This window comes from Pseudoduganella danionis (assembly GCF_009720775.1).
GTDB lineage: Bacteria > Pseudomonadota > Gammaproteobacteria > Burkholderiales > Burkholderiaceae_D > Rugamonas > Rugamonas danionis.
Genome location: NZ_WNKW01000001.1, coordinates 1,266,122 through 1,322,617, shown reverse-complemented (window position 1 = coordinate 1,322,617; position 56,496 = coordinate 1,266,122). Strand labels below are relative to the sequence as shown.

General features: G+C 56.7%; 53 protein-coding genes, 2 tRNA genes and 1 pseudogene (2 of these 56 only partly in view). 20 read left to right on the top strand and 36 right to left on the bottom strand.

The genetic code is table 11. The features are described from left to right. The 4 genes from GM655_RS05700 to GM655_RS05685 form a co-directional block, all read right to left on the bottom strand. On the bottom strand, positions 1–664 hold the 5' portion of the coding sequence (locus GM655_RS05700) for a substrate-binding periplasmic protein (protein WP_155433596.1). Its footprint begins 119 nt before the window's first position; only the first 664 of its 783 coding nucleotides appear in the window; the start codon lies at positions 662–664; its stop codon lies beyond the left edge, outside the window. 13 nt (positions 665–677) lie between these two features. Further along, a complete protein-coding gene (locus GM655_RS05695; protein ID WP_155433595.1) occupies positions 678–2,132 on the bottom strand; it encodes a Ppx/GppA phosphatase family protein in 1,455 nt (484 codons plus the stop codon). Between the two features lie 135 nt (positions 2,133–2,267). Continuing rightward, the gene (locus tag GM655_RS05690) at positions 2,268–3,434 is read right to left on the bottom strand and encodes a GGDEF domain-containing protein (RefSeq protein WP_155433594.1); all 1,167 of its coding nucleotides are present in this window, start codon (positions 3,432–3,434) and stop codon (positions 2,268–2,270) included. 22 nt (positions 3,435–3,456) lie between these two features. Next, complete coding sequence (locus GM655_RS05685) at positions 3,457–3,732, bottom strand: hypothetical protein (protein ID WP_155434154.1); 276 nt, start codon at positions 3,730–3,732, stop codon at positions 3,457–3,459. Positions 3,733–3,910: 178 nt separating this feature from the next. Between GM655_RS05685 and GM655_RS05680 the strand changes: the two genes are divergently transcribed. Beyond that, complete coding sequence (locus GM655_RS05680; RefSeq protein ID WP_308807395.1) at positions 3,911–4,660, top strand: spermine/spermidine synthase domain-containing protein; 750 nt, start codon at positions 3,911–3,913, stop codon at positions 4,658–4,660. Positions 4,661–4,671: 11 nt separating this feature from the next. Here GM655_RS05680 and GM655_RS05675 read toward each other — a convergent pair whose 3' ends face one another. After that, positions 4,672–5,151 (bottom strand): acyl-CoA thioesterase, encoded by a 480-nt coding sequence (locus tag GM655_RS05675; protein WP_371866713.1) that lies wholly within the window; start codon positions 5,149–5,151, stop codon positions 4,672–4,674. A 117-nt stretch (positions 5,152–5,268) separates the two neighbouring features. Here GM655_RS05675 and GM655_RS05670 point away from each other — a divergent pair, with 117 nt between their 5' ends. Both GM655_RS05670 and GM655_RS05665 read left to right on the top strand, forming a co-directional pair. After that, a complete protein-coding gene (locus GM655_RS05670; protein ID WP_155433593.1) occupies positions 5,269–6,582 on the top strand; it encodes a M16 family metallopeptidase in 1,314 nt (437 codons plus the stop codon). Next, positions 6,583–7,995, top strand: coding sequence for a M16 family metallopeptidase (locus tag GM655_RS05665; protein ID WP_155433592.1), 1,413 nt, complete (start codon positions 6,583–6,585; stop codon positions 7,993–7,995). Positions 7,996–8,036: 41 nt separating this feature from the next. On the opposite strand, the gene GM655_RS23175 is transcribed toward GM655_RS05665, so the two are convergent. The 4 genes from GM655_RS23175 to GM655_RS05650 form a co-directional block, all read right to left on the bottom strand. Next, positions 8,037–11,507 (bottom strand): response regulator, encoded by a 3,471-nt coding sequence (locus tag GM655_RS23175; RefSeq protein WP_155433591.1) that lies wholly within the window; start codon positions 11,505–11,507, stop codon positions 8,037–8,039. 73 nt (positions 11,508–11,580) lie between these two features. Next, complete coding sequence (locus tag GM655_RS05655) at positions 11,581–11,946, bottom strand: hypothetical protein (protein ID WP_155433590.1); 366 nt, start codon at positions 11,944–11,946, stop codon at positions 11,581–11,583. A gap of 94 nt (positions 11,947–12,040) precedes the next feature. After that, positions 12,041–12,178, bottom strand: coding sequence for a hypothetical protein (locus GM655_RS22730; protein ID WP_196308707.1), 138 nt, complete (start codon positions 12,176–12,178; stop codon positions 12,041–12,043). A gap of 124 nt (positions 12,179–12,302) precedes the next feature. Beyond that, positions 12,303–12,491: a hypothetical protein gene (locus GM655_RS05650; protein WP_155433589.1), complete on the bottom strand. Its 189-nt coding sequence runs from the start codon at positions 12,489–12,491 to the stop codon at positions 12,303–12,305. A gap of 262 nt (positions 12,492–12,753) precedes the next feature. Between GM655_RS05650 and GM655_RS05645 the strand changes: the two genes are divergently transcribed. Next, a complete protein-coding gene (locus GM655_RS05645) occupies positions 12,754–13,266 on the top strand; it encodes a UPF0149 family protein (RefSeq protein ID WP_155433588.1) in 513 nt (170 codons plus the stop codon). 61 nt (positions 13,267–13,327) lie between these two features. On the opposite strand, the gene GM655_RS05640 is transcribed toward GM655_RS05645, so the two are convergent. The 4 genes from GM655_RS05640 to serS all read right to left on the bottom strand — a co-directional run bounded on the left by GM655_RS05640 (position 13,328) and on the right by serS (position 15,679). Further along, positions 13,328–13,981, bottom strand: coding sequence for a DUF2238 domain-containing protein (locus tag GM655_RS05640; RefSeq protein ID WP_196308706.1), 654 nt, complete (start codon positions 13,979–13,981; stop codon positions 13,328–13,330). A gap of 135 nt (positions 13,982–14,116) precedes the next feature. Next, a tRNA-Ser gene (locus GM655_RS05635) sits at positions 14,117–14,206 on the bottom strand. Positions 14,207–14,233: 27 nt separating this feature from the next. Continuing rightward, positions 14,234–14,323 (bottom strand) — tRNA-Ser (locus GM655_RS05630). Between the two features lie 66 nt (positions 14,324–14,389). Further along, on the bottom strand, positions 14,390–15,679 hold the full coding sequence (gene serS / locus GM655_RS05625) for a serine--tRNA ligase (protein WP_155433587.1): 1,290 nt from the start codon (positions 15,677–15,679) through the stop codon (positions 14,390–14,392). A 171-nt stretch (positions 15,680–15,850) separates the two neighbouring features. Here serS and GM655_RS05620 point away from each other — a divergent pair, with 171 nt between their 5' ends. Then, complete coding sequence (locus GM655_RS05620; protein ID WP_155433586.1) at positions 15,851–16,258, top strand: hypothetical protein; 408 nt, start codon at positions 15,851–15,853, stop codon at positions 16,256–16,258. Between the two features lie 33 nt (positions 16,259–16,291). On the opposite strand, the gene GM655_RS05615 is transcribed toward GM655_RS05620, so the two are convergent. After that, positions 16,292–17,146: an alpha/beta fold hydrolase gene (locus tag GM655_RS05615; RefSeq protein ID WP_155433585.1), complete on the bottom strand. Its 855-nt coding sequence runs from the start codon at positions 17,144–17,146 to the stop codon at positions 16,292–16,294. A gap of 216 nt (positions 17,147–17,362) precedes the next feature. Between GM655_RS05615 and GM655_RS05610 the strand changes: the two genes are divergently transcribed. Next, positions 17,363–18,976, top strand: a complete 1,614-nt coding sequence (locus GM655_RS05610; protein WP_155433584.1) for a glycoside hydrolase family 32 protein — start codon at positions 17,363–17,365, stop codon at positions 18,974–18,976. Between the two features lie 13 nt (positions 18,977–18,989). Here GM655_RS05610 and GM655_RS05605 read toward each other — a convergent pair whose 3' ends face one another. Next, entirely contained in the window at positions 18,990–20,021 is a 1,032-nt protein-coding gene (locus tag GM655_RS05605; RefSeq protein ID WP_371866712.1) for a replication-associated recombination protein A, read from the bottom strand. Between the two features lie 121 nt (positions 20,022–20,142). Here GM655_RS05605 and GM655_RS23235 point away from each other — a divergent pair, with 121 nt between their 5' ends. From GM655_RS23235 to GM655_RS05590, 3 genes are all read left to right on the top strand, one after another. Next, positions 20,143–21,369, top strand: coding sequence for a tyrosine-type recombinase/integrase (locus tag GM655_RS23235; protein WP_155433583.1), 1,227 nt, complete (start codon positions 20,143–20,145; stop codon positions 21,367–21,369). Positions 21,370–21,431: 62 nt separating this feature from the next. Then, positions 21,432–21,746: an H-NS histone family protein gene (locus GM655_RS05595; RefSeq protein ID WP_196308705.1), complete on the top strand. Its 315-nt coding sequence runs from the start codon at positions 21,432–21,434 to the stop codon at positions 21,744–21,746. A 1,046-nt stretch (positions 21,747–22,792) separates the two neighbouring features. Beyond that, positions 22,793–23,377: a hypothetical protein gene (locus GM655_RS05590; protein WP_155433581.1), complete on the top strand. Its 585-nt coding sequence runs from the start codon at positions 22,793–22,795 to the stop codon at positions 23,375–23,377. Positions 23,378–23,417: 40 nt separating this feature from the next. Here GM655_RS05590 and GM655_RS05585 read toward each other — a convergent pair whose 3' ends face one another. Then, complete coding sequence (locus GM655_RS05585) at positions 23,418–23,669, bottom strand: hypothetical protein (protein ID WP_155433580.1); 252 nt, start codon at positions 23,667–23,669, stop codon at positions 23,418–23,420. A gap of 390 nt (positions 23,670–24,059) precedes the next feature. Between GM655_RS05585 and GM655_RS05580 the strand changes: the two genes are divergently transcribed. From GM655_RS05580 to GM655_RS05570, 3 genes are all read left to right on the top strand, one after another. Next, positions 24,060–24,431: a hypothetical protein gene (locus tag GM655_RS05580; protein WP_155433579.1), complete on the top strand. Its 372-nt coding sequence runs from the start codon at positions 24,060–24,062 to the stop codon at positions 24,429–24,431. Next, complete coding sequence (locus tag GM655_RS05575; RefSeq protein ID WP_229632377.1) at positions 24,431–24,787, top strand: hypothetical protein; 357 nt, start codon at positions 24,431–24,433, stop codon at positions 24,785–24,787. Before GM655_RS05580 ends, GM655_RS05575 begins: the two co-directional genes overlap by 1 nt. A gap of 142 nt (positions 24,788–24,929) precedes the next feature. Next, on the top strand, positions 24,930–25,322 hold the full coding sequence (locus GM655_RS05570) for a helix-turn-helix domain-containing protein (protein ID WP_155433578.1): 393 nt from the start codon (positions 24,930–24,932) through the stop codon (positions 25,320–25,322). A gap of 204 nt (positions 25,323–25,526) precedes the next feature. Here the strand turns inward: GM655_RS05570 and GM655_RS05565 are convergent, their stop codons facing one another. The 3 genes from GM655_RS05565 to GM655_RS05555 all read right to left on the bottom strand — a co-directional run bounded on the left by GM655_RS05565 (position 25,527) and on the right by GM655_RS05555 (position 26,517). Next, complete coding sequence (locus GM655_RS05565; protein WP_155433577.1) at positions 25,527–25,709, bottom strand: hypothetical protein; 183 nt, start codon at positions 25,707–25,709, stop codon at positions 25,527–25,529. A gap of 224 nt (positions 25,710–25,933) precedes the next feature. Continuing rightward, a complete protein-coding gene (locus tag GM655_RS05560) occupies positions 25,934–26,254 on the bottom strand; it encodes a hypothetical protein (protein WP_155433576.1) in 321 nt (106 codons plus the stop codon). Positions 26,255–26,265: 11 nt separating this feature from the next. Beyond that, positions 26,266–26,517: a hypothetical protein gene (locus GM655_RS05555; RefSeq protein ID WP_155433575.1), complete on the bottom strand. Its 252-nt coding sequence runs from the start codon at positions 26,515–26,517 to the stop codon at positions 26,266–26,268. 287 nt (positions 26,518–26,804) lie between these two features. Here GM655_RS05555 and GM655_RS05550 point away from each other — a divergent pair, with 287 nt between their 5' ends. The 3 genes from GM655_RS05550 (at position 26,805) to GM655_RS05540 (ending at position 29,068) form a co-directional block, all read left to right on the top strand. Next, positions 26,805–27,230 (top strand): plasmid mobilization protein, encoded by a 426-nt coding sequence (locus GM655_RS05550; RefSeq protein ID WP_155433574.1) that lies wholly within the window; start codon positions 26,805–26,807, stop codon positions 27,228–27,230. Between the two features lie 2 nt (positions 27,231–27,232). Next, the gene (locus tag GM655_RS05545; RefSeq protein WP_155433573.1) at positions 27,233–28,657 is read left to right on the top strand and encodes a relaxase family protein; all 1,425 of its coding nucleotides are present in this window, start codon (positions 27,233–27,235) and stop codon (positions 28,655–28,657) included. A gap of 78 nt (positions 28,658–28,735) precedes the next feature. Next, positions 28,736–29,068, top strand: a complete 333-nt coding sequence (locus GM655_RS05540) for a hypothetical protein (RefSeq protein WP_155433572.1) — start codon at positions 28,736–28,738, stop codon at positions 29,066–29,068. A gap of 24 nt (positions 29,069–29,092) precedes the next feature. Here GM655_RS05540 and GM655_RS05535 read toward each other — a convergent pair whose 3' ends face one another. The 6 genes and pseudogenes from GM655_RS05535 to GM655_RS05510 all read right to left on the bottom strand — a co-directional run bounded on the left by GM655_RS05535 (position 29,093) and on the right by GM655_RS05510 (position 35,711). Next, positions 29,093–30,208 (bottom strand): DNA cytosine methyltransferase, encoded by a 1,116-nt coding sequence (locus tag GM655_RS05535; protein WP_371866711.1) that lies wholly within the window; start codon positions 30,206–30,208, stop codon positions 29,093–29,095. Between the two features lie 2 nt (positions 30,209–30,210). Beyond that, on the bottom strand, positions 30,211–30,852 hold the full coding sequence (locus tag GM655_RS05530; protein ID WP_155433571.1) for an Eco29kI family restriction endonuclease: 642 nt from the start codon (positions 30,850–30,852) through the stop codon (positions 30,211–30,213). 9 nt (positions 30,853–30,861) lie between these two features. Continuing rightward, the gene (locus tag GM655_RS05525) at positions 30,862–32,166 is read right to left on the bottom strand and encodes a replication-associated recombination protein A (RefSeq protein ID WP_155433570.1); all 1,305 of its coding nucleotides are present in this window, start codon (positions 32,164–32,166) and stop codon (positions 30,862–30,864) included. A gap of 31 nt (positions 32,167–32,197) precedes the next feature. Further along, positions 32,198–32,602 (bottom strand): annotated as a pseudogene (locus GM655_RS05520) (AAA family ATPase); the annotation flags it as partial. 28 nt (positions 32,603–32,630) lie between these two features. Next, positions 32,631–33,263: an outer membrane lipoprotein chaperone LolA gene (gene lolA / locus GM655_RS05515; RefSeq protein WP_155433568.1), complete on the bottom strand. Its 633-nt coding sequence runs from the start codon at positions 33,261–33,263 to the stop codon at positions 32,631–32,633. A 75-nt stretch (positions 33,264–33,338) separates the two neighbouring features. Next, positions 33,339–35,711 (bottom strand): DNA translocase FtsK, encoded by a 2,373-nt coding sequence (locus tag GM655_RS05510; RefSeq protein WP_155433567.1) that lies wholly within the window; start codon positions 35,709–35,711, stop codon positions 33,339–33,341. Between the two features lie 254 nt (positions 35,712–35,965). Between GM655_RS05510 and trxB the strand changes: the two genes are divergently transcribed. From trxB to GM655_RS05495, 3 genes are all read left to right on the top strand, one after another. Beyond that, positions 35,966–36,919: a thioredoxin-disulfide reductase gene (gene trxB / locus GM655_RS05505; protein ID WP_155433566.1), complete on the top strand. Its 954-nt coding sequence runs from the start codon at positions 35,966–35,968 to the stop codon at positions 36,917–36,919. A 2-nt stretch (positions 36,920–36,921) separates the two neighbouring features. Continuing rightward, entirely contained in the window at positions 36,922–37,590 is a 669-nt protein-coding gene (locus tag GM655_RS05500) for a Smr/MutS family protein (RefSeq protein ID WP_371866710.1), read from the top strand. Positions 37,591–37,669: 79 nt separating this feature from the next. Further along, positions 37,670–38,302: a trimeric intracellular cation channel family protein gene (locus tag GM655_RS05495; RefSeq protein ID WP_155433565.1), complete on the top strand. Its 633-nt coding sequence runs from the start codon at positions 37,670–37,672 to the stop codon at positions 38,300–38,302. A 316-nt stretch (positions 38,303–38,618) separates the two neighbouring features. Here GM655_RS05495 and GM655_RS05490 read toward each other — a convergent pair whose 3' ends face one another. The 6 genes from GM655_RS05490 to GM655_RS05465 form a co-directional block, all read right to left on the bottom strand. Continuing rightward, positions 38,619–41,465 (bottom strand): TonB-dependent receptor, encoded by a 2,847-nt coding sequence (locus GM655_RS05490; RefSeq protein WP_155433564.1) that lies wholly within the window; start codon positions 41,463–41,465, stop codon positions 38,619–38,621. A 277-nt stretch (positions 41,466–41,742) separates the two neighbouring features. Next, positions 41,743–43,161, bottom strand: coding sequence for a sulfatase family protein (locus GM655_RS05485; RefSeq protein WP_155433563.1), 1,419 nt, complete (start codon positions 43,159–43,161; stop codon positions 41,743–41,745). Between the two features lie 11 nt (positions 43,162–43,172). Beyond that, positions 43,173–45,596, bottom strand: coding sequence for a TonB-dependent receptor (locus tag GM655_RS05480; protein ID WP_155433562.1), 2,424 nt, complete (start codon positions 45,594–45,596; stop codon positions 43,173–43,175). A gap of 123 nt (positions 45,597–45,719) precedes the next feature. Beyond that, on the bottom strand, positions 45,720–47,129 hold the full coding sequence (locus GM655_RS05475; protein WP_155433561.1) for an aryl-sulfate sulfotransferase: 1,410 nt from the start codon (positions 47,127–47,129) through the stop codon (positions 45,720–45,722). Between the two features lie 138 nt (positions 47,130–47,267). After that, positions 47,268–47,606 carry a P-II family nitrogen regulator gene (locus GM655_RS05470; protein WP_050408554.1) on the bottom strand — a complete coding sequence of 113 codons (339 nt, stop codon included), beginning with the start codon at positions 47,604–47,606 and terminating at the stop codon, positions 47,268–47,270. 101 nt (positions 47,607–47,707) lie between these two features. Continuing rightward, positions 47,708–49,771, bottom strand: a complete 2,064-nt coding sequence (locus tag GM655_RS05465) for an NAD(+) synthase (protein WP_155433560.1) — start codon at positions 49,769–49,771, stop codon at positions 47,708–47,710. Positions 49,772–49,921: 150 nt separating this feature from the next. On the opposite strand from GM655_RS05465, the gene GM655_RS05460 reads away from it, so the two are divergent. Next, complete coding sequence (locus tag GM655_RS05460) at positions 49,922–51,073, top strand: GNAT family N-acetyltransferase (protein WP_371866709.1); 1,152 nt, start codon at positions 49,922–49,924, stop codon at positions 51,071–51,073. Between the two features lie 60 nt (positions 51,074–51,133). Here the strand turns inward: GM655_RS05460 and ppa are convergent, their stop codons facing one another. The 5 genes from ppa to hemC form a co-directional block, all read right to left on the bottom strand. Beyond that, on the bottom strand, positions 51,134–51,676 hold the full coding sequence (gene ppa / locus GM655_RS05455) for an inorganic diphosphatase (RefSeq protein WP_155433559.1): 543 nt from the start codon (positions 51,674–51,676) through the stop codon (positions 51,134–51,136). Between the two features lie 109 nt (positions 51,677–51,785). Then, complete coding sequence (locus GM655_RS05450; RefSeq protein WP_155433558.1) at positions 51,786–52,982, bottom strand: heme biosynthesis protein HemY; 1,197 nt, start codon at positions 52,980–52,982, stop codon at positions 51,786–51,788. A 2-nt stretch (positions 52,983–52,984) separates the two neighbouring features. After that, positions 52,985–54,130 (bottom strand): uroporphyrinogen-III C-methyltransferase, encoded by a 1,146-nt coding sequence (locus GM655_RS05445; RefSeq protein ID WP_155433557.1) that lies wholly within the window; start codon positions 54,128–54,130, stop codon positions 52,985–52,987. Continuing rightward, positions 54,127–54,951, bottom strand: a complete 825-nt coding sequence (locus GM655_RS05440; RefSeq protein WP_155433556.1) for a uroporphyrinogen-III synthase — start codon at positions 54,949–54,951, stop codon at positions 54,127–54,129. The genes GM655_RS05445 and GM655_RS05440 overlap by 4 nt, the downstream gene beginning before the upstream one ends. 7 nt (positions 54,952–54,958) lie before the next feature. Further along, positions 54,959–55,978: a hydroxymethylbilane synthase gene (gene hemC / locus GM655_RS05435; RefSeq protein WP_371866708.1), complete on the bottom strand. Its 1,020-nt coding sequence runs from the start codon at positions 55,976–55,978 to the stop codon at positions 54,959–54,961. A gap of 149 nt (positions 55,979–56,127) precedes the next feature. On the opposite strand from hemC, the gene ppc reads away from it, so the two are divergent. Next, positions 56,128–56,496, top strand: the start of a protein-coding gene (gene ppc / locus GM655_RS05430) for a phosphoenolpyruvate carboxylase (RefSeq protein ID WP_155433554.1). Its footprint extends 2,448 nt past the window's final position; the window shows 369 of its 2,817 coding nt (coding positions 1–369); its start codon is at positions 56,128–56,130; its stop codon lies beyond the right edge, outside the window.

Below are 56,496 nucleotides of genomic sequence, written 5' to 3'. Positions count from 1 at the left end.
AGAGTATCAGAAAATACGGCTTTTCGATGATGGGGATGGGCAGTTGCTCGAGCTGCCCAGCCAGCGGGCCGTGCATCAGGCTATGTGCATCGCTGCCGCCCACGGCCGCCGCAGCCACCCGTCCGGCGATCAGCTTGCGCGCCAGTTCATCGGCGCGCTGGCTGCCTTCGTCCACTTCCACATTCAGCCCGCGCAGCACATCGCCCACCGAATACCCGAGCTGGAAGCCCACCGCGCCTTGCAGATTGCGGAAGCTCTTGCCGTCCCACTCCACTTTGCTGCCTTTACGGCGCAGCACCATGTAGCTATCAATATGCATACGCTTGCTGGCATCGATTACCTGCCCGCCCGGATATTCGCCCAGTTCGCGCCGGTCCGGCTTGTAGCTGACGGCAAAAGCGCCATCGACCGCATTCGCCTTGAGCTGGGCCAGACAGCGCTTCCACGGTATGCTCTGATACTCGAAACGCAGATTGAGGCGCTGTTCGACCATATTGAGCAGCGCGAAATTCAAGCCGGCACCGGACTCGGTGCGCCATGGCAGCACATTGGTCTGCTCGAAGCACAGGCGCAAAGGCTCGCGCCGCTCCGCCGCCGTAGCGGGAGCCAGCAGCAGCGCCATCAGCAATCCGATGGCAACGCTACGCAGGCCTGTGCTATTCATCTCCGTCTCCGCTTCAAGTCGTACTACGCAAGCTGAAGTCTACCCCAACTTCGTCCCACTGCTCCTGTTCCTTCTCCAACCAGTATGACAGCGTGGGATGTTCGCTGATCCAGCTACGGCGCAATTCCAGTTCAATGCGGCTCTTGACACGCAGCTTGATCTGGCTGAAATCGACATCCATACGCGAGTGCATGAACAGTACGGCCAGCCGCAGGGCCACCACTGCCTTGACGAAGTCGGGCTCGTTGAGCGCTTCGGCCACCTTGCGCAGATTGCCCTTGTGCGCCACGATCAGGCGCGCCATGGTTTTCTGCTCGCGTGCCGTAAAGCCGGGCAGGTCGGCGTTTTCTATCATGTAGGCGGCATGCTTGTGGTAACCCGTATGCGATACCACCATGCCCATTTCGTGCAGCAGCGCGCTCCAGTACAAGTGGCGCGTGTACTGATCGCTGGCAGGCTTGGTCTGGGCGTACAGGGCCAGCGCATCATCGGCCACGCGGTTGGCACGCCGCTCGTCGCAATGGAAGCGCTGCACGCAATCGAGCACCGACTGTTCGCGCCGGTCGCGCTTGGTGGAACGCAGGTGCAAATCCCACATCACGCCCATGCGCAGGCCCGCTTCGATAGGCTGTACAACGGGAATATCCAGCTCGCGCACCAGCCCGATCAGAATCGCCAGACCGCCGATGATGGTGCCGGCGCGGTCCGGCCGCAAGCCCGGCATATCGATCTTGCTGACATGGCCGAATTCGATAAAGCGTTGTTTCAGCGCACTCAGGGTAGTGCCGTTGACTTCCTTGCCTATGCCGTTCTTGATAATGATGTCGGCGATGGTGCGCGCCGTGCCGGACGAACCGTAGCACTGCTTCCAGTATTGCGGGTGGTAAGGCGGCGCCGCATCTTCGAAATGACTGCGTGCCGACAGGATGGCGGCCTCGAACGACGCCGCATCGACGCGGCCGCCAATGAAGAACGACAAGCTCTGTTTCACCGTGCCGACGCTGAACGATTCGACTTTTTCGATTTCCTGTCCGCGTCCGAGTATCAGCTCGGTCGAACCGCCGCCGATGTCGATCACCAGCCGGCGCTCGCCCGGTGTGGCCAGCGCATTCGCCACGCCCATGTAGATCAGGCGGCCCTCTTCCTCACCCGAGATAATTTCGATCGGATAGCCTATGGCCAGTTCGGCCTGCGGCAAGAAGGCTGCGCTATTGCGTGCCACCCGCATGGCCGAGGTGGCAACCACCCGCACGGCATCGAGCTTGTAGGCCGCCAGCACGCTGCGGAAATTTTTCAGACAGTTGAGGGCAGTCTGCATGGCGGCCGGCGTCAGGTTGCCCTGCTCATCCAGACCTGCGGCCAGCCGGATAGGCTCGCGCACGCTTTTAAGTACCCGTATGGCCTCGCCATCATGCTTGCCGATATGAAGACGGAAGCTATTCGAACCCAGATCTACAGCTGCATACATATTTGGAAGTCTCTCCCGGAACTGGGTATCAGATTCATGCCAGATTAGGCTGAAATCAAACTAAACGATTTACATGATTATAGATCACGATAAGCGCTGTTTGTGACGGCTTAATGACAACTTGATAATAGTACTTCAGACTTCCGGTGTGCTGTCGGCCGCCACCACGCGGTTGCGCCCTTCCCGCTTGGCTTGCTGCAGCGCTTCGTCGGCGCGTTTGAACAGGCTCACGGCCGCATCGTCAGGCCGGATGGTGGTGACACCAAGGCTGGCGGTCATATTGATCACGGCCTTGCCGGCCTTGACGGGCAGCGCGGCGATGGCCAGTCGGATACGCTCGGCCACCATGCAGGCATCTTCCTGCCCCGTGCGCGGCAACTGGATGGCAAATTCGGCGCCGCCCATGCGGCCCATCAGATCGCTGTCGCGCAACTGCTTCTGGCACACTTCCACCAGCGCCTTGAGCACCAGATCACCGACCGGGTGGCCATAGTGTTCATTGATGCGTTTGAAATCATCGAACTTCAGCAGGATCAGCGCCGTAGGCTGGCCGGGGCGGCGTGCCAGCGCTATCCATGGCGCCAGCGCCTGATAGAAGCCGCGCCGGTTCGGCACGTCCGTCAGCGGGTCGGCCACTTCCAGCCGCGCCAGTTCGCTCTCCTGCTGTTCGCGGCTGAGCAGCAGATAGCCGAACACATTGCCAAAGGTGAGCAGATACAGTGCCACGATGCCGGCTGCCTGCACCAGCGCAGGGCTGAGCCATTCGGCGCCATCGGGCAGCAGCACCGCCAGCACGCCGCGCAGCAGCACCACCAGCGTCAGGCTCAGGGTCGACAGCACCAGATAGCGGCGCAGCAGCGTGCCGCGGCGCCAGCCGCGTCCCAGTGCACCGGCGCTGGCCAGCGCGAAGAAGCCGGCCACCAGCGCAGCGATGCCGATGCGGTCGCCGGCCGGGATATCGAGCAGCCAGGCGCCCGTGAACAGGCCGATGGAAACGCCCAGTGCAGGCAGCAGATAGCGCCGCCACACGCGCCGTCCGGCCAGCTCCCACCACGCCGAAGCGTCAAAGGCGAAGCCGCTGAACAGCACTGCGTAAGCAAACGGAATGGTGAGGAAATCAGGCAGCGCGCCGCGCAGATACAGCAAGCCCCATGCGACGGCCTGCAACTGGCGCGCGATGCGCCAGCTACGCAGACTGGCCGAGGGGGCGCTGCGGCCTGCCTGCTGCTGGTAGAAGAACAGCGCCGCGCACAGGCTGAAATTGCCCAGCGCTAGCGCCAGCACCAGAGTCTTGATATCCATGAACTACTGGTCGATACCCTGATCAGACTTCGTGTTCCACGCTCTGGGTGCCGTCACCCACTTTGCTGGCCCAGGCCTGGCCGAAGAAGGCTTTTTCATCTTCCGTCGGCGCGTCGTGCCAGAACACGATCAGCGTGCCCTTGTGGTCATGCAGCTGGCTGACCTTTTCGATAAAAGCCTGTTTGCCGGCCATGTCGGCCAGCGCCACCACGTAGCCGTAGACACGGGTCAGGCGCTCGAGACGATCCGGTTCGGTAAAGCTGTTGGTGGCGGTCAGCGTAGGGTGATCGAGAAACATCGTCATACTCTCCAGTAGTGCCGCCCAGATGGCTGGCTTAATCTAACGTCAATGTACATACAATTTTTCCATCTGTAAATGCAATGTCGTCTACACTAGCTCTCAAGCGACACTCCTGGTGGCGCGACGACCGTCTTTGTACGGCAGATTTTTCGCCCGATTCCGACGCCTGGCCATCTTGAGTTTACCTGCTGACCCGCCACTGGTGCGCACCCGTGGCAATACCCGCACGCTGGAATTCGCGCCCGGCATGATACAAAGCGAGATGCGGCTATCCGATCCGGACCAGCTAGTGCTGGCCTATCCGCGCGCCATGATGTGCTTTGTGCTGTTCCAGCCACAGCCTGCCCACATCCTGATGGTGGGGCTGGGCGGCGGTTCGCTGGTCAAGTTCTGCCACCGCTACCTGCCGCACAGCCGCATCACGGTGCTGGAACTGCGTGCCGATGTGATCGCCCTGCGCGAGCAGTTTGCCATACCGCCCGATGATGCGCGCCTGCGCATCATCCACGCCGATGCCAGCGATTATCTGAAACGCTGCGAGGAGTTGGCCGACGTGCTGCTGATCGACGGCTTCGATGAACTGGGCCTGCCGCCCGCGCTGGGCAGCAACAGCTTCTACCGCCATTGCCGCCGCGTGCTGCGCCCCGGCGGCGTGCTGGTGGCGAATATCTTCAGCTACGATCCGGCCTATACCGATATGCGCATGCGCCTCAACGCCGCCTTCGACGGCCAGCTATGCCGCTTCCATGGCATCGCCGGCAACAACCATCTGCTGTTTGCCGTGGCAGGCAAACAGGCCACGCCGGCACTGGGCATGCTGCGTCGCGTGCAGCGCAGCACCCTGTTTGCCTTCGGCGCGCTCAATCGCCTGCTGGCGCACTGGGTGGTACGCCGGCTCGAACGGGGCCGCCCCGCGCGGCTCTAGTCGGCGCCGCGCTATTTTTTACGCGCGCCGTGCACCATCTGGCGCGCCTGCTTGCGCAGCAGGGCCTGATCCCAGCGGGCTTTCTGCACTTCCGTCTCGGGCTGCAGCACGGGCACTTCCACCGGCTTGCGCTGCTCGTCCACGGCCACCATGGTGAAATAGCAGCTATTCGCATGGCGCACCAGCCGCTGCTGGATATTCTCCGTCACCACGCGTATCCCCACTTCCATCGAAGTACGGCCCGTGTAATTGATCGAGGCGAGGAAAGTTACCAGCTCGCCCACATGGATGGGCTGCAAGAACATCACCTGATCCACCGACAGCGTCACCACATAACTGCCCGAATAGCGGCTGGCGCAGGCATAAGCCACGCTATCGAGGAATTTGAGGATGGTACCGCCGTGGACATTGCCGGAAAAATTGGCCATGTCGGGTGTCATCAGCACCGTCATGGTGAGTTCATGGGCACTCCAGCTCATCGGTTTTTCCATTCCCAGCTCCATAGTTGTTTGCGCCATGCTAGCGGTTATACGCCGGCTCGGCAATTAGTTATCAAAACCTTCAAGTTTTGGCGTATGCTTTGCGCTTCACGCTTTCAGGAGTCCCGTATGAAATGGAAAGTTCTGGCCGCCAGCGTCATGCTGGGCCTATCCTCCGCCGCCCATGCGCTGAGCGCCGGCGAAGTGCACACCTTCACGCTGGCCAACGGCATGAAGTTCATCGTGCTGGAATCGCACACCATCCCCAATGCGAATATGTACACCTTCTGGAAGGTCGGCTCGCGCAACGAAGCGCCCGGCATTACGGGGCTGTCGCACTTCTTCGAACACATGATGTTCAACGGCTCGAAGAATTTCGGCCCCAAAGCCTTCGACCGCACCATGGAAGCCAAGGGCGGCTCCAACAATGCCTACACCAGCAATGACCTGACGGTGTATCAGGACTGGTTCCCCGCCAGTTCGCTGGAAACCATCTTCACGCTGGAAAGCGACCGCATCGCCCACCTGAATATCGATCCGAAAATGGTCGCCAGCGAACGCGGGGTGGTGCTATCCGAACGCAGCACGGGGCTGGAGAACTCCAATATGCGCATGCTGCAGGAAGAGATCAACGGCGTGGCCTTCCGCGCCCATCCCTACTCGTGGTCGGTGATCGGCAACGAATCGGATATCAAGGCATGGACCCAGGAAGACCTGCAGCGCTATTTCACCACCTACTACGCGCCGAATAATGCAGTGGCCGTAATCGTCGGCGACGTCAAGGCCGACGCCGTGAAGAAGCTGGCAACGCGCTATTTCGGCGCCATCCCGGCACGTGCCCTGCCGCCTGCCGTGCGCACGGTGGAGCCCGAGCAGAAAGGCGAACGCCGCGTGTTCGTCGCCAAGGAATCGGCCACCTCGGCCAATCTGGTGCTGGCCTATAAAATCCCGCAAGCCAATCACGCCGACTACTACGCGCTGGAAGTGCTGCAAAGCCTGCTCGGCGAAGGCAAGACCTCGCGCCTCTACCGTGCGCTGGTCGAGCAGCAGCTCGCCACACAGGTAGGCGCCAGCAGCATGGAAGGCTTCGATCCCGGCCTGCTGTACATCTCCGCCGTCGCCGCAGCCAATGTCACACCGGCCCAGCTGGAACAGGCCACGCTGGCCGCCGTCAATGAGCTGGTGCAGAACGGTGTGACGGCCGACGAGCTGCAAAAGGTGAAGAACCAGAAGCTGCTCAATTACTACCGCGCGCTGGAAACCATCAACGGCAAGGCCCAGCAACTGGGCAATTACGAAGTGCTGTTCGGCGACTATAAAAAGCTGTTCGATGTGCCGGCCGCCTACCAGAACCTGACCCCGGCCGACATCCAGACGGTGGCCGCACGCTATCTGAAAAAATCACAACGCACGGTCGGTGTACTGGCCGCCCGGGAGGACTAAATGCATCACACGTTCAAACACACCCTGCGCCCTGCCGTCGCTGCCGTGGCAGGCGCCATCGCACTCGCCGCCAGCAGCGCCCATGGCGCCGAATTCCGCCTGCCGCAGTTCGAAACCGTCAAGCTGCCCAGCGGCCTGACGCTCTACCTGATGGAGCGCCATGAAGTGCCGCTGATATCTGTGCGCGCCGTGATCAAGGCCGGTGCCGTGCAGGATGGCGCGCAGGCCGGCCTGTCCAATCTGACGGGCGATGCGCTGCTGCTGGGCAGCCGCAGCCACAGCAAGGCTGAAATCGATCAGGCTTTCGACTTCCGCGGCGCCCGTTTGGCCGGCGGTGCCGGCACGGAATCGAGCACCGTGCAGGCCAACTTCGCCAAGCAGGACAGCGCCACCCTGCTGCCGCTGTTCGCCGAAATCATCCAGCAGCCCGGCTTCGATGCCGCCGAACTGGCCAAGCTGCGCGCGCGCAAAGTGAATGGCCTGAAGCAGGCCAAGGAATCGCCGCGCAATGTGGTCAACCAGTACTACCGCGCCATGCTGTTCGGCGCCACGCCGTATGGCCAGCCGGCTGGCGGCACCGTGCAGAGCGTCGCGGCGCTGAACCAGAGCGACGTGCAGCAGTACTACCAGCGCTACTACCGGCCCGACAATGCCGCCATCATCGTGGTGGGCGATTTCGATACGGCGGCCATGCGCGCCCAGCTTGCGAGCCTGTTCGGCAACTGGCAGGCCAGCGGCCCGGCCCTGCCTACGCCCGACTATGGCAAAGTGCAGGCCGACCGTGCGCGCGTCTGGCTGGTCAACAAGCCTGATGCCATCGAAACCACCTTCATGATAGGCGGCGTGGGCATCGCCCGTAACGATCCCGACTACGTGCCGCTGCAGGTGCTCAACACCATCGTCGGTGGCCGCTTCACGTCCTGGCTCAACGACGAGCTGCGCGTCAACTCCGGCCTGACCTATGGCGCACGGAGCGAATTTGCCACGCTGTCGCAGACCGGCACGTTTGCCATGTCCAGCTTCACGGCGCTGCCCAAGACTGCGGCGGCACTGGAGCTGGCCAATCAGACTTACCAGCGGCTGTGGACCAAGGGCATCGATGCGGCCACGCTGGAATCGGCCAAAGCCTATGTCAAAGGCCAGTTCCCGCCGCGCTACGAAACGGGCGAACAGCTGGCCGGCCTGCTCGGCGAGATGTATGCGGCAGATGTGGGCCGCGCACAGATCGACAACTTCATGCGCGATGTCGACAGCCTGACGCCGCAGCGCGCCAAGCAGCTGGTGGATGCCCACTTCCCGCGCCTGAAGCTGCAGACCCTGCTGATCGGTAAAGCCGATGCCATCCGCGCGACGGCGGCCAGCTATGGCGAAGTGACGGAATTGCAGATCAGCGCAGACGGCTTCCAGCCCTGAGCGCGGACCACCGCAACGGCGCCGGCGTCGCGCCGTTGCGGCTAGACGGTGCTTTCGAGCCGCGCCAGCAGTTCTTCCACTTCTGCCAGCACAGGTGTTGTGGCTTCCAGCACGCGCGCCAACTGGGCCCAGAACGGTGTACTGGCCTCTTCATGCAGCAGCAGTTCGGCCGTCTGTGCCAGCGCCTGCAGGCGCTCGGCCCCCACCGTGCCGGCCAGCCCTTTGAGTGTGTGCAGGGCCGGCATGGCGGCCGCCATATCGGCCGCCTGCGTCGCCGCCCCCAGCAAAGCCGCCAGTCTTGGGCCTTCCGAAATAAATCCGCGCAGCGTGGCCACATATACTGACTGCATGCCGCCCAGCCGCTTGATGGCCGCTTCATAGCGTATGCCCGGCGCCGGTGCCAGCGCATGGTCGGGCGCGATGGTGCCGCCGTAGCCGGCCGCCTCGCCAGCTACCGGCTGGGCTGCGAGGCTGCTGGCAGCCGTATCGCCAGCCAGCAGGCTGGCCAGCACCATGCTCTGCGGGCGGGTGTGATTGAGGATCACGGAAATCAGTTGCGACAGATCGAAAGGCTTGCCCACATGGTCCACCATGCCCGCTGCCAGTGCGGCCTGGCGGTCGGCCGCCATGGCATTGGCCGTCATCGCGACGATAGGCGGCGCGGCCGCGCCCAGCCAGGCCTGAATGGCGCGCGTGGCCTGATAGCCATCCATCTCCGGCATTTGTATATCCATCAGTATCAGATCGGGCAGCGGGCTGCCGTCCGTCACCGCGGCTATCGCCATCGGCCCGGAACTGGCCACCACCACATGGGCGCCATCGTTACTGAGCAATTCGCTGGCCACTTGCTGGTTGGCCGGATTGTCATCCACCAGCAGCAGGCGCAGCCCCTGCAGGCGATGCATGGCCGGCACGGCCACGGCAGCCAGCGGCGGGCGCCGCCCAAGCCGGGCATCTGCCACGGCATCGAACAGCATCGAGGCCGTGACCGGCTTGACCACAAAGCCATCCAGCACGGGCGCCAGATTCTGGTGGCGCTGCGCCAGCAGTTCGCGGTCATGCGCCGTCACCATCACGATCAGCGGCATCTTGCCCGGCGTGGCCATCTGGCGAATCGCGCAGCTGGTTTCCCAGCCATCCAGCCCCGGCATGCGCCAGTCGATGAACACCACGTCGTAGCTGCGCTGCTGCGCCAGCCGTGCTTCGATGGCGGCCAGCGCTTGCTGGCCACTGGCCGCCACCTCGACCTGCCAGCCAAAGGAACGCGCCATCTCGCTCAATACCGTGCGCGCCACTTCGTTATCATCCACCACCAGACATTGCATATCCTGCAGCGGCAGGCTGGCCGGCGCCAGCTCGGCCGGCACGGCCGGCTCCTGCTGTACTTTCTGCACCGGCAGCTCGAATTCGAACACGCTGCCCTGCCCCAGCGTGCTTTCCACCCGCAGGCTGCCGCCCATTAGCTGCACCAGGCGCTGGCTGATGGCCAGCCCCAGTCCCGTGCCGCCATAGCGCCGCGCAGTGGAGGCTTCGGCCTGGGCAAAGCCGTCGAAAATATACTGGCATTGTTCGGCCGAGATACCGATGCCGCTATCGCGGATGGAAAAGCCTATGCTCAAGCCTTGCGCGCTGCTTTCCTTCAGCGTGGCGGACAGTACCACTTCGCCATGGGCAGTAAATTTGATGGCATTGCCGGCCAGGTTGAGCAGGATCTGCTGCAGGCGCAGCGCATCGGCCACCACCATCTGCGGCAGCGCGGGGTCGATGCGGAACAGTACTTCGATATCCTTGTTGCCCACATTGGCCGACAGGATCACGGCCAGATCGCGCCACAGCTTATCGAGCCGGAACGGGTGGGGATCGAGTTCCAGCTTGCCCGCTTCCACTTTGGAGAAGTCCAGCACATCGTTGAGCAAGCCCAGTAGCGCACTGGCCGCCGCATGCGCCTTGGCCACATAGTCGCACTGGCGTTCGCTCATTTCCGTTTGCTGCAGCAGTTGCAGCATGCCCAGCACGGCATTCATGGGCGAACGGATTTCATGGCTCATATTGGCGACGAAATCGGATTTGGCGCGGCCTGCCTGCACCGCTTCTTCCTTGGCCTGCAGCAGCGCCACATGGGCTGCGCGCGCTTCCGTGCAGTCAGTGCTACTGCCGACCCAGCCCAGAATCACCCCGGCCGCATTCTTGCGCGGCAGCGCATGGTTATCAAAGATGCGCCACGCGCCGTCGTGGCGGCGCAAGCGGCAATCGCAGCGGAACTCGTCGCCGGCGGCGGCAGCGCGCTGCCATTCGGCCAGCAACACAGCGCGATCGTCCGGATGCAGCACGGGCGCCCAACTGCCTGCCTCTATCAGCTGGGCCGACGGCACGGCGCTGAAGCGCTCCCAGTGCTGGCTCATGAAATCGACTCTGAGCTCGGGCGTCACCGTCCACACCATTTGCGGCAAGCCTTCGGCCAGCGAACGCCAGCGCGCTTCCGAGGCCTGCAACTGGGTCAGCGAACCCTGCAAGGCCAGATCCGTATCCACCAGCCGCGAAAGCGACTGGTAATGGCGCTGCATGGAATACCACACACTGGCCAGCAGCAGCAGCACCACGATGCCAGCCACCACGCCCAGGAATAACAAGGCATTGCGCACTTCGCGGTGCCAGGGTTGCAGGAAGTCTTCGCTGGCCAGGCCGACCAGGATGGCGATCGGATAACTGCCCACGCGTTCGATGCTGAGCGCACGCTCACGCCCGTCGTGCGGGCTGACCACGTTATAGGTGGTGCCGCGCTGCTTGCCTTCCAGGATGGCGCGCGTCTGGGGCGCCACCGGTATGGTGGCGCCAAACTGCATATCGTCGACAAACGGGTAGCGGTGCAGCACGCGGCGGCGGTCGTCGAGCAGCAGGATGGAACCATTCGGCCCCACATTCAGCGACGAGAACAGCTCGGTCAGGCGGTCGCTATTCATCAGCGCATACACGGTGCCGCCGAAACTGCCATCGGCCGCCGTCAGCGGATAAGCCATGGGCAGCACCCATTCGCCGCTGATGCGCGACTTGACGGGAATGGAGATGATCAGCTCGTGCTCGGCCTTGGCGCGCTGGAAGAATTCGCGGATAGTCAGGTCCTGCGGCCGCGACAGGTCGATCTGCTCGCCGAAAATCACCTTGCCTGCGGCATTCGAGCCGCGCACCGCCTGCGCATTCGGGATGCGCTCGCGCAGCGTGCGCAGATAGGCACTGAACTTCTCGTCGCTGTAACGATGTTCGAGCTGCATATTGCGGAACTCGACATCGGCGCGGCGCATGGCCAGATCGACTTCTTCGAAATGGGACTGGAGGAAGTTTTCCAGCGAGATGGCCAGATTGTGGGCCGTGGCCCCCGCATTGGCGTAGTAACGCTCGCGGCTTTCCTGCAAAACATGCGCTACAAATACTGCTACCACAACCAGCACCAGCGCCACGGCGGCGACCAGGATGCCAAACAGTTTGCGGAACTTCTGCAGCGTATGTAATTTCATATCCAGCAGCTATTTTTATCGGTATAACGTAACATTACCGCAAAAAAAACGCTGCTGTGACAGCTTTTTGCGGTTACAGACCCAGCTGGTTAATGTCGGCCAGCGCTTCGCGGCCTTTGTCACTCAGAGCGTAGCTGCCATCGGGCATGGCAGTAATGTGGGATTTCTTGCCGAGGAAGAGGGCGACATCGGCATCCGGCACAGTGGCCGGGTCGCTCGCCAGTGCCCGCATGGCTTGCAGGCAGCGGCGCAGGAATAACACCTGCTCGCCTTTCTCGCTGAGCGAGATACGGCCATTTTTAGCGATCGTAAATAATTTCAGACCCGCCAGACGTTTAGTGTTGCGTCCGACACATGCGCTGACGCGCTCCCCCTTGATACCGCGCTTGACCTCGCTCAGGGCGTCGTACTCGTCTTGTGTTAATTTTTCGTTGCTCATTACCATACGTTCCATAAAAGACTGGCCCTTATGGTACGCGCAGCGCGCTGCCAGAGCAAGGTCGCCCCTGCCCTGCCAGCGCTGCGTTCAAGCGTCAGAAGGCACGGATCGCCAGCCAGATCAGACCGACGGTCGCAAACGTTGCCAGGCACAACAGCGCCTGCGTACGCTTGCTGCTCAGGGCAATACTACGACGACCAAGATAGATTTTATTGTGTAAAGAATTGCCCATGATCTCCTCCTTGAACGAAAACTGCTGCCATGACTAAATTATAGAAACTGTTTTATGACCAAGTTGTGACGATCAACACAAAGTTTAAAAAATGTAGCCATCCGGCAACGAATGTCACGGATTCTCACTGCGCTCCTGCCTGCACTGGATGGGGCTTGGGTTGCGGTTCTTCGATCGGTGCGTGCTGGGGCAATGGCCGCTCGTTCGGCTGCGGATCATCATCGGGCTGGGGCGGTGGTTGCTCGGGATCGGGGGTGCTATGGGTGCGCTGCGCAAACATGGCGGCGCTAGTCTGATCATGATGGGGCGACATGGCGATACTCCTGATGGTGTAAGGGAGAGAACTCCAAGATCGGGCAAGGAAGACCAGGCTACAAGCGGCACACGCAGAATCAGGGTGCGCCACCCCACATTGGCCAATATTTATTTCCCGATAATTTGCAATTCCGCTCAGTCCCAGCCGCCAATGTCTGGCCATATGGCTTCCTTGCGGCGCCATCGACCAGCCTGCGCTGTTCGTCGCCACGCTGCCCGCTGGCTTACAATACCGGCTTTCCCATACAACAAGGCCAGCCATGTCCACCACTCCGCTCAACGATGATGAATACGCCGCGCTCGACGCCCTGCAGGATGTCGCCTGGCTGGAAGGCTTTTTAACGGCCATCGTGCTGACGCCGCAAGCACCGGCGCAGGCCGTGTGGCTGCCGGCCGCCCTGAAAGATCCGCAAGCGCAGGCGCTGGCCCTGCGCCACCACCATTACATGCAGACCTGGATGGCCAAAGACCCGGGCAGTTTCGAACCCATCTACGAATGTGGCGGCAACTGGACTGCGACCGCATGGGCGGCTGGCTTCCGTGCCGCCATGGCGCTCGACATGGCCGCATGGGACGGCCTGCGCGCCACCCATCCCGAATGGCTGGCCCCGTTCGGCGCCGAGGTAGCGGAAGATACGGCTTACGACGCCATCCCGGCAGCCGTGATCAGCATGCAGGCCTACTGGCATCCGCCCAAAGTGGCCAAGGTCGGGCGCAATGATCCGTGCTCGTGCGGCAGCGGCAAAAAGTACAAGAAGTGTTGCGGCGCCTGAGGCCTGCGGCTGAGGCGCGTCACCTTGAAGGCTAGGCGGCAGCGATGACAGCAAGCGGCATTCAGTCCGCTTGCTGAATATGACCGAGGCGGCGCATCTGCCTGTCGTGCAGGCGCGAGCACAGCGCCAGAGCAACCATAGCCCCTATCAGCGCGCTGAACATATCGGACTGGGTATCCCATGGATCGCCCTGGGTACCGAGAAACTCGTCGGCACCCTGCCCCAGCGCGAGCGCCGCACCCCACTCGATGAATTCATAGCTCGCGCTAATCGCCAGTACGATGCAAACCACGATGAAGGCCAGCATCTTGCGGCCCCGCACATACGCGCCGCGCAGCAAAATTTCGCGCGCCACCAGCGCCGGCACAAAGCCCTGAAAGAAATGACCTATCTTGTCATAGGGATTGCGCTGCAGGCCGAACGCGTCCGCGATCTGGAAGCCCAGCGGCACGCGTGCGTAGGTGTACATCCCGCCCAGCATCAACACTAGTGCATGCAGAAAGATGCAGATATACAGCAGCGTGGTCAGCGGAAAGCGGCGGTAGCTAGCGCACAGCACGGGAACGGCAATAAAGATGGGGAATACTTCCATGGCCCAGGTGGCCCGGTCGTAGGGGTTGATGCCGCTGGCGACGAGCAGGCCGAGCAGCACGAGCAGGGCCATGACCAGAGACGGGGTACGCGGGTGCTGCAGGTCGGTAGCGGAAATTGGCATGCTATTGGGGTCCATGGTGTTACGGCAGGGAGAGCCTCTCACAGGCCTGCGCCGTATGCAAGAACGGGCATAAAAAAACCGCCTATCTCTTGCGAGACGGCGGTTTCTTTAAGCCTAGCATGCTAGGTGATGTTCTGGCGGAGAGGGTGGGATTCGAACCCACGGTCGGGTTGCCCCGACGCTTGATTTCGAGTCAAGTACAATCGACCACTCTGCCACCTCTCCTGGTACTACGTTTCCCTCTGCAGCGTTTGGCGGAGAGGGTGGGATTCGAACCCACGGTCGGGTTGCCCCGACGCTTGATTTCGAGTCAAGTACAATCGACCACTCTGCCACCTCTCCGTTTTCCCACCTGCTGCTGCGAGAAGGCAAGATTATAGCAGGCTTACGGGAAAATAAAAGGAGTTTTTACGCCTGCAACACTTTCAGGCCGCCCATATACGGCTGCAGCACTTCCGGAATCACGATGGAACCGTCGGCCTGCTGGTAGTTTTCCAGCACGGCGACCAGGGTACGGCCTACGGCCAGACCGGAACCGTTCAGCGTGTGCAGCAGCTCCGGCTTGCCCTGGGCATTGCGGAAACGGGCCTGCATGCGGCGCGCCTGGAAGGCTTCGCAGTTCGACAGCGAGGAAATTTCACGGTAGGTGTTCTGCGCTGGCAGCCAGACTTCCAGATCGAAGGTCTTGGTGGCGCCAAAGCCCATATCGCCCGTGCACAAGGCCATCACGCGGTAAGGCAGGCCCAGACGCTGCAAAATGGTTTCGGCGTGGCCGACCATTTCGTCCAGCACGGCATACGACTGGTCCGGATGCACCACCTGTACCATTTCGACCTTGTCGAACTGGTGCTGGCGTATCATGCCGCGCGTATCGCGGCCATAGCTGCCTGCTTCGGAACGGAAGCAAGGGGTGTGCGCCGTCATCTTCAGCGGCAGGCTGTCGGCGGCGATGATTTCGTCGCGCACGATATTGGTCAGCGACACTTCGGAAGTCGGGATCAGGTAGAAGTTTTCGCCCTCGCCTTCCGCGCCGCCTTTTTTCACGGAGAACAGGTCGGCTTCGAATTTCGGCAACTGGCCCGTGCCGCGCAGCGAATCAGCATTCACCATGTACGGGGTGTAGCACTCGGTGTAGCCGTGTTCGTCGGTGTGGGTGTTCAGCATGAACTGCGCGAGCGCGCGGTGCAGACGGGCGATGCCGCCCTTCATCACGGAGAAGCGCGAACCGGTCAGCTTTGTGGCCGTATCGAAATCCAGCCCCAGCGGTGCGCCCAGATCGACGTGGTCCTTGACTTCGAAATCGAAGCTGCGTGGCGTACCCACTTTGCGCACTTCCACATTGCCCGACTCGTCGGTGCCGACCGGCACGGATTCATGCGGCAGATTCGGGATCGCCTGCATGAAGTCGCTCAGCTTGGCCTGCACCACACCCAGCGCCACTTCGTTGGCTTTCAGCTCATCGCCCAGACCCGCCACTTCGGCCATCACGGCCGTGGTGTCTTCGCCCTTGCCCTTCATCATGCCGATCAGCTTGGACTGCGAATTACGCTTGCTCTGCAATTCTTCAGTGCGCATCTGGATGGCTTTACGTTCAGCTTCGAGCGCATTGAAGGCCTCGACGTTGAGCTGGAATTTGCGGGTTGCCAGACGCGCGGCAACGGTGGCTATATCTTTGCGGAGAAGTTGAATATCAATCATGAGAACAAGTGCCGTTGTATCGAAAACAGCCATTGTACCAAGAGGCAGGCACTTATTCGCTAGTTTTGACCGGACTGGACTGTAGGATTTCTCCTACGCAACCTATCGTGCGCCACGCCATCGCCATGCTGGCTAAGATGACCACACGATAGACAGCTCAAGGAGACGATAATGATGACCCGTACTCTGGCACTGGCCAGCGCCGCCATGCTGCTGATCAGCGGTTGCGCCAGCATCCACCCCACCGCCAGCGAGGAAGCGCCGCCACCGGCCAATCCCGATTTCGCCAGCGCCATGGCCAAGTTCAATGCCCAGTTCCCCAACGACAAAGCCAGCCGCTACGAAGAAGTGTCGATCAACTACAACAACAACCTCAAGCTCGATGAACGGGGCAATTGCCACGAGCGTTCCAAATATCCCGTGGTGATCGTGCTGACGCTGGACGCCAGCGGCAAAGTGCTCAGCTCCACCACCGATGTGATGAATGCCAAGGCGGAATGCTTCCGTCAGGCTTACGCGGCCGTGCAACTGCCGCCGCCACCGTTTGCGCCTTACCAGAAACCTATCCGCCTGCGCTAGCGGCGCGGCAGCCCGTGGCCGGCCGGCTCGGCGTCAGCCGTCGGCCACCTCGTCCTCGGTCGGGCTTTCGCCTTCCTGCTCGGGCTGGGCAGACGGGATGGGCAGCCATTCCTGCACCACCTTGTTGAAGCGTTCAGGCTGGCGCACCATGGGCCAGTGATCCGTATTGAAGGGCACGATCTTGTTGCCCTTGCGTGCTTCGACCTTTTCCAGCCATGAATTCGAGTGGAACATGAAGGGCTTGCGCACACCGTAGATGTACAGCATGGGCACCTTGGGCACGAAGGCTTGCAGATTGCGGTAGGAACCTGCTTCGCCGGCCGACAGAATGTAATACGGATAGTTCATCTGCGAGCCTATGTACTCGCGTACGGACGGTGCACCGAGCCTGTTGGCCATGCTGCGCGTAATCATATTGCCAATAGGCCCGCCTATGGCCCAGGCCAGCGACAGCATATTCTGGTAGGAACTGACCCCGAGCTTCTGCGCAAAGCTGCGCGCGCGCCGGGTTTCGACGGAATTGGCATCACCGATGTCGACGCCGATAATCGCCGCCACCTGCTGCTTGTTGCGCATGTAATACTCGTAACCGAACACACAACCCCAGTCGTGCAACATCAGAATGACTTTCTTCTTGTTCTGGCTGACGGCATTGATGACATAGGAAATGCTGCGCACGGTCGCATCAAGCGAATACACGCGGCGCGGCGTATCGGGATCGAAGCCGGGCAAGGTGAAGCGTACGCAGCGGTAACGGTGCTTGAAGTCCGCCACCTGCGCATCCCACATGCGGTAGGTGTCAGGCCAGCCATGGATCATCACGATGGTTTCTTCACCCTCGCCATCGATATGGACATCGATTCCATCCACTTTCTTCACCTGCGACATGCCGCCCCTCGCCCTGTTGTCAAATAAAACAATATCTTACCGTAACTGGCGCCACTGCGTACGGCTATCGACAGTGCTATCGGAGCCGCTACAACGGCGCCAGAAAATCTGCTTTACAAGCCCTATCCATGCCCCTACAATCGTTTGCAATCGATTGCATTGACCAGGGCACACCGGCATTCGCAGCACGTGGCCCAATCTCGTGGGAAGCAAGACATGAATTCACGTCTCATCCGGGGTGCGCTGGCTGCCAGTCTGGCCGCACCGCTCTTATTCGCCATCGCTATCGCACAGGGTGCTGGTGCGCAGGACAGCCAACTCAAAGGGGCAGACATGATGCAGCAGGAACAATACCGCCCGGGCTACCACTACACGCCGGCACGGGCGTGGATGAACGACCCCAACGGCATGGTCTACTACCGCGGTGTCTACCATCTGTTCTACCAGTTCCATCCGCACAGCAATGTGTGGGGCCCCATGCACTGGGGCCACGCCACCAGCCCCGACATGCTGCACTGGACCCACCAGCCAGTGGCGCTGGCGCCTGATGAACTGGGCGCCATCTTCAGCGGCAGTGCCGTGGTCGACTGGAACAATACCAGCGGTTTCGGTACGCCGGAGAATCCGCCGCTGGTCGCCATCTACACTTACCACAACGAGGCCGACCGGCTGGCTGGCCAGCGTCCGCCGCAAAGCCAGGCCCTCGCCTACAGCACCGACCAGGGCGCGAGCTGGACCAAGTACGCCGGCAACCCGGTGCTGCAAGCCGCGCCCGATCAGGGCGATTTCCGCGACCCCAAAGTGCGCTGGCACGAAGCCAGCAATAGCTGGATCATGAGTCTGGCCGTGGGCGATCATGTGGCATTCTATGCCTCGCCCGATCTCAAGCAATGGCACTTCCTGAGCCAGTTCGGCAAGGACGTGGGCGCCCATGGCGGCGTGTGGGAATGCCCGGACCTGCTGCCCATCCGTGTGGCGGAAACGGGCGCACAAAAATGGCTGCTACTGCTCAGCATCAACCCCGGTGGCCCGAATGGCGGCTCCGCCACCCAGTATTTCATCGGCGATTTCGATGGCCGCCAGTTTGTGCTCGATCCCGCCTTCGCGCACCAGCTCAAGCAGGATGGGCCGCAGTGGATAGACTGGGGGCGCGACAATTACGCCGGTGTGACCTGGTCCGACGTGCCGGCCACCGATGGCCGCGTGCTGATGCTGGGCTGGATGAGCAACTGGGATTACGCCACCAAAGTGCCCACCAGCGCGTGGCGCAGCGGCATGACGCTGCCACGCGAATTGCAACTGCATCAGCACACGCAAGGCTATGTGCTGCACTCTCTGCCCGTACGCGAACTCGATGCGCTGAAAGGCCACGTGAGCCAGCCGCAGGCCGCTGAACTGGTCTTGCCCGGCGCCGCGCTCGAACAATCGGAAACCTATGTCGAGTTCAGCCGGCCAGACGGCAGCAGCAAAGCCTATCTGGAGTTTTCCAATGCGCACGGGGAAAGCTATAAAGTCGGACTGGACGGACAGACGGGGCGTTATTTCAGCGACCGGCGCCAGGCCGGACGCAAGGATTTTGCCGAGCAGTTTGCCAGTGCGCTGCATACGGCACCGCGCCATGCACAGTCCGCCGTCATCAAGCTGCGGGTCTACCTCGACCGCAACTCGGCCGAGCTGTTTGCCGATGAGGGCGCCACCCAGATGTCGGAACTGCTGTTCCCTACCAGCCCCTACACGCGGGTGCGTTTCGTGGTGAATGGCCAGGCCGTGCAGCCAGCCGTATTCAAGGTCACGCAGCTCAACGCCAGCCCGGCCGCGCCGGCCCGCTAGGCGCTGGGCGCGCCTACTGGCCGCGCGCCTCGTCGTCGAGTTTGCGCAGGAAAGCCATCTTGTCGGCGATCTTGCTCTCCAGCCCGCGCGGCACGGGCTGATACCAGCCCGGCTCTGCAATGCCATCCGGCAGATAGCTTTCCCCGGCCGCATACGCATGCGGTTCGTCGTGGGCATAGCGGTATGCATGGCCATAGCCCAGCTCTTTCATCAGCTTGGTGGGCGCATTGCGCAGATGCACGGGCACTTCGCGCGACTTATCCTTTTTCACAAAGGCCATGGCCTGATTAAAGGCGTTGTAACCGGCATTGCTCTTGGCCGCGATGGCCAGATAGATCACGGCCTGGCCCAGCGCCAGCTCGCCTTCGGGCGAACCTAGCCGCTCGAAAGTGCTGGCCGCATCATTGGCCAGCTGGATCGCACGCGGATCGGCCAGCCCAATATCTTCCCACGCCATGCGCACGATGCGGCGCGACAGGTATTTGGCATCGGCGCCACCATCGAGCATGCGGCACAGCCAGTACAGCGCCGCGTCGGGATTGGAGCCGCGCACCGACTTGTGCAGGGCCGAAATCTGGTCGTAGAAATTGTCGCCGCCCTTGTCGAAGCGGCGCGCGTTGAGCGTCAGCGCATTCTGGATGAACTCGGCCGTGATATGACTGCTGCGCGCTGCCTGAGCCGCCAGACTGGTCTGCTCCAGCAGGTTCAGCAGGCGGCGCCCGTCGCCATCGGCATAGCCGATCAGCGTGTCGATGGCCGCTTCGTCGAACTGCAAGTGGGCCAGCAGCGTAGCACGCGCCTTGTCCACCAACTGGCGCAGTTCTTCTGGCGTGAACGACTGCAGCACATACACTTGCGAGCGCGACAGCAGCGCCGAATTAACTTCGAACGAAGGGTTTTCCGTGGTCGCACCGATCAGCGTGACCAGCCCCGATTCCGCATACGGCAGCAAGGCATCCTGCTGCGATTTGTTGAAGCGCGATACAGTGCTATGGACTTGTTTGTAATCAACAGGTTGCCGTGGCCTGAACAGTGTTTTTTGCACAAAACACCGGTTCTGATGCACAATTTTTTGCACCACGGTTTTTGATTGTGCAATTTGGGGGCTCACAGTGTCAGTCTACTCGTTCAAGTACAAGGTTCTAAACAGGGAAACAGGCCGCAAAGTGTCTGTCACCCGCTGGCGCGTCCAGATCCGCAAAGGTGGCGAGAACATCAACAAGGTCTTTGATGATGAGTCCACTGCTCGTTCCTTTGAAGAACAGGAGTTGAAGCGCATCAACTCTGGTGTCCCGCAGAATCTCATTTTTGACATGAAGTATCAACTTGAGATGCCCGACATGCGGACACTTCTCAAGGACTACTTTGAAAAGTTCATGAGCAAACAAGCTGAGTCTTCATACAAGACCAACCACAACCGCTGCCTATCAGCCATCCCTGCTATTCCTATCTACTTCAAGGACATTGGCAGCAAGATTGATAACTACCGTTATCAGAACACCATTGTTGACGCTATGATGAAGAAGGTCTTCAACAAGAATTACATTGAATTTGGTGACTTTAAGATTGATACGGTGGATTTCTGGTTGCTGATTGCCTACATGGAATCAAGGAAAGCCACAGGCATCAAAAACAACACCATCCTTCGTGAAATTTCTACCATCAGTTCAGCCTTTGAAAAGGTCTACAAGCTCTACCCTGATAAGTTTCCAAATGGCTTGATGAACCCAGTGAAGATGTTGCCCAAGGGAGAAAAGCCCAAGCCTTACCTTGGAAGGAAACGTGTTCTCTCTGAGGAAGAGGCGGTACAGATTGCAGAGTGGATGAAGCTCAAAGCCAATCCAGAACCCTACTTCGTATTTGTCACTTGCCTTGAATCTGGTGCGCGGAAAAGTGAAGTTCTAGGTGCTCAATGGGAAAACGTGAACTTCAACATCTGGTCCATCTTCATCCCGAAAACAAAGAATGGCAAACCAAGAGACATCATGATTCCAGATGACGAGGATTTCCGTTCATGGCTCTTGAAGAACAGGATGGCAAAAGGCCCAATCTTCAAACTGACAACCTGGAATTTCAGGCAATATTGGGTTGATGCTTTGAAAGCATTGGGGATGTATGATGATCCAGAAACACGGCTTCACTTTCACGACACCCGCCGCACTGCATTGACTAAGTTGATTCGTCAGAAGGCTTTGAACAACTTCCAGATTGCAAAGGAAATGGGTGTATCCCCACAGACGGTAGAACAGACGATTCAAGGCATGCCAGATCGCCTAGCAGGTATCTTTGCAAAGCTTCGTAGTGGTCAAGCATTAAACGAAGAAGAAATCATGATGTTGGCAGGACATGGTTCATCAGCAATCACCAATGTCTACTATGGCGACAGGAATTAATTCCAGATTTCTTTTACACTTACCTCACCACCATGACCAGTAAACCATCAAAAGGACAAACCATGAGTACCTATGCTGAACTGCAAGCACAAATCAAGAAACTTCAGGAGCAAGCTGAACAGGTTAAAGCCAAGGAGCTTGAAACCGTAATTGCAGAAATCAAGAAGAAAATTTCTGAATATGACCTGACGGCGGAACAACTGGGCTTTGCATCAACATCCAAGAAGACCACCAAGAAAGCCACAGCCAAAGATTCAACCGTGATGTACAAGAATGGTGATTTGACTTGGTCTGGTGCTACTCGTGGTCGCAAACCTGACTGGGTGAAAGAAATTCTTGAAGCAGGTGGAGACATTGAAGAATATCGTGTGAAATAAATTCTTTCACACCAAACAAAAAGGCTAGTCATTGCGACTAGCCTTTTTTGTTTTTTGTTAAGCCAGCACCACCCGAAACCTAACGATATACTTTTTTCTCTATCAATCTTGACATCTCTGAAAAAATTTAATAGATGTATATCACCAACATGCAATTCAATATTAAGACGTTTATTTTTAAAAGTCAATATCAATTCAAATAATTAATCTCTTTATTGAGTTGCCTTGGTAGCAAAGGCAACTTGATAGCTATATGTCACAGTGAAACCTCTGGACTCAGTTTTGCGTGAAGTTGCTTAGCAGAAGTCAGATAGAAATATCTGAAAGGTATGCGATCAGTTTTGGATGTGACTAAAAAAGCATGGTTCACTAAAGCGGAAAGCTCAACCCATTTACAGCGACGATGGAGCAGATAGAAAGCATCACTGATAGATTTCGTTCAGTTGATGTATTGGCAAACCGTGTGGGGGATAAGACCAATGAACATTGCAACCTGGTTGAGCATTAGAACCCAATAACATCCAAAGTGTTGAAGAGATTTAACACCCTCATTTGTGCGAGGAACTGACTCAAAGCGAATCGCAGTTGGGCGCCCCTAAGCAAAAGGCCAAGGCAGTGATTGTTATCAGAGAAGGAATCCAAGTTCTGATAATGGTTGCTAGTGGATGCCACATGAAATACATGTGAACTCCTTGGGGCAGGCTTTTAAGAGAGCCGAAAGAAAACCACGAAGTGTAAGTGCCTTAAACATCTTACACCCTTCTTAGAACAGAATTTTTGAAGGCATGTCAGGAGTCGCTTTAATCTAGAAGCGCTAGGGCCTCGGCATGCCTTCTTAGTCTTTAAAAGAATACAACGAAGTACACCCAATATATAGAAGAAATAAAGAATTACAGAGCAAAGAGAAAGAACAAACACACTAGCAAAGCAATATTTCACCCATTAAGCGATTAATAGAAAAAATTTGCTAGGGCGATTTTTCACAAAGCCAATAATTTGACAATCATTAATATTTATTTAGAATAAATTATCATGGAGGTTGTCAAATGAAAACAATAATCACAACAGGGGTAGTTATTTTTGCAGCACTGTCTCAATTGGCTTTTGCTCAAAACACATATCAAGGAAGAATGAACCAAGATTCAACCAGTCTTGTTCCTTATGATGCCGTTAATCTAGTTAGACCAGTTCCTAATGTCTATGCAGCACCTACATATGTTGCAAATCAACTTTATGTCGGAGTTTGTGGAGCATCTAACAACTCAATTCTTACATCTTCACCAACATCTTTTTTATGCAACAAGGGTACACCCTCAGCAGTGTCAAACAGTGGTGGGACTTATTCTTGGTCTTGTACGGGGAATGATACTACCAGCCCATCAAATGTCGCATCATGTTCTGCAAGACAACGTGTAGTCGGTCAATGCGGCTCTGATAATGGACAAATAGCATATTCCACACCTACTAATTTGTGTATATCTGGCAATCCATCAGCAGTTAGCTCTAATGGTACTAATTACTCTTGGTCTTGCACTGGTAACTATGGAACACCTGCAAGTTGCACGGCCCCGCAGGGTAAAGATTGTTCGGGGGAGGTGCAAACCAGTGGATGCTGGACTGATCATCAATAAAGAAGATTCCATTAATTTGACAATCATTGACCATCAATATCTACTTCTTCTTCAACTTCCCAGAACTGCCAACACCCACCATTTTCTTTCTGAGCTTCAACATCTGACTGACCACAGGTGCTGTTGGTGTGAACTTGTTGATGAACTGTTGTTGTGAGTACTCCACCCCATCAACGTACCAAGCGCACGTTCCATCAGAGCCTTCTGCTGCTGGCCCATCCATTCGGTGAAGGACACCATCCTTGTACCAGGCAGTAGCACCATCAAAGACAGTGACCGCAGGACCATCCATACGATGTCTCTTGCCATATAGGAACCACATCTTTGTGCCGTTGGATGAGACTACCGCTGGTCCATCCTCTCGGTGCTTCACACCGTTAAACCACCACTCTTGTCCACCAGTAGCCTCATAGGCACCTCTCTACTAGCTACACTATTAATAGCGCAAAATTAATATTAATCAATAGCTCCGATAGAAGCACCCTCGGGTGCTTTTTTTACGACCATACGTTTGACGTTGGGTACTAACGTTTAACTGTCTGTCGAATTTTTTCTATAAGGCGCAAAATTCGTTTCACTGATTCAGCGACGAAATACACAATTTAAAGCGACTACCCATCAACTGCCTATTACTAGGAGGGTTCAACATGAAATAGACAAACTACTTATGAAAGGAATTACCATGTCTAAGAAAAACAAAAACGCAGTAACAAAATTTGCAGTAAATTTTCGACCTGTTCCATTGGGCGCGATTTCACTAAATGATTTCGTCAGTTCTAAAGCTTGTGATGCCGCACTTAAAGTTGCCAGTGAACAGGAAAACCCTGATGAAAAGGCATTCGCTTTTCTTTGCTCATATCAATTCACAGAAATTTGTAATTCAGTTTGCCAAGCTGGTCGTCCTGACTTGCTAGATAATGAAGAATTTCAGAAGCAAGCAGTTGGATTTGCTTCTGAAATTGTTAGTACACACTTCATTGAAATGTTCATGGCAGTAGGTGGCACCATTTCAAACTTGCTTGCTAAGAATGATGCACAAGAAGGAGGTGTGTAATGAAAGTCTCTACATGCCTTCAATACTGTATCAAAGGAATGGGGAAACCACTTTTTAACTTTGCTAACACCAAAGATGGAAAGACCTTGATCAACATCCAAAAGAAAATGAACTTCAACCGTGATGACCAAATCAAGGAAACCTTGATCGCTTTCAATAGCTACTTTATGGTTGAAGCCGCAATCAGGTTGAAACGACTCCCAAAGAATCCTCAATCTGTCATCAAGTTTATGGGGTCTGATGAGTTTGACCATCTTCACCAAGAAATTGTCCGCACAGTAGAAGAAAACTACTCAATGTTGATGAATTGTTTGAACAGCAAAGACAAACGAAAGCTACAAGCCTTGTTTGATTAAAAAAAGCACCTTCGGGTGCTTTTTCATTTCCGATTGCTAGATGATATTTATTGGATGCCAGTCTTCAACACCACTTGCTACAACTGGATCGCATCGGCTCTTGTCAGTATACTGATAGCAACACCCAGATCAGGAGAGCTACATGAATGATGAGTTGAAGAAAATTCAGGATGAAAAAATTAAAAAAATGGTTGGTGCTTGCATCAAACGTAGGAGAGAAGCATCAGGTTACACACAAGAAGAAGTAGCAGAAAAACTAAAATTAAATACTGCTTCTTATGCCAGATATGAACAAGGAACAGCAGAGTTATCCATCACGCGTTTGGCTCAACTAGCTGATATTTTTGAATGTGGATTGGATCAGCTTGTGATTGATACTAGTCTCAGAGTTGAAGAACAGACAAAAAGAATTGCTTTGGCTCTTGAAAATGTTTCTGTTTATGATCGTGAAAGTATCATGCAAATTATTGAGCAAGTTTGCAAAGTAGCCTGGAACAAGAGTAGAACTAGAAAACTACCCGATCACCTACGATGAAAAGCCAAATAGACACCTAACAGTGGTGTCGAAGCTTTTTAGAGCAGCTTGGTTGTGAAATTGGTGCTCTCGTCAATTAAAAATGCAGTTTAGTTCATCGCTAAAAACAACCAGCTATGATTAATTTTAGCAAACCAAAAAATTGAATCAATAGCAGATAAAAAAGCACCCAATGGGTGCTTTTTTATTGCCAGATGATATTTATCACTTGGCAATCTTGTTCTTGTCTTCACTATCTCTTGATGGAATGTATGAAGCAATTTCCTCCATCACATCCAGAAGTTCACCATCAGCATCATAAACATTGATGAACGTTATCCCATCTTTAATCACTGTTTCAGTGAAGGTGTTTCCATTGAGTGCCTTGATTCTGATTCCTGAATTCATCGTTTTCTCCTTGTGATAGTGTGAGCATAACGCAAACGTTCCCGGCTGGGAGCACCTACTTTGTTTATGGTCCAGGATCTGAACCACAAACAAAGCAGGTCGATGAAAAACCTCATCCCCACAACTAAGCCACGTAGTGAAACCAGCTCGTCTGGTTCTCTATACATGAGCCCCTTTGAGGGGCGGCATCAGCCGGGTGACTTGCATTTTTAGTAGATCAATTTTTAAATTTTGAACGGGTTTTCCTCATCATCTAATCTAAGTATCGAATCCAAATCTTCAAGACTTCCATGATTATTCTGATTTTTCTTATCATTTTTTAATTTTATTTCTTTCTTTAACCCAGAAATTTCCGCTCTCATTTTTTTCATTTCTGCGCCCATTGATTCTATTCGTTTATTTAGAGAATCATGATCATAAATGATTGCTGAAAAAACTCTTCCGAATTGTTTTCCATTAAATTTTTCTTCATTCAACTTCTCAATATATTCGATACACTCATCAGACAAGTATCTTCCAACTGGATCATTTTTATAATTCTTCATACTCATTTCCTTTATTTTTTTACCTCACTATTTGTTGTACTTTGCAGTTTATTTTGATCCTGAATTTTCATTTTCTCTTTAATTCCCCTTGCGGCAGTTGAGAAAATTTTTCGGGAGTAGCTTGCCAAAGTGTAATCACCAGTGTTGTGATTTTCATTCAATCTTTTAACAGCTTCTTTTAAAATTTCAAGGTCACTTCGTTCAATGTAGAGATTAAATTGAACAAGATCATTATATTTTTTTGGTCTTCCTGTTTTCGCCATTTCATTGCCTCTTATTTTTTCTTTTTATATGTAGATTAATACCAAGCTAAAAAATTAAGTCAACTTTGATATCGACTTTATGAAAAAATTCGACAAAGTTTTTTAATTTCGTAGAATAAAAATGTGGGTAAAAATTTTTGAGTTATTTTTTAAGAATTTTTAAAGCAAGACTAATAAACCATACCAGGAGAACCGGGGGTTTTCCTGTTTTATGGGTTTATCCTCTTGTTGGGGTTCCCCCAAGCCCCTAGAAAAAATGCTTACAACAATAATAAAAAGGAGAGCATATGAACGATGAAAACCAAATAAAAAAACATCCCGGTCAAGCCGGTTCTGATGATGGTGAACAACTAAAAAGAACAAAAGTTATTGAGATCAACCTATCACCATTTGAGCTAAAAAGTTTCAAAGATGCGTGGAGAAAAACAGACTTTAACTCAATGGCGAAGTTTGCTAGATACAAATTATTTGGAGGTCAAGAGCACAAGATTGATCTCTATTGGGATCTAAAAGATGAAGAAAGAAATATCAACAAGAACCTACTTTCTCAACTCAACAAGCTTGGCAATAACATGAATCAGATCGCCAAACAGTTGAACAGTAAGCCGGAATTTTTAAGACAAGAAGCAACTGAATTACTTAAAAGTTTGAAGTCTGCACTTGATGAACACGAAAAAATTAGACAGGAAGTGATGGGTAAAAGTAAGAAGTAAAAATGATAAATGCCGTTATGCCGAACTGTGGCACTGGCCCGATTGAAGATGCAATCAACTATCTAAAATCAGACTTTGACCATGAAGGAACTCTAAGAAAAAATAAGCCACGTGACTTTGCAGGTGATGCAGAGCAGTGCATTTTTGTTGGAAATTCCATCGACAGAAAGCATAAATATGTAAGTGGTACTTTGGTATTCCGTGAAGCAGAACAACCAACTGACGAACAACTTAAAGTTATCGTTGATCAGTTCAGAAAAACTTTTATGGCTGGATTGGAGTATGGTGAACACTTTGTTGATTACTGGAACGTCCATACTGACAAAGGAAAAATCGAGCTAAATTATGTTATCCCTCTTGCTGAATTAACTACCGGCAGACAGCTAAACCCATTTCCACCAGGTCAAACCACCTATGAATTCAAAGATGCTTTTGATGCAGTCATCAATCAAAGTCTTGGTTATAACCAGGTAGTAGCAGACCCAACCAAGGCTTCAAATTCAAAATTTGAAACCAAGCTTCTTGAGAAATCCACATCCAAAGTGGCTGATGGTTTTCGTAAGGTTAAGCCAACAAAAGATGAAGTATCTGATTGTGTTGCTCATCAAATCATCAATGGAAAGATCAACAGCAGACAAGAGCTATGTGATTTCCTAGAAAATTTTGGAGAAATCACCCGTATCAATGACAAGTTTATTTCCATCAAACCATATGGAAGTGAGAAGGCTTTTAGATTAAAAGGTCCTGCCTATGAGCACGGTGCAGACTTCAAGAAGATAGCCAAAGCTTATCAATCAGCAAAAAGTGGATCACAAAACAAGCTATCTGATAAAGAGTTTTCAGCAGTAAAAATGAAGCTTGCAAGACTCATCAAGTCAAGAAAAGACTTCAATCAATCCTTGATTTCAAAACCAGTTGGCAGACGAAACAAGAACCGCATTTATGGACCAAAAGACAAGAAGCCTGTTAATGATGGGGGTGGTTCTATTGGTGGCTCTGGTGGTGGCACTGCGCCTGCTTCTGTGAAAGTAGAAGAGCCAAAATCACAACCAATCAAAGCTGAACCAGTTAAGCCAGTAGAGAAACCAGTCGAAGCCACAGCACCAAGAAGTGATGTTGAACCTGCATCAACATCTAACGATAAATCACCGTCCAACAATCAGGCTGATGATTCACCAGGAGCAGCACCAATCATTTCAGGTGGTTCAAATTCTGGTGGAAGTGTTGGCAGTTTGAGTGCTGAACTCAACAGACTTACCACTGAAATAGCCAACACAAGAGATCCGAAAAAGCTTGCTGAACTTGAAGCAAAAGCCGCAGGAGTGAGAGCCAAATTAAGCAGTGCTTCAATGGCAGAGCAAGTGAAGAAACTCAGGGATTCATTTAATCAGCAAGAAGCCTTGAATCATAAAAAATTCAAGAAGTGAGTTGACTCCTTAACTATTTTTGCTAAAAGATAAATATCATCTAGCAATATGAAAGACAAAATACAATAAGAGGAAAAAATGAAAAAGAATGGAATAATTATCAACTCAGAAACCACTACTTATTATAAAAATGGAAAAATTCATCGTGAAGATGGCCCTGCCATTGAATGGAGAAATGGCAACAGGCATTGGTGTTTGAATGGCTGCTTACATCGCACTGATGGACCAGCTATTGAACTTGTAGAAACAGAACAGAGGTGTACCATTAACAAATGGTCTATAAATGGTTTTTTCCATCATGAAGATGGTCCTGCTGTTGAATGGGGTAACGGCTATAAAGAATGGTGGTATTACGGTAAGAAACTAACAGAAGAGACATTCGAGGATTGGAAACGAAATTGGAAATCATAAAAAAAGCACCCGAAGGTGCTTTTTTTAGCCATTTAATAATTTAAATAGATGTTTTGCAATTACCTCAGACAACTTGACAGGTACAGCATTGCCAATCTGTCTCATTGCCTCACCCCATGCACCAGTGACAATGAAATCCTTTGGGAATGTCTGAATCAACTTTGCTTCATAGGTGGTGAAATATCTTACTGAACCATCCTCAAAGCGGATCATGTTTTCCCCACCGGGGACACCATGACCACCAGCCTTGATTGTTTTTGATGGCTGATCAATTTCACTGCCTGTATGACCGGGGTAGGTTCTTGCACCATCCTTAAAGATATGGTCTGGAATGTCGTGCTTATCGTTTGGATGTGGAACACCAAACAATGCATCACGAACAGTTTGCCAAGGCGCTTCTTCAGGTGGAAAAATTCCATACCTGTCTTTTAATACTCTTGAAAGAGAAGCATTTTCTTGAACTGGAATATTGTGTCGCTCCCAATATTCACCAGTTACAAACTTATCCCAATTCAACCTATCTTCTGTATGAGTTGGCTCAGGAAATTTCCATTCCTTCTTTAAGTCTGAACGAATGCCAATGATAACTACCCGTTCTCGCTTTTGTGGCACACCATAGTTTGCTGCATTCAGGAGCCTGAATGAAACATCATACCTAAGACCTTCATACTTCTTATGATTCAATTTCTTGAGTCTGTGTAGGTGCTCTTCCCAGTTCTCTTCATCCTTGATTGTGCAGTGCGGATAAGTGAGCCTCTGAATGATGTAGTCAAAATATTCAGCAAATGATGCTCTGAGCAGACCTTTTACATTCTCAAAAAAGAATGCTTTGGGTTGAAGATGTTCAATGCAACGAATTGCATAAGGGAACATATCTCTGCTGTCTTGATGTGCCTTGTGCTTACCACCTAAAGAAAATGGTTGGCAAGGAGGACCACCAGCGACGATGTCAACTCCATCTAAGGAATTCAAGTCAAATTCTGCTATGTCACCTTCAAAAACAATTTCTGGATTGAAATTATTCCGAAGTGACACACATGCATCCTTGTTGAATTCAACAAAAGATGCATGTTCAAACCCTGCAATTTCCAGCCCCTTGGCTAACCCACCAGTGCCAGAAAAAATCTCTAATGATTTCACTATTACTTCTTCAAGTTCTTCAGATGATTTGCAATATTTGCAACAACATCATTCTTGCTGTTCGGAGTCCCATTCAAACGATCAGCCCACACTCTACCTGTGTGAATCACATCCCAATCTGAACGGGCTTGCTCATATCTACCACTACCAGGATCATGATTGCCAAATCCATCTACACATGAATTCCAGAGAGGTCTATTCAGCTTGATAAGTGCAGCTTCAATTGAACCAATCATGTCCGATCCTTCTCTTTCAAAAATTACGAATCGGCAAGAGAAATCAGAAAGGTTCAATCCATCACCAGCAGAAATACTCCTGCTGTGTTCGCTCAATCTACGATACAACTCATTTGATTGAGTTGATTCAGAATCTGAAATTCTGGATTGACGCCAACCGCCGGGAACCGCCTTTCCTACATAGATAGGGAAATCATACGAAAGACGATTTAGCTCTTTATAACGCGTATAAAGTGGATTGTCACCAGTGTAGTAAAGTGCATAAACACCCGTTCCAAGAAATTTTTCTGGTGGTGGAAGTTCGTGAACTGGTGTTCCATTAAAGAAACGAACAGCATCTTTTACCAGTTCAACGAAAGCTTCATTGTGGTAAACGTGCTTATTTCTATCAAAAGGTTGTCTAATCATTTTTTCACCTTATTTCTTTCCCGCTTCTTCATCCCACTTTTTCAGTAGGTTCAGCTTTTCAGCAATCTTGATTTCCAATCCCCTTGGAACTGGCTGATACCAACCTGGTTCTTCTATCCCATCAGGTAGGTATGTTTCACCAGCAGCATAGGCATTCGGTTCATCATGAGCATATCTGTATTCATGCCCATAGCCCAATTCCTTCATCAACTTTGTTGGAGCATTGCGAAGATGAACAGGAACTTCTCTACTCTTGTCCTGCTTCACGAAAGCTCTTGCTTGGTTGTAGGCGTTGTAGCCAGCATTGCTTTTGGCAGCAATAGCTAGATAAATCACAGCCTGTCCAAGTGCTAGTTCACCTTCTGGACTTCCCAACCGCTCAAAAGTTGTAGCTGCATCATTGGCTATCTGCATGGCTCTTGGATCAGCAAGTCCAATGTCTTCCCATGCCATCCTGATGATTCTTCTGGATAGATACCTTGGATCAGCACCACCATCCAACATCCTTGTCAGCCAATACAAAGCAGCATCAGGATTGGAACCTCTGACCGATTTATGAAGTGCTGAAATCTGGTCGTAGAAGTTGTCACCACCCTTATCAAACCTTCTTGAATTCAGAGTGAGTGCATTTCCAATGAACTCTGCATCAATGACTTCCACACCAGCAGCACTAGCAGCCGTTGAACATTGTTCCAGCAGGTTCAAGAATCTTCTGGCATCACCATCTGCATATCCAATGATGGTGTCTACTGCCAGGTCTTCAAACTTCAAGTGTCCAAGAACTTGTTCTTGAACCCTCTTCAACAACAACTTCAACTCACCTTCTGTCAAAGACTTCAAGACATAGACCTGAGCCCTAGACAGCAGGGCAGAGTTCACTTCAAAAGATGGGTTCTCAGTTGTAGCCCCTATGAAAGTGACCAAGCCACTTTCTGCATAGGGAAGAAGGGCATCTTGTTGGGACTTATTGAATCTGTGAATTTCATCCACAAACAGAATCGTCTTCTTTCCTCTATCAAGATTCTGTTGGGCTTGTTCCATTGCGCCCCTGATGTCTTTCACACCAGAGAAGACCGCAGACAGTGCAATGAACTCACAATCAAAGTAGTTGGCAGTCAGTCTAGCCAGAGTGGTTTTACCAACACCCGGTGGGCCCCAAAAAATCATGGAGTGGGGCTTACCTGACTGGAAAGCTAACCTCAGTGGCTTACCTTCACCTAGAAGATGTGACTGCCCAATGACCTCTTCCAAGGTCCGTGGTCTGAGTGCTTCTGGCAGTGGTGCAACAGGCTCTTGTGCGAACAAATCAGCCATGCTTTACCCCCACTGAACAATGGGGAAGCACAAGAAATTGCACAATCACACTTCTAAGTTGTTGATTTATATAGTGGTTGACAGCTTTATTAAAGCGGTGAATCTCGTCGACGAACAGGATGGTGTGCTTGCCCCGCTCCAGATTGTGCTGGGCCTGCTCCATCGCTGCACGGATATCCTTCACACCGGAAAATACGGCGGACAGCGCAATGAACTCGCAATCGTAGGCCGTGGCCGTCAACCGGGCCAGCGTGGTCTTGCCCACGCCGGGCGGCCCCCACAATATCATCGAATGGGGCTGGCCCGATTCGAATGCGAGGCGCAAAGGCTTGCCCGGCCCCAGCAGGTGCGACTGGCCTATCACTTCGTCCAGCGTTTTCGGACGCAGTGCTTCGGCCAGTGGCGGGCGCGGTTCGGTGGTAAAAAGATCAGCCATGCGCAATCAGTCTGGTCAGGCCAGCGGCTTAATTATTGAACACGTCCGCGCCCTTGGGCATGACGAATTTGAACGTGGTGGCCGTCAGCGGCGGATTTTTCTCGATCTTGCGCAACGCCAGCACGGACGTCTGGCCGAAGCTGTCTTTCAGCTCCATGGCTTCCGGCAAGCCATTGCGCAAGCCTATGGTAATCAGTTCGAAACTCGTGTCCTTGGCTTTGGGCACGGCTTTGAGCCATTCCAGCCCATCCTTGCTACCTGCTTCCGACAGTGTGAAATTTTTTTCCAGATCATTGCTGCCGAATAGAATGGCGGCCGGCGAGGAGCCCAGCGCATCGCCTAGCTTCTTCACCGTGACCTGATTCAGATCCTTGTCGAAGATGAAGAGCTGTTCGCCATCGGCCTGCAGCACCTGTTCGTACGGCTTGCTGTAAGTCCAGATGAATTTGCCGGGACGGGCGAACAGGAAAGTGCCACTGGCCGCCGACGACACTTTAGGCGCTTCACCCGTGCTGCTCTTCACCTGCCGCTGGCTGAATTCGCCACGGGCCGCCTTGGTCGAGCTGACAAAGCTCTTGAACTGTTCCAGTGCGCTGGCCTGCGCGTGCGCTACGGCCAGCCAGCCGGCCAATGCCAGCGCGAGATATTTAAAACGATGCATACGATTTATCCTGTTGAGTCTAACTGCGGCCCAGCCTACACGGCGCCGCTTATCGTGGCCTTAATGCGGCGCTAGTTATTCGGCACTGGCGGCTGGCACCAGAATATCGCGGTTGCCATTCGACTGCATGGCCGACACCACCCCGCTCTGCTCCATCTGCTCGAGCAGACGCGCCGCGCGGTTGTAACCGATGCGCAAATGGCGCTGCACCAGCGAGATCGAAGCGCGGCGGTTCTTCAGCACCACTTGTACCGCCTGATCGTACATAGGATCGGCCTCGCCGCCGCCCTCGCCTGCCGCAGCGCCCTCGCCGCCTTCGCCGCCTTCCAGCGTGCCGCCTTCGAGGATGCCATCGATGTAATCGGGCTCGCCCGTGCTCTTGAGGTGTTTCACCACGCGGTGCACTTCGTCGTCGGACACAAAGGCGCCGTGCACGCGCACGGGCAGGCCCGTGCCGGGCGGCATGTACAGCATATCACCCATGCCGAGCAGGGTTTCCGCGCCCATCTGGTCCAGAATGGTACGCGAATCGATCTTGGACGATACCTGGAAAGCGATACGGGTAGGAATATTCGCCTTGATCAGACCGGTAATCACATCGACCGATGGACGCTGGGTCGCCAAAATCAGGTGCAGGCCGGCAGCACGGGCTTTCTGCGCAATCCGTGCAATCAGCTCTTCCACCTTCTTACCGACGACCATCATCAGGTCGGCCAGCTCGTCGATGATGATGACGATGGTCGGCAGTTTTTCCAGCGGCTCCGGCGAATCCGGCGTCAGGCTGAACGGATTCGGAATATGTTCTTCGCGCTTCTTGGCTTCCGCGATCTTGGCGTTATAGCCGGCCAGATTACGCACGCCGAGCTTGGACATCAGTTTGTAGCGCCGCTCCATCTCGTTCACGGCCCAGTTCAGCGCATGGCCGGCCTGGCGCATATCCGTCACTACCGGTGCGAGCAGGTGCGGAATGCCTTCGTACACGGACATTTCCAGCATCTTAGGATCGATCAGTATCATGCGCACATCAGCCGGATCGGCCTTGTACAACAGCGACAGAATGGTGGCGTTAATCCCCACCGACTTACCCGAGCCCGTCGTACCGGCCACCAGCAAGTGCGGCATCTTGGCCAGATCGGCCACCACCGGCTTGCCGGCAATATCCTTGCCCAGAGCCACCGTGAGTGGCGAGACATTATCGTGATAGACCTTGGAACCGAGAATCTCGCTCAGGCGCACGATCTGGCGTTTAGGATTCGGCAATTCCAGTGCCATGTAATTCTTGCCGGGGATGGTTTCCACCACGCGGATCGAGGTCAGTGACAGCGAACGGGCCAGATCGCGCGCCAGACCGACGATCTGGCTACCTTTCACGCCCGTGGCCGGTTCAATCTCGTAGCGCGTCACCACGGGGCCCGGATAAGCTGCCACCACCTTGGCTTCCACGCCGAAGTCGGACAGTTTCTTCTCGATCAGGCGACTGGTGAATTCCAGCGTCTCGATCGACACAGTTTCCTGCACTTCGGCCGCTTCATCGAGCAGCGACAGCGCCGGCAAGGTACTGTCGGCCGGCATATCCTGGAACAGGCTGGCCTGACGTTCTTTCTCTACGCGCTCGGACTTGACGACAGTGACCACCTGCGGCTCTATCTTCACGGGCGCCGCCACCACATGCTTCTCCACATGCTTGGCACGCTCCGTCACCACCACCTCTTCGCGCTTGACGGCCGCCACTTCGCCCTGACGGCGGTCTTCACGGTACTGGTAGCGCAGCACTATCCACTCGATGCCCAGTTCGATGGCGGTACCGACCTTCTCGGCCAGCGTCAGCCACGAGACGTGGAAGAACAGGCTCAGGCCCAGCCCGAACATCAGCAACAGCAGCAAGGTAGCGCCGGTAAAGCCGAGCGCTACGTGGGCCGAGTGCCCCACCAGCTCACCGAGTACACCGCCCGGCGCACGGGGCAGTTGCACGCGCAGCGTGTACATGCGCAGGTATTCGAGGCCGATCGAGCCGACGAACAGCAGCACAAAACCGATCGCGCGGATCAAGGGTTCCTGCGCATGTTCCGGTTCGGGCGTCTTGGCCAGCACATATTTCTGGGTCAGGCCGCGATAGCCGAGCCAGACCTGACGCAGCAGATAGAAAGCCCACCACCAGGCAGAGAAACCGAAGATGTAGAGCAGCAGATCGGACAGCCAGGCGCCGGCACGACCACCGAGATTGTGCACCTTGGGTACCAGCGTACCGTGCGACCAGCCCGGATCCATTTTGTCGTAGCTGGCCAGTATCAGCACGAAATACACGCCCAGTACAGCCAGCGCCAGCCAGCGCGCTTCGGACAGGAGCCGCACCAGCCGGTTGGGCAGAGGCTGGCGTTCGGTAGGCGTGCGGGTATAGCCGGAAACGACGGCCTTGGGCGCCCGTTCCTGCACTTTTTTACTGCTCATAAATAGAATTAGGACAAAGCAAAGAGAAAGCCAAGAGAAAAATCCGGCAATGTTATATGCCAAGAAATGTTCGGATACGCTTATTCTAAGCCATACAGCGGCGAACGGGACCGCCGATTCATGTGGAAACGCTGCTTGGACTATAATCTAGCCTTGCCCGGACGAAAGCAGGCAGCGCTACAACACTGCTGCGCTTGCTATTCGCCACGCCGGCCCCACATCCGGATTAATCCAACACACAGAAGAAGCCTGCCATGACCACTCCTAAACACGCACGCGTACTGATCCTCGGTTCCGGCCCAGCCGGTTACAGCGCCGCCATTTATGCGGCCCGCGCCAACCTGAAGCCTATGCTGGTGACGGGCGTCGAGCAAGGCGGCCAGTTGATGACCACCACCGACGTGGAAAACTGGCCGGCCGATCCGATGGGCGTGCAAGGTCCGGACCTCATGCAGCGCTTCCTGCAGCACGCTGAACGTTTCAATACTGACATCGTGTTTGACCACATCCATACCGTCAAACTGCAGGAAAAACCGATCCGTCTGATCGGCGACAGCCACGAATATACCTGCGACACCCTGATCATCGCGACCGGCGCTTCGGCCCAGTATCTGGGCCTGCCATCGGAGCAGGAATTCATGGGCCGCGGCGTATCGGCCTGCGCCACCTGCGACGGTTTCTTCTACCGCAATCAGGAAGTGGCCGTGATCGGCGGCGGCAATACGGCCGTAGAAGAAGCGCTGTACCTGTCGAATATCGCCAATAAAGTGACGATCATCCACCGCCGCGACAAGTTCCGCGCCGAAGCCATCCTGATCGACCGCCTGAATGCCAAAGTGGCCGAAGGCAAAGTGGTCATCAAGTACAACCACACGCTGCAGGAAGTGGTCGGTAACGAAGGCGGCGTGACGGGCCTGAAGATCCAGTCGACCGAAGACAACAGCGTCACCGAACTGAACGTGCACGGCCTGTTCGTGGCGATTGGCCACAAGCCGAACACCAGCATCTTCGAAGGCCAGCTGGACATGAACAACGGCTACATCAAGACCCGCGCCGGCAACGAAGGCATGGCCACGGCCACCAGCGTCCCCGGCGTGTTTGCCGCCGGCGACGTGCAGGACCACGTCTACCGTCAGGCCATCACCAGCGCCGGCACGGGCTGCATGGCCGCACTGGACGCCCAGCGCTACCTCGAAGCACAGGAGTAAGCGTGGCCCTGAAAGACTTCGCTGACCTGAAATCCCTGAGCAAGCAGCTCAAGGAACAGGCCGAGACGCGTGCGGCAGCCGAAGCCGAACGCGTCCAACGGGAAGCGCAGCAGGCGCGCGAGGCCAATCTGTTCCAGTCCAGCCTGGGCGGCGTGCAACGCATGCCAGATCAGAACCGCTACGTGCCGCAAGCACCGAAGACCGTCGCGCCCGCGCCAGCGCCCAAGCGCAAGCTGACGCAGGCCGAGGACGATGCAGCCGTGCTGCGCGAATCGCTGTCCGACCTGTTCGAAGTCGATCACTATCTGGAAGACGATCCGGCGCTCAACTACAGCGCGCCGGGCGTCGGTCCCGATGTCATGAAAAAAATGCGCAAGGGCCACTGGCCCGTGCAAGATGAACTCGACCTGCACGGCATGAACCGCGATCAGGCCCGTGACGCGCTGGGCGCATTCCTGACGCGCGCCGGCCAGCGCAACTACCGCTGCGTGTGCGTGATCCATGGCCGCGGCTTCGGCTCGCGCGGACAGGAACCCGTGCTCAAGTCCATGGTGCATAGCTGGCTGGTACAGAAAGGCGTGGTGGCCTTCTGCCAGGCCCGCAACCATGACGGCGGCGAAGGCGCCCTGATCGTCCTGCTGCGCGCTGCGCTACAGCCGACCCGCTACTAATTCCCAGTAAGAAACAATCCTACACGCTAGGCGGTGGACATGTTAACCTATGGACATTACCACTTTGTCCATAGCGAACATGAAGCACGTCGTCGTTCCCCACGTCTCCCTGATCACCGTCATCGAAATCGTCGCGATTCTGGTGGGCGCGTTTTCCGGCTTCGTGGAAGCGCGCCGCAAGCGCATGGACATCGTCGGCATCTTCACGGTGGCCTTCATTACGGCATTCGGCGGCGGCACGCTGCGCGACATCCTGCTCGACAAGCGCCCCCTGTTCTGGGTCATGCATCAGGAATATGCGATTCTGATCTTCATTCTGGCGCTGGTGGCTTCGCCGCTGATGCGCACGCTGCGCCAGATCCTGTCGGAGCGGCTGATCGTGATAGCCGATGCCATCGGCCTCGGTCTGTTTGCCGTGGCTGGCGTATCGCAGGCCCAGGCGGCCCACATGCCGCTCTTCATCGCCGCCATGATGGGCGTGATTACGGGCATCTTCGGCGGTGTGCTACGCGACATCGTCTGCAATGAAGTACCGATGGTGTTCCGCGATGGCAAACCCTACGCCATCTGCGCCTTCTTCGGCTGCTGGATGTACATCGGCCTGCAATACACCGAAGTCTCGGATGACTTTGCCCTATGGTCCAGCGCTGCCGCCATCACCATCATCCGCCTGCTGACCTGGTCCTTCGATTTGCGTATCGGCAAGCATTAAAAGCGTAAAATCGGGGTCAGATCTGTCATTCGGACATTGACTACGCACCTTTGATTTATATCCGTACGCATCTCTAGCCAGCATCGTATCCAACGCCAGCATGAGCTCACACAAGTGCGCATTGCCCTGCACGCCTTAAATCGCCAATCTGATCACTGCCTGCCTGCTTCGCGCGCTCGCATCTTGAGTTAGCACAAAGGTATTGCCTCAATGTCCGAATGACAGACCTGACCCCGAAAAGAGAATGACAGACCTGACCCCGAAAAAAAACGGCACACCCTAAGGTGTGCCGTTTTGCTTAGCTTAGCTTGCTAGATTAGAACGAGTAGTTCGCGCCCAGCGAGAAGAAGCGGCCGACTGCGCCAGCCTGATGCAGCGTAGCGTTGTACGCGGTCAGGTTGTTCGAGTTGCCGTAGGTAGCGACGTCGATCGGTGGTTTGCGATCGAACAGATTCAGGATCGAACCTTTGATCATCCAGTTTTTGCCGATTTTGTAGGTCACGTTCAGGTCGGTCGACATGAACGATGGTACGTGGCAGTAACCAGCTGGGGTGTCTTTACCGTAGAAGTAAGCACGACCCGATACCGACGCTACGTCTTTGCACTCGGTTACGTCAACCGATGGATCCAGAGCCGAGAACGAACCAACCCAGTTGAAGGTGGTCGTTACAGCCAGAGGACCTTTGTCCCAGCCCAGGGTCAGCTGAGCACGGTTTTTCGGATTGCCGGTGTCGCCCGAGATCACGGAAGGACCGTGGGTGCCAGCCAGTTCGTAATCAATGCCGTTCGAGCTCAGCACATAGGAAATCATGTGGTTGAAGGTCAGATCAGCTTTGATGTTGCCCAGATCGCCCAGCTTCTGCTTGTACAGGAAGTCCAGTTCGATACCGCTGGTGGTGGTGCCGCCCGAGTTCACATAACCCGAGGAACCGTAAGCAATGGTACCCACCGATGGGTTGGCCGAGTAAGTACCGCCTTTGCCGTCAGCGATATCCACTGGGAAGATCGCGTTACGCACGTAGGTTGGTACGAAGCCTGGCAGACCGGCTGCGGTGTTGATCTGGTTGTTAACTTCGATACGGTAGTAGTCGAAGGTGGTGCTGAAGTTGCGGGTAGGCTCGAAGATCGCACCGAAGGTGTACGATTTCGATTTCTCTGGCGACAGATCCTTGGTGGTCTGCTGTACGAACGCAGGAGCGAAGTTACATGCCGCTGGGACGTTGCCGGCAGTCTTAGGATTGCCGTCTTTGCACAGGATAGGATCGTTGATCGCGTGGAACGAGAAGAACGAACCGGCGATGCCGTTTTCAGCCGCATTCGGTGCACGGAAACCACGCGAGTAGGTACCACGCAGGCTCAGCATGTCCATAGGCTTGTACTTGAAGCCAGCTTTAGGCGTGAACGAGTGACCGTAGGTGTCGTAGTGGTCGTAACGTGCCGAAGCTTCCAGTTCCAGATTTTTCAGCACAGGTGCCGACAACTGGGCATAAGCAGCGGTATTGGTTTCTTTACCGAACACATAAGCTGCACCGTTACCAACCACACCTTGTGCCAGCAGATCAGCCGACGGTGCGTTCAGGTTTTTGTGGGTGTAGCTCAGGCCGGCTGCGAAGTTCATGGTACCGCCAGCCAGTTCCATCACTTCATGCACACCGTGCACGTCAGCGAAGGTCAGGGTATCGGTTGCCTGGTTATTGAAGTGCGGCGAAACAGCGGCCAAGTCGGCAGCAGAGTTGCCACCCAGCGGGCTGAACGGGTTGCTGGCACGGGTCATAGCCTGATACAGGGCAGCACGGTTGACGTAGCCGCTGTAGTCGATATCGGTCTTGACGCGGGTGTAACCGAGGGCAGCGCCGATATCCCAGCCGTTCCAGTTACCGTTCAGGTCAGCGACCAGACGGCTCGAAGTCGCCTTGTTTTTCTGGGTGCTGGATGGATCCAGGCCAGGGATGTAGCCGTACAGACGGGCAGGAGCGCCCAGCGTGTTCAGTGGGTACGAAGCTGGGAATACGGTCGAACCGTACACGTTCACGATCTTCGGATTCGCACCAGGAACCAGCGAGGTGTTGCCGGTGAAGCTGCTAGGCGAGAAGGTCGCTGGCACGCCGCGGTTGTTTTCGCTTTCGCGCTGGAACACCGAAGCTTTCACAGCCAGTTTCCAGTCGTCGCCCAGGTTCTTGGTGAAGCCTACCAGTGCGTTGACGTTTTTGGTTTCTGGCTGCAGGAACGAAACGGTATCGCGAATCGCGCAGCCGCCAGCCATGTATTTGTTGTAGTTGCAGCTAGGATCCAGGAACTGGAAGTTCGCAGGATTGTTCACGCCGCCGGTACCGGCCGGGTTGTAGAAGAACGGGCTGCTGGTAGCGATCAGGCGGCTGTTCTGTGCATTCGGCACACCACGGGTCAGGTTCATACCACCGCGGCTGCTCCAGTCACCGTTGGCCCAGATCTGGTTGTCACGGTCGGACAGTTTGATGGCTTCAGCGTGACGCATTTCGAGCGAGCCGAACACGTTGTAGCCGTCGGTCGCCAGGTCACCGAAACCGTGGGTGATCGCAGCTTTGTAGGTGGTGCCGCCGCCGTGCTGCGAGGTACCTGCATCAGTCTTGATGCTGGTGCCGTTGAACGATTTTTTCAGGATGATGTTGATTACGCCGGCAATCGCGTCGGAACCGTACACCGAGGAAGCGCCGTCTTTCAGCACTTCGATGTGGTCGATCGCGTCGAATGGAATTGCCGAAACGTCAACGAACTGACGCTGGGCATCGTCCGACAGTGGATACGGAGCCATACGGTGGCCGTCGATCAGCACCAGGGTCAGGCCCACGGTCAGGCCGCGCAGCGATACGCCAGCACCGCCGTTTGCGAACGCGCCCGAGAAGCCGCTACCCAGAGCGCCCTGGCCGTTGGCCGACAGGTTGCTCAGCACTTCAGCGACGGAGGTGTAGCCCGACTTGGCGATGTCTTCAGCCGTCAGTACTTGCACTGGGCTAGCGGTTTCCTTGTCAGCACGGCTGATCAGCGAACCGGTAATCACCACACGCTGTGGCACGACTTCTTCTTTTTGCTGCGCAAACGCAGGCTGGCTTACAGCCATCGTCAGCGCACCACTCGCCACAACTTGCAGGATTGCAAGCGGCATGGATTTCATACGTAACTTCATTGCACTTCTCCCAGACCCAAAATTCTTCTTTAAAAACAATAACCGCTAGTTGCGCTGTTCTGCACCAACGGGGCCGCATGGTAAGCAACTTGATACGTGCATCACGGAATGGTATTCCGCTGCCCGCCAATTACTAACTGCGCATGGAACCATGTTGCTAAACAGGTCGTCAATAAGGTTCCGATAAATTTCACAAATAAACAACAGTTACAAATTTACTTACTGAAAAACTAATTTTTCTGCGCTAATACTCCTGCGCATTTGTAACAATAAGTAACTAATCGTCAATCTTTCCGCCAACCGCTTTGATCCCATAGCGATCTGCCTGTATTTGACCTGAAACACCATGCGTGCGCACATCGGCTGTGATCGGTAACATCTGCGTATTCCACTGCTCCCACTGCGCTTTCAATTGCTTGAAAATAGTTGGATGGCGTTGCACCAAGTTGGCGCGTTCGCGTTGGTCTTTTACAACATCAAACAGGAATTCATTGCCCCCTATGCGCAGATATTTCCAGTCGCCCGAACGGATGGCGCGCTGGGCATTCGCTTTGTAACGCCACAGCAGCGTACGCGGCCGTACGGCTGCCTGCCCGAGCAACTGGGGCAGCAGATTCTCGCCATCGCTGGGGTAAGCGGGATCGGGCGCGCCACCGGCCGCTGCCAGCAGCGTCGGCAGCCAGTCCATGCTGATGGCGACCTGCTCGCTCACCTGCCCTGCCTTGATCTGCGCGGGCCAGCGCACAATGGCCGGCACGCGGATGCCGCCTTCGAGCAACTCCGTCTTTTGCCCCGTCAGCGGCCACGTCTTGGAGAAACGTTCGCCACCGTTATCGCTGGTGAAGATCACGATAGTGTTCTCGGCCAGCCCTTGCTGTTCCAGCGCATGCAGCACGCGTCCTATCGACGCATCGAGCGCTTCCACCATGCGCCCGTAGGTGGCCAGATCGCCGCCGTCGTAATGGAAGATGTTGCTGATCTCGCGCGACACGGCTTCGTCGCCCGGTCCTTCCCAAGGCCAGTGCGGCGCCGTGTAGTGCAGCGATAGCAGGAACGGTTTGCCGGCCTGCTGGGCGCGCACATATTCGACCGCGCGCGCGCCCAGCAGGTCGGTGTAGTAGCCTATCTGCTGCACCGGCACTTCGCCTTCGTACAGGTCTTCCTTCACTTGCGGCCCCACACCGGGCTTGTGGGTGAAGTAATCGATAGCGCCGCCATAGTTGCCGAAAAAGCTGTCGTAGCCACTCTTGAGCGGGCCGAAGGTGGGCAGATAGCCGAGGTGCCATTTGCCTATCAGCGCCGTGCCATAGCCCTGCTTTTTCAGCAGCGATGGCAGGGTCGGATGGCTGGGCGGCAGGCCTATGGTGTCGGAAGCGCCGGCAATAGGCTCTTCCAGTCCGCCGCGCAAGCGGTACTGGTAGCGCCCCGTAATCAGCGCAAAGCGCGTGGCCGAGCATACGGCCGAATTGGCGTAGGCCTGGGTGAAGCGCAGGCCTTGCGCTGCCAGCCGGTCCAGATGGGGCGTGCGGATCTCCGTCTGGCCGTACACGCCCAGATCGGCATGGCCGAGGTCATCGGCCAGGATGAAGAGGATATTCGGCTGCTGCGGTTTGGCGGCCAACGCGCGCGGCAGCGCACCGGCCAGCGCCAGCGCGGGCAGGGTTTTCAGTAAATTGCGACGACGGGTATCAGTCATGCTGTTGCTCCTTAAAAGTCTGCGCGGGCCGTCAGGCCGATCTGGCGTGGTGTGCCGATTACCGTGTTATACGCACCCGGGCTGGTATTCCACATACTGGTGTAGTACTGCTTGTCGAACAGGTTTTTGGCCCACAGCGACACATCCCAGCGCGTGCTGCCCTGGCGCAGCTTGAGGCCGGCCGACAGATTGGTCAGGCTGTAGGCGGGAATCCGTGCATATTCGGACGCATCGAGCGTGCCGTAGGTGCTGCTGCGGTAGGCGTAGTTGAGGTTGCCATAGGCTTCCACATTCGCGGCCACGGCGGTGGCATACTGCGCCGCCAGATTGCCTATCCAGCGCGGTGCATTGACCAGCGCCGCACGGCCCGACAGGTCGCAGAACGTGCCGGCACGCTCAGGCGGGCATGGCGCGTTCTTGTACTCCTTGTACTTGACGTCATTGAACGAGCCATTCGCGCTGACAGTAAAGCCACGCACCAGCACCACGCTGCTATCGAGTTCGAGACCGCGGCTGCGCACCGTGCCGGCATTGGTCAGATAGGATGTCGCGCTGACGGGATCATAGGCATTGCTCTGGTAGCCCGACACATCGTTCCAGAACAGGCTGGCGTTGAACTGCACGCGGCGCCCCAGCAGATTGCTCTTTATGCCCAGTTCCAGATTGTTGGCCTTCTCGTTATTCACCTTGAGCGAGGACACGCCCGCTGCACCGGGCACGGACAGATTGATGCCGCCCGACTTCTCGCCATGCGAGGCGCTGGCAAAGGCCAGTACATCGGTATCGGCCTTGTAGGCCAGCGTCAGCAGCGCCGACGGGCTGAGTTTGTTCAGGTGCACATCGCCCGAGTCATAGGCGCCGAAGCGCGCATTGCGTGACGCCAGCGCTGCGCCCGTTACAGCCACGCCGCCATACGGCGCATCGCGCGTCACCTGCGCCAGCTTGTCTTCATAGGTGGCGCGCACGCCGCCCGTCAAGTCCCACTGCGGATCAATGTGCCAGATGCTCTGGCCAAACAGCGCATAGCTGTTCACCCGCAAGTGGCCATTGCCTATGCTGGTGACATTGCTCCACGCGCCGGCCGGCGTGCCGTTGAACTTGTCGGCCAGCGGGCCGTTGTAAGTGAAGTTGATGTTATCCAGATTCTGGTAGTAGTAATACGCGCCGAATACGGATTCCACCGGCTGGCCCAGCGGCGTGGCCAGCCGCAGCTCCTGCGTGAACTGGCGATGGCGCGCGGCCGAACCCACATTCAGCGTGACCGGCACCTCCAGCCCGTCATCGTTGTGCGGCGTGAAGTTCCACAAGCGCGCGGCGCTGATGGAAGTCAGCTTGTATTCATTGGCCAGCTTCCAGTTCAGTTCACCCGAAACGCCGCCCTGATGCACATCCACATGCGAGCCGCTATCGAGATTCACCTGCCGCAGCCTAGGGTCGGTCACGGGATGGCCGCCCACGGCAGCCGCCTGTGCGAGGAATTTGCCGCTGGCGCCAGCGTTGTAGAACACCAGCGTACCGTTGTTGGAGTCTTCGCGGTTGTAATCAGCGATCAGGCGCGCGCTGAAGTTCGCATCGGGTTCCAGCAGCACTTGTGCACGCACGCCATCGCGGTCGCCGCCCTGCACTTTTTTGCCCGTATGGATATTCGTAATGTAACCGTCTTCATGGGTTTTGTAGACGGCGATACGGCCCGCTGCCGTATCCGAGAACGCGCCCGACAGCACAGCCTTGCCCTGCACATAGCCCTGCTGGCCGAACGCTAGCTGGGCACTGTTCTCGCTGCGGTAGGTCGGCTGCTTGCTGGTGATGTTCAGCACGCCGGCCGTGGTGTTCTTGCCGAACAAGGTGCCCTGCGGGCCGCGCAGCAATTCCAGCTGCTGGATATCGAGCGCATCGAAAGCGGCCATGCCGGGGCGGGCCAGATAGACGTTGTCGAGATACACGCCCACGCTGCCTTCGAGTCCGTCGCTGGCAGGATTATTCCCCAACCCGCGCACAGCAAAACTCATCTGGCGCGCATGCACATAGTTGACGGTGGTGCTGGGCAGCAGTTGCTGCAAATCCTGCACGCGGTACACGCGGTTGCCTTCCAGCGCGCTGCTATCGAGTACGCTCAGTGTGGTCGGCACGCTCTGCGACGATTCCACGCGGCGCCGTGCCGACACGGTAACGCGCGCAATCACATCGAGCGACGCATCAGCTGCTGCCGTGGCAGCACTGGCTGCAGCGACGGTCTCCGCTGCATCGGCACTTGCCGACGCTCCCGCGCCATCGGCTGCGGCTGACGCAGCCCCGGCCTCCGCGCTGGTCGCCAGCGCAGCACTACTGAGCGCTACCGTGGCCACTGCCAGTTCTGCCGGGCTGGCGTTGGCCAGCACCGTCCAGCCTAAACCATATACCGCGGCCAGCGCCACGACGAGTTTCTTCTGTTGCATATCTAATCCTATTCAAAATTGCGGGCGACAGAGGCCCTGCCCGCCCGCAGGGCAGCGGGCAGGAACGGTTTTTACGAAAGAGGTGGCGTGCTTGCGCTGCGCGCTTGCGCCGTCAGGAAGGGTCTAGTGCGTGGCGACGCGGAACTGGGCCGGATCTGGCGGGATCACGGCCTGCTCGGAACGTGGCGTGCCATCGGGCACCCAGTGGTAAGGCACAGGCTGGGCGCGGTAGACCCAGTTGCTGCGCACAGCTTTGCCGGCACCGGCCACGGGCGTCTGGGCAAAATACGGGCTGATGTATTCCCACACAATCTCGCCCTTGGGCGTGACCTGGAAAATGCGGCCATTCATGCCTTCGTCGATCAGCGTATTACCATTCGGCAGACGGCGCGCGCTGCTGATGAACGAACTGTAGAAACCCCAGTCCGGCAGATTGGAATCGCGGCCCGTGTATTCCCACACAATCTGTTTGCTGACGGGATCGATTTCCAGCACACGCGAACGCGGTTGCACACCCACGCTGACGCGCGGATACCCGGCTTCGCCCTGATTGTCGAACACCAGCAGATTGCCAGCGCCGGGCAGGCCCGGTGCGATCAGATGGGCGTCATGCTGACCGACGATCTGGTCAACTGGACGCGGCAACGCGGCCGGCACGCGCAACTGAGCCGGATAGTCTGGGCCTAGCAGCCACACTACTTTGCCGCTGTGCTTGTCGAGGATGGCGATGAAATTGGCCTCGCGCGCATCGATCATCAAGTTATCGGGATGGAAGCGCTGGTCGCCTGCGTCGTACCAGCGGTTAGGCCCCAGCACGGACAAATTGTTGATGTGCAGGAAGTCGAACGGCGCTGCCTTGCCGCGCGGCGAATGACCGCCCTGCACCAGCTTCAGCGCAGCAGCGCTGAAACCGAATTCCTTCCGGTGCTCGGAAGCCACCCACTGCCAGACGATCTGTCCTTGCGGCGTCACTTCGTAGATCACGTCGTCAAGCACTTGCGGCGCAGCGAAACCGGCCACCGGATGTACGAGGTTGGCCAGCACCAGCGTATTGCCGTTGGCCAGACGACGCCAGTCGTGGTGCTGCTTGGCGCTGCCACCGGGCACTTGCGCGGGCTTGCCTTCCACGGGCGCCGCATAGGCATCCTGTGCAGCACCGGCCGCGCCCCATTGCCACACCACCTTGCCGTGCCAGTCCAGTTCACCGATGGACTGGTTGCGCAAGCCGTTGCCTTCATTGCTGGTGCCGGCCGTACTGGCCAGTTGCACCAGCACATGACCGCGCTGACCGCCCGTCAGCGCCGGATCGAGCAGCACGGGCGGGAAACCTTCGGCATCCCAGCGCTGCACCTCATGGCCGTTCATATCGATCAGATGGGTCTTCTGGTCCTGACCGCTGAAGAGCACATACTGGTTATGGGCCAGCGCCGGATCGTAGCGCGTAACGCCGGTGGGATAGACGCTGGGCGAGGCACCGGCAGGAGCGGTTGCGGCCAGCAGAGATAGGGCAAGCAGACTAGAGCGTAGGGACATGACACACTTTCTTCTTGGAATAATCGTGTGTCTATATTACTAATCGACGTAGTAAATCCGAACTAATATAACCAAACATCGATATACAAAAAATGCCGCATACGCGGCATTTTTTGTTGGGTAGCACTGCGTGCTGAGTTACACAGCGTCGGCGCCTGTTTCACCGGTACGGATACGGATCACCTGCTCGACGTTCTGCACGAAGATTTTGCCGTCACCGATTTTGCCGGTACGGGCGGCCTTGATGATGGCATCGACTACCTGCTCGGCCACGCTATCGTCCACCACCACTTCGACTTTTACTTTCGGCAGGAAATCCACCACATACTCGGCACCGCGATACAGCTCGGTGTGGCCTTTCTGACGGCCGAAACCTTTTACTTCCGTCACAGTCAGGCCGGTGACATTGACTTCAGCCAGTGCTTCACGCACCTCGTCCAGTTTGAACGGCTTGATCACAGCGGTAATCTGTTTCATCACTACTCCTTCGTTATATCTATCGAGAATCTGGTGCCGGGCATGCCTCTAGCGCTTGCACATATTGTACCGCGCGCGCTGCGATCCCACTTGAACTTCGTTTAAATGCTCGCGTCCTGTACCGGAATGGCATGCAATTCTTCCATCCACACCACACTCTGGCTATCGCTGGGCGCACGCCAGTCGCCGCGCGGCGAGAGCGAACCGCCGCTGCCCACTTTCGGTGCATTCGGCACGCAACTACGCTTGAACTGGCTGGTACGGAAGAAGCGGTCAAGGAAGATCCCCAGATATTTCTTGATCGCCACCAGATCGTACTGGTTGCGCGTGACGTGGTCACCATCAGGCCAGCGGCCGCGCGTCTTGTCCTGCCATGCGTTCAGCGCAAGGAAGGCTACCTTGGATGGGCGGAAGCCGAAGCGCAGCACGTAATACAGGTGGAAGTCCTGCAGTTCGTAAGGGCCGATGGTACTTTCCGTGCGCTGCTCGGGCTGGCCATCTGCCGTGCCCGGCACCAGTTCCGGACTGATTTCGGTCGCCAGAATGTCCAGCAGCACTTGCGCATCGCTGCGCCCGATCACGCCCGATTCGGCCACCCAGCGCACCAGATGGGAGATCAGAGTTTTCGGCACACTGGCATTGACGTTGTAGTGCGACATATGGTCGCCCACGCCGTAAGTACACCAGCCCAGCGCCAGCTCGCTCAGATCGCCCGTACCGCAGACGATGGCATTATGGTGATTGGCCAGTCGGAACAGGTGGTTGGTACGTTCGCCCGCCTGCACGTTCTCGAACGTGATGTCGTATTGCGGCTGGCCGTTGATGAACGGATGCTCAAGATCCTGCAGCATCTGCTGGCAGCTCGGACGGATATCGATTTCCTTGGCGCTGCAGCCGACCAATTTCATCAGCGCGTGCGCCTGCTTGAGCGTGCGTTCGCTGGTGGCAAAACCGGGCATGGTGTAGGCCAGAATATTGGTGCGCGGCAGACCCAGTTTATCCATCGCGCGCGCGCACACCAGCAGCGCGTGGGTGGAATCGAGCCCGCCTGATACACCGATCACGATTTTTTTCAGCCCGCTGGACTTGAGCCGCTGCGCCAGCGCCTGCACCTGTATGTGGTAGACCTCGTTGCAGCGCTCGTCGCGGCGGCGGCCGTCCGCCGGCACATAGGGGAAGCGTTCGATCTGGCGCTGCAGTGGCAGCGTAGCACTCTGGTCGATCTCGAGCTGGAAGAACACGGTGCGGAATTTATTCACTTCCGCTGCATGGCGCTGCACCGACTGCGCATAGGTGTTCATGCGCATGCGCTCGCGCGACAGACGTTCCAGATCGATGTCGGCAAATGTCAGCGTGGCCGCATCGCTATAGCGCTGGGCTTCGGCCAGCAGCTCGCCGTTTTCGCAGATCACGCCCTGCCCATCCCATGCCAGATCGGTAGTCGATTCACCTTCACCGGCCGAGGTGTACAGATAGGCCGCGATGCAGCGCGCCGACTGCTGCGACACCAACTGGTTGCGGTAATTGGCCTTGCCCACCAGCGCATTCGACGCCGACAAGTTGACCAGCACGGTGGCGCCAGCCAGCGCCGCAAACGACGAAGGCGGAATCGGCACCCACACGTCTTCGCAGATCTCGACGTGGAATTTGAACAGCGGCAGATCGGCCACTTCGAACAGCAGGCCAGAGCCGAACTGCACGCGCTCGCCCAGCAGATCGATTTCCGTCGCCACCGCGTAATCGCCGCTGCTGAACTGGCGCGCTTCATAGAACTCGCCGTAGTTGGGCAGATAGCTCTTCGGTACCACGCCCTGTATCTGGCCACCGGCGATCACCACCGCGCAGTTGTATAGCTGATGCTCGACCCGCAGCGGCACGCCCACCACCAGCGCCATGCGCCATTCCTGCGATGCCAGCACAATCTGTTCGAGCGCATCGAGGCAGCCATCGAGCAGCGCGCGCTGGTGGAATAGATCGTCGCAGGTATAGCCGGCCAGGCCCAGTTCGGGGAAGGCCACCAGCGCTGCGCCCTGCTCGGCCGCCTGCGTGGCCAGTGCGATGGTCTGCGCCGCATTATGCGCCGGATCGGCGATACGGCTGACCGGCGCGGCAATCGCGACACGGGCAAAATCATGGGCATACAGATTGAGGAAATTGGTACTCATGGAAGTCTTTCGCGCACAGCGCCATCAGGCAAAAAGTCATTATCGCATGGGCCAGTAAGGCCGACAAAATCAGTGCAACGCCAACGCAAACCAGGCAGATAGGCTAGACTAAAGGCTGAGTATAGGCCGAGTATAAGCACGGAGAAGCGCGTGAGCGGAGCAAGCACCAAGGCAGACAGCCAGACTGCAGAATTTAGCCTGATCGATAGCCTGAGCGAGATCGCCCCCGATGCATGGCAGGCGCTGGCCGGCGACCAGCCCATGCTCAGCCACGCTTTCCTGCACGCGCTGCACGACAGCGGCTGCGCCAGCGAGGCCACCGGCTGGGCGCCGCGCTACCTGATCATGCGGCGCGCCGGCCAGCTGGTCGGCGCCATGCCGCTCTATCTGAAAAGCCATAGCCGTGGCGAGTATGTATTCGACCATGGCTGGGCGCAGGCCTTCGAACGCAATGGCCTGCCCTACTACCCCAAGCTGCTAGGCGCGATTCCATTCACGCCCGTCACCGGTCCGCGCCTGCTGGTGCGCGACCCGGCCGACCGGCCTTTGCTGGCACAGGCCGCGATTGCGCTGGCACGCCAGCTCGATACCTCCTCGCTGCACATCCTGTTTCCTTGCGAAGAAGACCGCGCGGCCCTGAGCGCGGCCGGCTTCATGCTGCGCGAGGGCGTGCAGTTCCATTGGGAGAATGCCGGCTATGCCGATTTCGAAGCCTTCCTCGCCAGCCTGAAAATGGACAAGCGCAAGAAGCTGCGGCAGGACCAGCGCCGCGTGGCGCAGGCCGGCATCCACTACCAGCATCTGCGCGGCCACGCCATCAGCGCCGACATGCTGGCCTTCTTCTACCGCTGTTATGTAGGCACCTACCGCGCCCATTACTCGCGCCCCTACTTGACGCTGGAGTTCTTCCAGCGCCTGCTGCGCGCCCAGCCGGACAGCCTGCTGCTGATTATCGCCCTGCGCGGCGAACAGCCGGTGGCCGCAGCGCTCAACCTGATCGGCGGCGACATCATGTACGGGCGTTACTGGGGCACCGAAGAATACCTGTCCGGCCTGCACTTCGAAACCTGCTATATGCAGAGCATCGCCTACTGCATCGCCCATGGCCTGTCCCGCTTCGAAGGCGGCGCACAGGGCGAGCACAAAATCTCGCGCGGCCTCGTGCCCACGCCTACATGGTCGGCCCACTGGATCGCCGATGCCCGCTTCGCCGATGCGATCGCCGATTTCCTCGCGCGCGAAACCGACGCCATTAACCACTATCTCGACGAACTGGGTGAGCACAGCCCTTACCGTACCTGAGCCGGAAATAAAAAAAGCCCCGATCAACTCGGGGCTTGCTGTATCAGAGCGCGTAAGGCATTACGCTTCTGGGTTTTCTGCCTTGTAAGCAGCAACGCCGCTCAGGATTTCAGCTTTGGCTTCATCGGCGCCGTACCAGCCGTCGATCTTCACCCATTTGCCTTTTTCCAGATCTTTGTAGTGCTCGAAGAAGTGCTGGATCTGACGCAGACGCAGTTCGTTCAGATCTTCCGGCTTCTGCCAGTGGCTGTAGATAGGCAGTACTTTGTCGACTGGCACGGCCAGTACTTTGGCATCTTCGCCCGACTCGTCGGTCATTTTCAGCACGCCGATAGGACGGCAGCGCACTACCACGCCAGGGATCAGCGGGAACGGGGTGATCACCAGCACGTCCACTGGGTCGCCGTCTTTCGACAGGGTGTTAGGCACGTAACCGTAGTTGCATGGGTAGTGCATTGCGGTGCCCATGAAGCGGTCGACGAAGATCGCGCCCGATTCTTTATCCACTTCGTATTTGATCGGATCGGCATTCATCGGGATTTCGATGATGACGTTGAAATCGTTCGGCAGATCGCGGCCGGATGGGACTTTATTCAAGCTCATGGGGGTTTCCTCGTGTGTACTGACAAATAGGGGATCGCGTCATTATAGCGAAACAGCGGCCGTTTGTGCGGCGCAGCACCGCATTTCCGGCCTCTGGTGACGGTAAAAACTACAGGATGGTGGCCAGCGCGCACTGGCGATAGTGGCTGGCCGCCTCCTCCGCCTGACCTAGCGCTTCATGCAACTGCGCCAGTTTCAGGTGCGATACGCGTACCATGCGGGCTTCCGTGGCGTCCGACAGGGCCTGCTCCAGATAGCGCTGGGCCTTGCCCCACAGCTTCTGCTTGAGGCACAAAGAACCCAGCGTCAGGGCCAGTTCGGCATCGGCCGGATGCTGCTTGACCCAGCCTTCGCAATGTTCGATCTGGGTCAGCAAGGCCGCCGAACCGGCTGGTGCAGCCGCGTCGCGGTAAGCCCGCACCACGCGGTCATCCCAGTCGGCCGCCAGCGATTCTTCCGCTACCAGCCGCGCTTCATCGTGCAGACCACGCGCGTTCAGCGCACTGGCCGCACGGCAGGCCACATAAGGCTTGATGCGGTCCGCACTCGGCACGGTGGACCAGACCCGCTGCAGCGATTCGGCATCGTGGCCGGCATCGGACAGCATATCGTCATAGGCCAGCTCGCGCAGACGGGCCGACAGGGCCGGATGCAGCGCATGGTGCTTGTCCAGCGAGCGCACCAGACGCAGCACTTCCGGCCAGTTCTTGGCCTGCTGCTGGGCTTTCAGCGACATCTGCAGCGCATGGATGTGGCGCGTGCCGCTGGCATTGAGTTCATGCACGGCTTCCAGTGCTTTTTCCGGCTGGTGGTCGTCCACCAGCAGTTCCGTCATCGTCATCAGACGGGCCGTTTTCATGCCGTTGTCGTCGGCTATTTTGGCCAGCCACTGGTCACGCCGTGCGGCCTGACGCATGCGGTGCGCCGCACGGGCGCCGATCAGGGCGGCCACGCCGGCGTTCTCCGCCAGTTCGCCGGCCCGCAGCGCAGCTTTTTCGGCATGGCCGAAGCGCCCTTCGAACAGGGCTTTGAGCGCTTCGCGCAGACCTTTGTTACCGTCACGCTCGCGCTTCTGCTGGCGATAGGCCGCCACTTTGGACGGCATTTTGACGGTGGCGCGGAAGGCGCGGATCAGCACATACAGCAGCGCGAACAGCGCCACTTCCAGCACCACGAAGAAGTTCAGCGACAGGTCGATGCGGTGCGGCGGGTAGAACAGCACCACATTGCCCGGATTGAAGCGGGCTGTCACGGCGATACCGATGGCCGCAGCCATCAGCAACACTATCCAGATAAATAAACGCATGACTAGGGTTTCGCTTTGTAGTTACGCACAGCGTTCAGGCTATCCGACAGCGTCGGCAGCTCGATGGTCAGGTTGTTACCCTGTACCTGACGCAGCATGGCTTGCACGGTCTGGGTCGATTTGGCGCGCACGTCGAAGTACTTGGTCAGCGCTTCCTGCGCCGCAATCAGGTCGGCGCGGAAGGCCGCTTCGTTCCGCGACAGCAGCGCCATACGGGCGTTCAGCAGACGCAGTTTCAGATTCTCGCGCAGGAAGTAGGCCTGGGTCGGCGACAGCATCAGCGCGTCCGGGGTTTCCACACTGCGCACGCGGATCAGCTGGCGCACATCGGTCCACATCTCGCTGCTCCAGCCCTGCCAGATCGCCTGGGCCGATTGCAGCCACGGGCTGGTCTCGCTGGCATCGGCCTTGCCCTTGCCATCCTTGCCGCCAGCCTTGGCGGCGACTTTTTTCTCGGGCGCTGCCGGCAGCGTCGGTTTTTCGTCGGCCAGCATAGGCAGCGTGTCGACTTGCGCGATCACGTTATCGAGACGCAGTGCCAGACCCACCGAGTCCACATTCGGCAGTGCCTTCAGGCGCTCGGTATCCTTGGCGATGGCGCGGCGGATGCTGATGAACTGCGGCTTGTCGGAGCGCGACAGGCTGCGGTCGGCATTCTGCAGCGCGATCAGCGCGCCCGGCACATTCCCGGCCAGTTGCAACTGCTGGCTGGCAGTCGACAGCACCTGCTCGATTTCCGTCAGTGCCCATTCATCGCGGTTCTTGGACAGATCCTGATACAACTGCTCCAGTGCCAGTTGCTGGCTCTGGGCTTCCTGCTGTTTGCTTTCCAGCAGACTGACTTTGGCCTGCAATTCCTTGCTGGTTTCCTGCACGGTGCGCACCAGCGCGCCCGTTTCGGCATTGCTGGCATCCCCCTTCTGCAGGCGGCGCGCCATTTCTTCGCGCAGATTGCGCACCTGATTGTGCGACGACCAGGTCTGGCCGGCCAGCAGGATGGCCAGCACCACGATACCGACCAGCAGCGTCTGCGGCTGCTGCACGGTTTCGAGCAGGCTAGGCTCAGGCTGCGGCGGCGCCGCGTTCGGGGTCTCGGCCGGTTTGGCAGCGGAGACGACGGGATCGGGGAGGATAGGCGTTTCGTTCATAGGCGTGATTGTAACGCGGCCAGCAGGCGTTCGTCGCCTGAACCTGTCAGCGTCAGTCGGGTAAAGCCCAAATTTTTTGCCGTCTCGGCAATTCGGGCATGCGGAATGATCAGATGTTGATGTTGCATTGATACAACAGCATTCTGCTGCATCGCATCAGGGTAGCGCAAGTCCAGTTCCGCCAGCAGCGCCATCAGGCCGCGCAGCGCTTCCGAGCTGGTAATGATCCAGTCGCACGGACGCGCCAGCAGCTGGCGCAGCAGCACGGCCAGCGCCGGTGTTAGCTGCGGCAGCTGACGGCGGTAGGCCGGCACCACGTCCACCACGGCACCGGCGGCGCGCAGGCCGTCGGCCATCAGTTCGCGTCCGCTTTCGCCGCGGATGATCAGCACGGGCTGGCCTTGCAGCGCAGCCAGATCGAGCGCCTGCAGCAGGTGTTCGGTATCGCTGGGCACGTCGGCCGCCGGACTGACGATGTCCACTTCATCGGGCCGGATGCCATGCCTGGCCAGCGCCGCGCGGCTGCCCTCGCCCAGTACGGCCAGCTTGACGCCGGCCGGCCAGTGATCGAGGTGGGCAAACGCGGCATCGATCGCATTGGGCGATACAAAAGCCACCAGCGCATAGCCGGGCGTGGGTGCGCACAGGCGCGCCAGCGCCGCCAGCAGAGCCGCCGGTTCCGGCAGGGGACTGATTTCCAGCAGCGGCAATTCCACCACGGGGCGGCCCAGCGCGGCGATGTGCGTGGCCAGCGGCTGCGTCTGCGCCGCCGGACGGGTAATCACCACGGTGTCGCCCGGCTTGGCGACTGTAGCGCTCATGGACGGATCAGGCGTCTGGCGCCGGTGCCGCCAGCGTGGCGGAACGGGCATCCGCTTCGGCCTGCGCCGCTTCGCTCAGGCAGGACGACAGGATATCCACGGCATCCTGCGCCTTCAGCAGCTCGGCCACCTGCAGGCCCAGCGCTTCGGCATCGGCCGCAGCGCCACTGACTTCGGCGCTGGCCATGCGCAGGCCATCGGGCGTAGCCACCATGGCGCGCAGGTGCATCTGACCGGCATCCACGGTGGCGAATGCGGCCAGCGGTACCTGACAGCTACCGCCGAACACTTTCGACACTTTGCGCTCGGCCGCTACCGCTTGCGCGGTCGGCAGATCGTTCAGTGGCGCCAGCAGCGCCTGCAGATCGAGGCCATCCTGACGTTCGGCGATTTCGATCGCCATCGCGCCCTGCCCTGCGGCCGGCAGGCTGGCTTCGGGTGGCAGCACGGCGCGGATGCGCTGGGCCAGACCCAGACGTTTCAGACCGGCGGCCGCCAGAATGATGGCCGCGTATTCGCCGCGATCGAGCTTGCCCAGACGGGTATCGAGGTTGCCGCGCAGCGGTTTGATCACCAGATGCGGGTAGCGCGCCGCGATCAGGGCCTGACGGCGCAGGCTGCTGGTGCCCAGTACGGCGCCGGCTGGCAAAGCGTCGAGCGAGTCGTAGTCGTTGGAGACGAAAGCGTCGCGCGGGTCTTCGCGTTCCAGCACGGCGGCCAGCGCAAAGCCTTGCGGCAGTTCCATCGGCACATCCTTGAGCGAATGGACGGCCAGATCGGCGCGGCCTTCGGCCATGGCGACCTCAAGTTCCTTCACAAACAGACCCTTGCCGCCCACTTTGGACAGCGTGCGATCCAAAATTTGATCGCCTCGGGTCGTCATTCCTAGAATTTTGACATCACACTGAGGATATAATTGCTGCAAGCGCACGCGAACGTGTTCGGCTTGCCACATGGCAAGACGGCTCTCGCGCGAGGCGATGACCAATTGGGACGGGGGAGTTGGGACCAATTCGGATGTTTTCAAAACCAGTTCTTTCGCTGTAGCTGACGCTAACCGGCGCAGGCCAGTTAATTCGCGCATGTTAAGGACCACAAATTCTAGCATGCTCACCTTCTTGCAGAACCGGGCCACAAGCCTTTGCACCGACATTTCACATCTTTGCGGCTTATCACATGGCAAAACAACTTAGTGCAAACGACGAATCACCACGCGTAGAAGTAAATCCAGACAAGGATGCTCCACTCAAAGAAGACATACGTTTATTAGGTCGCCTGCTGGGCGACGTACTGCGTGACCAGGAAGGCGAAGAAGTCTACGCCGTGGTCGAAACCATCCGCCAGACTGCGGTGCGCTTCCGCCGCGAGGCTGACGCCGGTGCCGCCAAGGAGCTGGACGGCATGCTCAAGATCCTGACCCGCGAACAGACGATTTCCGTGGTACGGGCGTTTTCCTATTTCTCCCATCTGGCCAATATTGCCGAAGACCAACATCACATCCGGCGCCGCCGCGCACACCTGCTGGCCGGTTCTGCGGCCCAGCAA

What these genes read in the sequence shown, in the direction of transcription:
- lolA (WP_155433568.1), bottom strand. Translation starts at nt 33,263, where the DNA reads ATGCATCGTTTTAAATATCTCGCGCTGGCATTGGCCGGCTGGCTGGCC.
- GM655_RS05440 (WP_155433556.1), bottom strand. Translation starts at nt 54,951, where the DNA reads ATGAGCGCTACAGTCGCCAAGCCGGGCGACACCGTGGTGATTACCCGT.
- GM655_RS05575 (WP_229632377.1), top strand. Translation starts at nt 24,431, where the DNA reads ATGAAAGTCTCTACATGCCTTCAATACTGTATCAAAGGAATGGGGAAA.
- GM655_RS05550 (WP_155433574.1), top strand. Translation starts at nt 26,805, where the DNA reads ATGAACGATGAAAACCAAATAAAAAAACATCCCGGTCAAGCCGGTTCT.
- GM655_RS05590 (WP_155433581.1), top strand. Translation starts at nt 22,793, where the DNA reads ATGAAAACAATAATCACAACAGGGGTAGTTATTTTTGCAGCACTGTCT.
- GM655_RS05510 (WP_155433567.1), bottom strand. Translation starts at nt 35,711, where the DNA reads ATGAGCAGTAAAAAAGTGCAGGAACGGGCGCCCAAGGCCGTCGTTTCC.
- GM655_RS05690 (WP_155433594.1), bottom strand. Translation starts at nt 3,434, where the DNA reads ATGGATATCAAGACTCTGGTGCTGGCGCTAGCGCTGGGCAATTTCAGC.
- GM655_RS05620 (WP_155433586.1), top strand. Translation starts at nt 15,851, where the DNA reads ATGATGACCCGTACTCTGGCACTGGCCAGCGCCGCCATGCTGCTGATC.
- GM655_RS05645 (WP_155433588.1), top strand. Translation starts at nt 12,754, where the DNA reads ATGTCCACCACTCCGCTCAACGATGATGAATACGCCGCGCTCGACGCC.
- GM655_RS05470 (WP_050408554.1), bottom strand. Translation starts at nt 47,606, where the DNA reads ATGAAACAGATTACCGCTGTGATCAAGCCGTTCAAACTGGACGAGGTG.
- GM655_RS05570 (WP_155433578.1), top strand. Translation starts at nt 24,930, where the DNA reads ATGAATGATGAGTTGAAGAAAATTCAGGATGAAAAAATTAAAAAAATG.
- GM655_RS05585 (WP_155433580.1), bottom strand. Translation starts at nt 23,669, where the DNA reads ATGGATGGTCCTGCGGTCACTGTCTTTGATGGTGCTACTGCCTGGTAC.
- ppa (WP_155433559.1), bottom strand. Translation starts at nt 51,676, where the DNA reads ATGAGCTTGAATAAAGTCCCATCCGGCCGCGATCTGCCGAACGATTTC.
- GM655_RS05665 (WP_155433592.1), top strand. Translation starts at nt 6,583, where the DNA reads ATGCATCACACGTTCAAACACACCCTGCGCCCTGCCGTCGCTGCCGTG.
- GM655_RS05450 (WP_155433558.1), bottom strand. Translation starts at nt 52,982, where the DNA reads ATGCGTTTATTTATCTGGATAGTGTTGCTGATGGCTGCGGCCATCGGT.
- GM655_RS05530 (WP_155433571.1), bottom strand. Translation starts at nt 30,852, where the DNA reads ATGATTAGACAACCTTTTGATAGAAATAAGCACGTTTACCACAATGAA.
- GM655_RS05485 (WP_155433563.1), bottom strand. Translation starts at nt 43,161, where the DNA reads ATGACTGATACCCGTCGTCGCAATTTACTGAAAACCCTGCCCGCGCTG.
- GM655_RS05445 (WP_155433557.1), bottom strand. Translation starts at nt 54,130, where the DNA reads ATGAACGAAACGCCTATCCTCCCCGATCCCGTCGTCTCCGCTGCCAAA.
- GM655_RS05540 (WP_155433572.1), top strand. Translation starts at nt 28,736, where the DNA reads ATGAAAAAGAATGGAATAATTATCAACTCAGAAACCACTACTTATTAT.
- GM655_RS05545 (WP_155433573.1), top strand. Translation starts at nt 27,233, where the DNA reads ATGATAAATGCCGTTATGCCGAACTGTGGCACTGGCCCGATTGAAGAT.
- GM655_RS05525 (WP_155433570.1), bottom strand. Translation starts at nt 32,166, where the DNA reads ATGGCTGATTTGTTCGCACAAGAGCCTGTTGCACCACTGCCAGAAGCA.
- GM655_RS05595 (WP_196308705.1), top strand. Translation starts at nt 21,432, where the DNA reads ATGAGTACCTATGCTGAACTGCAAGCACAAATCAAGAAACTTCAGGAG.
- GM655_RS05650 (WP_155433589.1), bottom strand. Translation starts at nt 12,491, where the DNA reads ATGTCGCCCCATCATGATCAGACTAGCGCCGCCATGTTTGCGCAGCGC.
- GM655_RS05610 (WP_155433584.1), top strand. Translation starts at nt 17,363, where the DNA reads ATGAATTCACGTCTCATCCGGGGTGCGCTGGCTGCCAGTCTGGCCGCA.
- GM655_RS05475 (WP_155433561.1), bottom strand. Translation starts at nt 47,129, where the DNA reads ATGTCCCTACGCTCTAGTCTGCTTGCCCTATCTCTGCTGGCCGCAACC.
- GM655_RS05480 (WP_155433562.1), bottom strand. Translation starts at nt 45,596, where the DNA reads ATGCAACAGAAGAAACTCGTCGTGGCGCTGGCCGCGGTATATGGTTTA.
- GM655_RS05580 (WP_155433579.1), top strand. Translation starts at nt 24,060, where the DNA reads ATGTCTAAGAAAAACAAAAACGCAGTAACAAAATTTGCAGTAAATTTT.
- GM655_RS05615 (WP_155433585.1), bottom strand. Translation starts at nt 17,146, where the DNA reads ATGTCGCAGGTGAAGAAAGTGGATGGAATCGATGTCCATATCGATGGC.
- GM655_RS05675 (WP_371866713.1), bottom strand. Translation starts at nt 5,151, where the DNA reads ATGGAAAAACCGATGAGCTGGAGTGCCCATGAACTCACCATGACGGTG.
- GM655_RS23175 (WP_155433591.1), bottom strand. Translation starts at nt 11,507, where the DNA reads ATGAAATTACATACGCTGCAGAAGTTCCGCAAACTGTTTGGCATCCTG.
- GM655_RS05655 (WP_155433590.1), bottom strand. Translation starts at nt 11,946, where the DNA reads ATGAGCAACGAAAAATTAACACAAGACGAGTACGACGCCCTGAGCGAG.
- GM655_RS05555 (WP_155433575.1), bottom strand. Translation starts at nt 26,517, where the DNA reads ATGGCGAAAACAGGAAGACCAAAAAAATATAATGATCTTGTTCAATTT.
- serS (WP_155433587.1), bottom strand. Translation starts at nt 15,679, where the DNA reads ATGATTGATATTCAACTTCTCCGCAAAGATATAGCCACCGTTGCCGCG.
- GM655_RS05495 (WP_155433565.1), top strand. Translation starts at nt 37,670, where the DNA reads ATGAAGCACGTCGTCGTTCCCCACGTCTCCCTGATCACCGTCATCGAA.
- GM655_RS05560 (WP_155433576.1), bottom strand. Translation starts at nt 26,254, where the DNA reads ATGAAGAATTATAAAAATGATCCAGTTGGAAGATACTTGTCTGATGAG.
- GM655_RS05670 (WP_155433593.1), top strand. Translation starts at nt 5,269, where the DNA reads ATGAAATGGAAAGTTCTGGCCGCCAGCGTCATGCTGGGCCTATCCTCC.
- GM655_RS05465 (WP_155433560.1), bottom strand. Translation starts at nt 49,771, where the DNA reads ATGAGTACCAATTTCCTCAATCTGTATGCCCATGATTTTGCCCGTGTC.
- GM655_RS22730 (WP_196308707.1), bottom strand. Translation starts at nt 12,178, where the DNA reads ATGGGCAATTCTTTACACAATAAAATCTATCTTGGTCGTCGTAGTATT.
- GM655_RS05685 (WP_155434154.1), bottom strand. Translation starts at nt 3,732, where the DNA reads ATGTTTCTCGATCACCCTACGCTGACCGCCACCAACAGCTTTACCGAA.
- GM655_RS05565 (WP_155433577.1), bottom strand. Translation starts at nt 25,709, where the DNA reads ATGAATTCAGGAATCAGAATCAAGGCACTCAATGGAAACACCTTCACT.
- GM655_RS05695 (WP_155433595.1), bottom strand. Translation starts at nt 2,132, where the DNA reads ATGTATGCAGCTGTAGATCTGGGTTCGAATAGCTTCCGTCTTCATATC.
- GM655_RS05490 (WP_155433564.1), bottom strand. Translation starts at nt 41,465, where the DNA reads ATGAAGTTACGTATGAAATCCATGCCGCTTGCAATCCTGCAAGTTGTG.
- GM655_RS05640 (WP_196308706.1), bottom strand. Translation starts at nt 13,981, where the DNA reads ATGCCAATTTCCGCTACCGACCTGCAGCACCCGCGTACCCCGTCTCTG.
- trxB (WP_155433566.1), top strand. Translation starts at nt 35,966, where the DNA reads ATGACCACTCCTAAACACGCACGCGTACTGATCCTCGGTTCCGGCCCA.